Below are 57,671 nucleotides of genomic sequence, written 5' to 3' on the forward strand. Positions count from 1 at the left end.
CAAATCTTTCAGGATTTTAACATCGCGCGTACTGTTCATACCGCTGCCATAGCTGGATGCCGTCATAAAATCCACTTCGTGAGGGACATCGATCGCCCGGCACAAATCAGCCATAAAGATAAACGATCCGCGCAAGAGCCCCACCAGTACCATATCGCTGCCGCTATCACGGTAATGTTCGCTGATCTGTTGCCCCAGTTCGGTAACCCGCGCCATCACTTCCTGTTCAGAAATCATGACTTCCACGGTATGTTTCATCATACTGATAACTCTTTGAAGTAAGGTATTCAGCATCATCGACAAAATGACAAACTCATTATCGATGATGCGCCAATGCTGACGTTTAAATCAGTCTGGGCAGTGCCCAAGCGCGCGAAGTATATCAGAAACCACACCATGAAGGAGACATCATGAGCACACCACCCGTGGATGTTTGCTACAAAGTGAACGCCCCGCTTTCCAGCCAGCAGTTCGTTGAGCTATTAGCGAAAACCTCATTGGGACCGCGTCGCCCGCTGGATGATGAGACGGCGATTACAGGTATGCTTAAGCACGCCAACCTGCTGGTTTCCGCATGGCAAGGGGAGACACTGGTTGGCATTGCGCGCAGCGTGACAGATTTTCATTTTTGCTGTTATCTGTCCGATCTGGCGGTGTCAGACGACTTTCAGCATGCGGGGATAGGGAAGAAGCTGATTCAACAAACCGCTCAGCAGCTGGGGAAAGGCTGCAAAATCATTTTGCTGGCCGCACCGCTGGCGGTGGATTACTACCCGAAATTAGGATTTGAAAAGCACAACAGCGCCTGGCTCATGGCTGCATCAGATCTGCACTCAGAGGCGTAATCATTTCATTTCGGGGCTTTCAGCCGTATTGTTGACGGTCGGTAAAGCAGGATACAAGACTGGAGGATCCGTCTTAATGCTTAAACGCACCTGCTGTCCTGGTTCAAACCAGTTGCCGGTCTGCACCAGCAGCATCAGTTCTCCCAGCTTCACCCGATACAAGTTTGATGTGCCCATAAATAATCGATCTTCGATCGACGCAGGACCATCGGGATCGAGCGCAAGCGCCACATCTGCCGGACGCACCATCCAATCGCACGGCGAATCGATCGACTGGTTGAGCGGATGTGTCGCGTGATGATCGCCCAATGGGCTCTGCCATTGATGGTCGCTCATAATTTTCACGGGTAAATAGTTCGTATTCCCCATAAAATCAGCGACAAAGCGGCTGTTCGGGCGGTGGTACAGTTCGGATGGATAACCCTGCTGCATAATCTTCCCTTCATCCAGCAGAATTAGATGGTCGGCGCAGGCAAAGGCTTCCTCTCGGTTGTGTGTAGCAAAAACCGCCGCGACATGGCGCTGTTTGAGAACCTGCCGCAACTCAGTGATCAGGCGATAACGAGTCTGGCTGTCCAAACCGGGAAATGGCTCGTCCAGCAACAGCAGTTTTGGTTCACAGGCCAGCGCACGGGCAATCGCCAAACGCTGTTGCTGTTCATTAGATAGCTCGTGTGGATAACGCGCAGCGACATCGTCCAGTTGCAACAGCGCCAGCATCTCCGCACAGATTGGCTTCACCTCGCTTTCCGGGCGGCCATATAAACCAAACGCAATGTTGCCTTCCACGGTTAGATGCGGAAAAAGCGCGTAATCCTGAAAAATCAGTCCAACCTGACGTCGTTCAGGCAAGACGTATTCCTGCGGTGAGCTGATGGGCTCTCCCTCCAGCAAGATCTTGCCCTGAGTAATCGGCAGCAGGCCCGCGATCACCTGCAATAGCGCCGTTTTACCGCTACCGTTCCTACCCAGCAGACAGATAGTCTCATCATCGCGCACGGCAAATGAGATGTTCTCCAACACAGGAGACTGCTGCAACGAACAACTTACCGCCTGAACGCTCAGAATATCTATCGACGCGGCCATGTGATTATCCTTTTATATTCAGTGCGCGATTCAGCCAGAAAACCGGTATCAGCCCCACCGCGACTAACACCAGCGCAGGAAAAGCAAATGACGCAGCCTGCTCACTCGCCGTAAAGCGAAAAACATACGTTGCCAACGTATCAATCCCAAAAGGACGCAGCAGCAGCGAGATATTCAGCTCTTTCATGCTTTCCGTGAAGATCAACAACGCTCCGATGAACACACTGCGGCGCAACAGCGGAATATGCACGCGTGACCAGCGGCTAAGGGGAGAAGCCCCCAGAACAAGACTCGCGCTGTCCAGCGACCTTGGAATCGCTTCCATACTGCGCTCAAGACTGTCCAGCATCAGGCGTCCAAATTTAACGCTGTAGGCAACCATGAGAATAAATAGCGACCCGGCCAGCAAAGCATCCGCAGTGGGCAGCCCAGCTGCGCTGGCAAGGAAATTAATCCCGCGATCCACCAGCGACAGTAAGGTAAATAGCCCAACGGCCAGTACCGCACCAGGTAAAGCAAAACTCAAACTAACCAACCGAACTGGCGTCTGATTGGCAAACACGCCAGCCGTGCGCGTGTAGAAGATAAATGACAGTGCCATTAGCGTAATGATGATGGTTGCCGTGGCTGACGCCAACAGGCTATTCATCACCGCGTGAAGAAACGCCATATCCCATATCGACATCATGTGTCGGATAGCGAGAAAGAGTAGATATAGAACCGGGAGCAGGAACGCCAGACAAACGACACCCCAGCAATAACTGCGAACCGCCCTGCTGCGCCACCCGCCCAATGCAGGCGGAATGCTCAGAGAGGAATTTGCTTGAGCTTGATAAATTTTCTGCTTCCGACGCCAGAGATTAACCAGAAACATCAAGATAAAGATCGCGGGCAGAATCAACACACCAAGGCGCGCGGCCGCCCCCAAATCGCCCTGTCCCTGCCAGATATCCAGCACCTGTGTTGTCATGGTTGGAATACCTAGATAAGACGCCGCACCATAATCGCCCAGTGTCTCGACCACGACTAACGCACTACCGCAGGCAATCGCCGGCAGTGCAATAGGTAAACATAAGCGGCGGAATACCTGAGCGCGCGTCTGATTCAGTAAACGAGCTGAATGAATCAGACTGGCAGGCTGTTTCACCAGCGCCTCACGCACCAACAGGTAAATGTAGGGATACAACACCAGCGCCAGTACCAAACTCACGCAGCCGAGTGAAACGGGTAGCCCAGCAACGTGGAATTCTCCCCACGGCGATGCAATCAACAACCCTCCTTCCCGCAACCACAAGGAAAGATGACGTAACGCATCGGTATAAAGGTAGGCGAGCAGGAAAGCGGGCATCGCAAGCGGCAGGCAAAGCGCCCATTGCAACACGCGATGGCCGGGAAAGCGGTACATGGCGATAAACCAAGCCGAAGGCAGTCCAAACAGTAAACTGAAGAAAAGCGTGCCGATCGCGATGATCGCAGAATGTATCAGGTAGGTGGGTAAACCGAGTTGCCACAGTTGGGTAAATCCCAGCCCGCCGGCAAAAAAAGCCTGATAAAAAACCGTCGCTAAAGGAAGCAGCAACAGTCCCGCCAACAACCAACTACTGACGCGCCAGACACCGGAGATCATAGAATAAAAACTGTATTGGATGAGATCGCTGTTATTAATAACAGAGCCTGACAGCGGCGTCATCGTATCAAACAGCGATAAATAGGCTCTAATCCTGCGATTAACCCAAGATGATTTTCATCACTTAGCATCGATAAAATAAATACTATTTATTTCAACAAATTATGCTTGTACGTCTTTAATCTTCTCAGCGCGCGTTTTTTATCGCCATCGCCTAAATAATTCAAGTTACAGAGTAAAACGTGAGTATTTTGAACAACGCAAAGCGTGAGTCCGACAAGATGAGGTCCACGGATGAGTAAAGTAACAAGACCAACGCCCATACAGCTTGAAGAATAACGGGGGATATCAGATGTTTCCCGTAAGAAAATTTGGAACCTCATGGGATATCTGTGATAACGTCATCTGACGATATTTGGAACAGGTTCAACCATGAAAAACTCTGCGCTGGCTCTGCTCCTGCTAAGCCTGATGAGCTTCTCTTCCGCCAGCAAGGCGCTGAATGAATTTGAAGCGGAAGATCTGGCCGATCTGACCGCAATCTTTGTTTATCTGAAAAACCACTGTGGCTATCAAGACCTGCCGAATGAACAGATTCGTCGAACGCTGGTTGCATTTGCTCAGCAGAATCGCTGGGACCTCAGCAACTACAACGCTTACGACATGACGGCGATGGGTGAAGACAGCTATCGCGACCTCAGTAAAATCGCTATCCCGACACCGAAGAAATGTCAGTCTCTGGCACGTAATTCACTTGGTTTGCTCTCCTACGCGCAGTAATTTCCCCGCACCTCCGCACTGACTGAAATTTGACCGTGCAAGCGGCAAAAGAGTCGGCTATGATGGCGCGCCAATTTTCATGGCTGTTATCGCGGAGGAAGCCCTAACATGTCCCAGAAAGAAATTTGGTATGAAACCCTGCATGCCAACTTTGGTCAGTATTTTTCGGTCGATCGCGTGCTATATCACGAGAAGACCGATCATCAAGATCTCATCATCTTTGAAAACGATGCATTAGGCCGCGTGATGGCGCTTGACGGCGTGGTGCAAACCACCGAACGCGATGAGTTCATCTATCACGAAATGCTCACCCACGTCCCTCTTCTGTCACACGGCAACGCCAAACGCGTACTGATTATCGGTGGCGGCGATGGCGGCATGCTGCGGGAAGTCAGCCGACACCACGGCGTCGAACAAATCACGATGGTGGAAATCGATGCTGGCGTGGTGGAATTTTGTCGCCAGTATTTGCCCAACCACAGCGCCGGTAGCTATGACGATCCGCGTTTTAATCTGGTGATTGATGACGGCGTTAACTTCGTCAGACAGTGCAGCGAAAAGTTTGACGTCATAATTTCCGATTGCACCGACCCCATCGGCCCCGGCGAAAGCCTGTTCACCTCAGATTTCTATCAGGGTTGTGCCCGCAGTCTGAACGAAGGCGGGATTTTTGTCGCTCAGAATGGCGTGTGTTTCCTGCAACAGGATGAAGCCATCGGCAGCCATAAAAAACTCAGCCACTATTTCAATGATGTCAGCTTTTATCAGGCCGCAATCCCGACTTACTACGGCGGCATTATGACTTTCGCCTGGGCCAGCAATAACCCGGCGCTGCGCCAGATGGACATCGTAACTCTGCGCCAACATTTCGCGCAATCAGGCATCACCTGTCGCTATTACACACCTGATGTTCACATCGGCAGCTTTGCCCTGCCACAGTATCTGTTGAGTGCGCTACAGAATGCGCAATAACCCATCACTTAGGGTAATCACACAACCACAAGGGGGTGACGTAAATTGCACAAGCTGAAGCTACACGGCTTTAACAACCTGACAAAAAGCCTGAGTTTTTGTATCTACGATATCTGTTACACCAAAACGGCCGACGATCGCGATGGTTATATCGCCTATATCGACGAACAATATAATGCTAACCGTTTAACAGAGATCCTCACTGAAACCTGCTCAATTATCGGTGCCAACGTTCTTAACATCGCGCGTCAGGACTATGATCCACAAGGCGCCAGCGTAACCATTTTGGTCAGCGAAGAACCTATCGATCCACGTGACGTGGATACCTCAGAACACCCAGGGCCGCTGCCCAACTCCGTCGTTGCACATCTGGATAAAAGCCATATCTGCGTTCATACCTACCCAGAAAGCCACCCCGAAGGCGGGCTTTGCACCTTCCGGGCAGATATCGAAGTTTCTACCTGTGGCGTGATTTCACCGCTGAAAGCGTTGAACTATCTCATCCACCAGCTTGAATCCGATATTGTGACTATTGACTATCGCGTGCGAGGATTCACCCGTGATATCAATGGAGTAAAACATTTCATCGATCACCAGATCAACTCTGTCCAAAACTTCATGTCCGAGGATATGAAGTCGCTCTATCACATGATGGACGTGAACGTGTATCAGGAAAATATCTTTCATACCAAGATGTTATTGAAAGACTTTGACCTCAAGCATTACCTGTTCAACGTCAACCCTGAAGAACTCAGCGCTGCCGAGCGGAAAAGAATTACCGATCTGCTGTATCACGAAATGCAGGAAATCTATTACGGCAGAAACCTGCCCGTCCTGTAATCGATCGCCAAAGGCAGCGTTGCTGTCTGATACTGATGACAAAGCCTGCCGGGCGGTAATAACGGATAGATCGTAAAGACGCTGTGAATACATCCCTGTACGCTCGAACCGCGACATCCTTGTCGCGGACGCTTTACTCTTCTATTCCGTTACTACCGTTTTCGTTCGGTAAATAAGTTTGTCGACAGCCTTTGGTAAATAGATCTCCTGAGACATCCGCGGCTATCAGACATTGTCATCAACCAGAATCACGGTTTTATTCTGATAGAGCAAAAGTCGCCCTTTCCATTTCCCCCTCCCTCCCTTTTCTTTTTTTCGCACACTATTTCGTCAAGAATGATACGCATCACATTTATTTATTTCTGCATTTTTTACTTGCATTCTCTAACGGCCTTGCCACATCTGGGTTCGCGGGAATTTGTATAAGGTCAACTAAAAATCATATATCTTGTGTGGTTGAAATATTAAATATCTACATCTAGTATTCCTTGTGTAGCCCTCGCGTAACAGGTCGCTACCCAGTGGATCGGTTCGGGTGCACATGCACTAAAGATAGCCGCTCCGACATACTTATTTCACGCCAAAGGGTAAATACGAATCATGCGTATTACTATTTTCACTAAGCCAGATTGTGTTCAATGCAACGCCACATGTCGAGCGCTGGATAAGCAAGGAATTAACTATCAACTGGTGGACTTAACTGAAGATGAACAGGCGTTACAGCAGGTAAGAGCGTTGGGCTATCAGCAAGTGCCCGTCGTGATGACGGCTAATGACCATTGGAGCGGCTTCCGCCCAGATAAGATCAGTACTCTGAACGCCGCCCTGCAATTGCAGTAAGGGGGCAATATGAACCCGCTGGTCTATTTCTCCAGCCAGTCGGAAAACACGCATCGCTTCATTTGCAGGGTTGATTTACCCGCCCTGAGAATCCCGATAGCGACAGAACAGCCTGCATTGAAAGTTGATCGCCCCTATATTCTGGTTGTCCCCAGCTACGGCGGAGGCAGCACGAAAGGGGCTGTGCCGCGTCAGGTCATCATCTTTCTCAACGATCCGCACAATCGCGCTTACCTGCGTGGCGTGATTGCCGCAGGCAATACCAATTTCGGTGCAGCGTACTGCATCGCCGGTGACATCATCGCGCAGAAGTGTCAGGTGCCCTACCTGTACCGCTTTGAATTGCTCGGCACAGCAGAAGACGTTGCAAATGTGCGTAAGGGAGTAACTGAATTTTGGCAACAACAGACCACGTGAGTGCAAAGGCAACCAAGGCCGACACAGATGCCCACTCGCTCGATTACCATGCGCTGAACGCGATGCTGAACCTCTACGACGCAGAGGGAAACATCCAGTTCGAGATGGATAAGCTCGCGGCACGCCGTTATTTCCTACAGCATGTGAACCAGAACACCGTGTTCTTCCACAATCTGGAAGAAAAGCTGCGTTATTTGGTTGAAGAGGGTTACTACGAAGCCGAAGTGCTGGACCAATATCACTTCGATTTCATCAAGAGTCTTTTCCAGCAGGCTTACGCTCACAAGTTTCGCTTTCAAACCTTTCTGGGAGCGTTCAAATACTACACTGGCTATACGCTCAAAACCTTTGACGGCAAACGCTATCTGGAACGCTATGAAGATCGTGTCTGCCTCGTAGCGCTGGCCCTCGCCAAAGGGGACACCACACTGGCTAGCGCGCTGGTCGACGAGATCATCAGCGGACGCTTTCAGCCCGCCACGCCCACGTTCCTCAACTGCGGTAAAAAGCAGCGCGGCGAGCTGGTCTCCTGCTTCCTGCTGCGTATCGAAGACAATATGGAGTCGATTGGTCGAGCGATAAACTCCGCACTTCAGCTCTCAAAACGCGGCGGCGGCGTGGCCTTCATGCTCAGTAACATCCGCGAAACCGGCGCACCAATCAAGCGTATCGAAAATCAGTCATCCGGCATTATTCCTATCATGAAAATGCTGGAGGATGCCTTTTCCTATGCTAACCAGCTTGGCGCGCGTCAGGGTGCTGGGGCAGTGTACCTCAATGCACACCACCCAGATATTCTGCGTTTTCTGGATACCAAGCGGGAAAATGCCGACGAGAAAATCCGTATCAAGACGCTGTCTTTGGGGGTAGTCATCCCTGATATCACGTTTCAGCTAGCCAAGAATAATCAGGTGATGTACCTGTTCTCACCTTATGATGTCGAGCAGGTTTATGGCGTGCCGCTGTCGGAAATTAGCGTGACCGAAAAATACCACGAAATGGTCAATGACAAGCGCATCCGTAAATCTCAAATCAAGGCACGCGACTTCTTCCAGATTCTCGCCGAGATCCAGTTCGAATCCGGTTATCCCTATATGATGTTTGAGGATACGGTGAACCGCGCGAATCCGATTCACGGCCGCATCAATATGAGCAACCTGTGTTCTGAGATTTTGCAGGTCAATGACGCCAGCCTGTACGACGACGATCTCGGCTATCGCCATATTGGCAAAGACATCTCCTGCAACCTCGGTTCGATGAATATCGCCAACGCGATGGCATCGCCCGATTTCGGCCAGACGGTTGAAATGGCGATCCGCGCGCTGACTGCCGTTTCCGATATGAGCCATATCAGCTCTGTGCCGTCTATCGAAAAAGGCAACGACGAATCGCACGCCATTGGTTTAGGTCAGATGAACCTGCACGGCTATTTGGCGAAAGAGCGGATTTTTTACGGTACAGAAGAAGCCGTCGATTTCACCAATATCTATTTCTACACTGTCGCTTTCCATGCGATTCGAGCATCAAATGCGCTAGCGATCGAGCGTAACCAACGCTTCTCGGGCTTTGAACTCTCTAAATACGCCACGGGCGAGTATTTTGATAAATACATCGAACAGCAGTGGGAACCAATAACAGCCCGCGCACGTGAACTATTTGAACAGGCTGGCATCCACATTCCCAACCAGCAGGACTGGGCAGCGCTGCGCGAATCCGTCATTGCACACGGTATTTATAACCAAAACTTGCAGGCTGTTCCACCGACCGGTTCGATTTCGTATATCAACCACTCAACGTCCAGCATCCACCCGATTGTGTCACGCATCGAAATTCGCAAAGAGGGCAAGATTGGTCGCGTCTACTACCCTGCCCCTTACATGAACAACGACAACCTAGAGTATTACCAGGATGCCTATGAGATCGGGCCGCAGAAGATCATCGATACCTACGCCGCCGCAACGCAGCACGTCGATCAGGGGCTGTCACTGACGCTATTTTTCCGCGATACCGCCACGACACGTGACATCAATAAAGCGCAGATCTACGCCTGGACCAAGGGCATTAAAACTATTTATTACATTCGCATACGGCAGATGGCGCTGGAAGGCACTGAAGTTCAGGGCTGTGTATCCTGTGCGCTATAAGCCATCGCGGAAGGAAATCGAAACATGACCGCACTCGCTCGCATCCAGGCGATTAACTGGAACAAAATTGAAGACGACAAAGATTTGGAAGTCTGGAACCGGCTAACGTCTAACTTCTGGTTACCTGAAAAGGTGCCGCTCTCGAACGATATTCCGTCGTGGAGCACGCTGAATACCCGCGAACGTCAGTTGACGATTCGTGTATTCACCGGTCTGACGCTGCTGGACACCATCCAAAATACGCTGGGTGCGCCAACGTTAATGCCCGATGCAGTAACGCCGCACGAAGAAGCCGTGCTGTCTAACATCAGCTTTATGGAAGCAGTGCACGCTCGCTCATACAGCTCCATTTTCTCGACGCTGTGCCTGACCAGCGAAGTGGATGATGCTTATCGCTGGAGTGAAGAGAACCCGGCCCTACAGAAAAAGTCAGATATTATTCTGTCGCACTATCGCAGCGACGACCCGCTGATGAAGAAAGTCGCCAGCGTGTTTCTGGAGTCGTTCCTGTTCTACTCTGGATTTTACCTGCCGATGTACTGGTCAAGCCGCGCCAAGCTTACCAATACGGCGGATTTGATCCGGCTTATCATTCGTGACGAAGCCGTACACGGCTACTATATTGGCTACAAATTCCAGAGAGCACTAGCAAAGGCCGATCCCGCTCGCCAGCAGCAGGTGAAAAACTTCGCTTACGACCTGCTACAGGATTTGTACGATAACGAGGTGCTGTATACGCAGGAACTCTATGACGGCGTGGGTTGGACAGAGGATGTGAAGAAATTCCTTCACTACAACGCAAACAAAGCATTGATGAATCTGGGCTATGAAGCGTTGTTCCCCGCCAGCATGACGGATGTGAATCCCGCGATTCTCTCGGCCCTATCACCAAATGCTGATGAGAACCACGACTTCTTTTCTGGCTCCGGCTCGTCTTATGTGATCGGTAAAGCCGTCAACACCGAAGACGAAGATTGGGATTTCTAAAAAAACGGCCACTGCGTTCTGGGTGGCCATTTTTTCTTCAAGCTATTTTCTACCGCTTTTTTATAAGGGCTATAAATGAAAAAACCCTGAATCATTGCTGATTCAGGGTCTTCAATAAGTGGCGGAACGGACGGGGCTCGAACCCGCGACCCCCTGCGTGACAGGCAGGTATTCTAACCAACTGAACTACCGCTCCACTCATGCTCACTGAGCGGGGTGAATACTAAGATGATGACACTATTACGTCAATGCTTTTTATAACTAACCGTTTCTGTTTGTTTATAATTTCATCTTACTGACTATTCTCTCACCCAAGACATCATCAAACTATCCATTTTGCTATGCAAAGGGCAACACTTCAGCGACATTATTCTGTTCGCCACAGGCAACTACCGCCTTTTTTAGCAACCAAATCCAGACGTTGTTCATGCGCGAGCAGCTCTGTTTCATCAGCGTAAAGCACCTTTAACGCCGATTGAGGGCGGACAATTCTCTGGATCGTTTCATTACTCTCATTCTGCCGCTGCGCTTCACCTTCCATCGAAAAAGTCAGAGAAGTTTGACCACCGGTCATCGCCAGATAAACTTCTGCCAGAATTTCGGCATCGAGCAATGCGCCGTGCAACGTACGCTTGCTGTTATCTATCAGATAGCGATCGCAGAGCGCATCCAAATTGTTACGCTTACCGGGAAAGATCTTCCGTGCCATAAACAGGCTATCGGTGATCTTACAGAACGTCTCCGTCTTGGGAATATTCCGGTTCAGCAACCGAAATTCGTAATCCATAAAGCCGATATCAAACGTTGCGTTATGAATGACCAACTCCGCGCCGCGGATAAAATCGAGAAAATCATCCGCAACATCAGCATACGTTGGTTTATCAGCAAGAAACTCATCGCTGATACCATGTATGTTATAGGCCTCTGGATCCACTAAACGATCGGGTTTGATGTAGACGTGAAAATGACGGCCAGTCAGGCGGCGGTTAATCACTTCGACCGCACCGATCTCGATAATTTTATGCCCTTCGTAGTGAACCCCCAGCTTATTCATACCGGTGGTTTCTGTATCCAGGACGATTTGTCGCGTAATTTCAGTGCTCATCGTTTTCGTTTATGTCAGACTTGCCGTTTTTAGCATAAGGGAGAGTCTACCAGAGATGCGCAAACAGGTAGAAATTTTCACCGACGGATCTTGTCTCGGTAATCCCGGCCCCGGCGGTTATGGCGCCGTGCTGCGCTACAAGCAGCACGAAAAAGCGTTGAGTGCAGGCTATCGTCTTACGACGAATAACAGAATGGAGTTGATGGCCGCTATTGCAGCGCTTGAAACACTGACCACCGACTGTGACATCGTACTCAGCACAGACAGTCAATATGTTCGTCAGGGTATCACCAGTTGGATTCATAACTGGAAAAAGCGTAGTTGGAAAACCGCTGACAAAAAGCCGGTCAAAAATGTCGATCTCTGGAAAAGGCTGGATACTGCGATTCAACGCCATTCCGTGCGTTGGGAATGGGTAAAAGGGCACGCTGGTCACCCAGAAAACGAGCGCTGCGATGAACTCGCTCGCGCTGCCGCCAGTGCGCCAACGCTTGATGACACCGGTTATCAGGCTGAATAAATCACTGTAGTCGTCGCCCTCATCTCCGATATATCCTTGTTGCGCCCACCGTGCGGCGCACAGATGCTTTCCGCAAACGCGCTCTCATCGGTGTAAACGTCAGCGGAATCGTTCGCTTTCGGGCAATAATTAGCGTCAGGCATCCCAGCATCGGAATATGTTTATTCAGTTTCCCTTTATTTCTCCGCCATGGCGTAACGTGAAAATGGGTCTGATGAATAACCTCATAGTTCAATAGTCCCAGCCAGTCTGTGATGCGCATTTGAGTAAACATACGACTGCAATAGGGATGCTTTTTATTAAGCCTGGGGATCAGTTTGCCAAGACCAACCAGACTGATCGGATTAAACGTGCTCAGTATTAACCAACCATCATCCACCAAAACACGATCAACCTCCCGCAGAATACGATGTGGATCCGACGAATAAGAGAGCGTTTGAGCGAGTAAGCAGGCATCGATCGACTTTTCAGAAAAAGGTAATTGATGGGCATCAGCCGCAACGTGAAGATTATCACCGTGTGGAGCAACGTTAACCTGATGCGCGATCGCACACCCTGTTACGTGGATTTCTGCGCTCAGCGCCCCTATCTTGATAAGATGAAAACCAAAGAGTTTTGGCCACCATGGCAACAAGGCCTGTTCAAGCGACTCACGATAAAATTGCCCACAGGTGATATCATCCCATGAATCAGGTGCAACAATAGTCTGAGGTATTTGTGCCGATTTCATCTTCTGTTGTCGTCCTCAGGCTACTAGCAAAAAGAGGTGATGAATGAATCTTATCAGTATCCCCGCACTTCAGGATAACTACATTTGGTTATTGAGCAATAAAGCAAACCGCTGTGTGATCGTCGATCCTGGTGAGGCGAGCCCAGTGCTTAATGCACTCGATCAAAACGCACTTCTTCCCGAAGCAATTTTGCTCACTCATCACCATAATGATCATGTGGGAGGCGTCAGTGAAATACTTAATCATTACCCTAACTTGCCCGTTTTTGGCCCGAAAGAAACCGCTAAATGCGGCGCAACCTATCTGGTAGAGGAAGGAAATACTGTCTCTTTGTTAAATTCGGAATTTTCTGTAATTGAGGTTCCAGGACACACATCTGGTCACATTGCCTACTATAATGCGCCATTTTTATTCTGTGGCGATACGCTATTTTCAGCGGGATGCGGTCGTATATTTGAAGGAACACCGAAGCAAATGTATGAATCAATTCAAAAAATAGCAGAACTTCCTGACGATACTGTCGTATGTTGCGCTCATGAATATACACTATCAAACTTAAGATTTTCTAATGACATATGGCCTGAAGATCCAGATATTGAGTCTTATCTTCATAAAATCAGTCAGATACGAGAAAAATCGCAGTCTAGTTTACCCACAACACTAGGTCTGGAGAGAAGAATCAACCTGTTCCTTCGCTGTCATGAAATTGATTTAAAAAGAAAAATATCAAACGAACCTGAAAATATAGAGAATTGGCAAGTTTTTAAGATGCTACGCAGCAAGAAAGACTGCTTTTGAAGGTTTAGGTTGTGCTATTCCTCTAATCAACGTATCCTTGCTCGTCTTTTAAGCAACTATTGACCAACATATGAAGGCTAAAGCGATCATCATCGCCTCAGTCTTGCTGGTCGGTTGTCAGGTCTCACCCCATGACACCTCGCAACCTAAGCAGCATGCACAGAGTTTGTCTTCGGCAAGTCAAAGTGAAGCAGGAAAGTACACAGATGGTCGAGAGACCTCCGCGCGATGGCTAGATGACGATAGCATCGCGCAACGAGATCTGTGGAACTTCATTGGCGACGAGCTGAAGATGGGGATTCCGGATAACGCACGGATCCGCGAGCAAAAAACGCGTTATTTGAAAAATAAGAGCTATCTCCACGATGTAACATTACGGGCAGAGCCGTACATGTACTGGATAGTCGAGCAGATTAAGCAACGTAAAATGCCGATGGAACTGGTACTACTACCCATAGTGGAGAGCGCTTTTGATCCAAGTGCCACATCATCTGCCAATGCCGCTGGGCTATGGCAGATTATCCCTGGTACAGGGCGTAACTATGGTTTGAAACAAAACCAGTGGTACGACGGGCGTCGCGACGTGATTGCGTCGACGACTGCTGCGCTGGATATGATGCAACGACTCAACACAATGTTTGATGGTGACTGGCTATTGACGGTTGCTGCATACAATAGTGGTGAAGGCCGCGTCATGCAGGCAATGAAAGCGAATAAAGCGAAAGGAAAACCGACCAACTTCTGGGCATTGGCGTTACCGCGTGAAACGTCAATTTATGTTCCTAAGATGCTGGCCTTAAGCGACATTCTTAAAAACAGTAAGAAATATGGCGTGAATCTACCGCAGCCCAATGAAAGCCGAGCATTAGCGAAGGTGGAATTGGGACAGCAGATAGAGTTGACACAAGCTGCTGAGATGGCAGGCCTGTCGTTAAATAAGCTGAAGAGCTATAACTCGGGCTATAAACGTAATGTTACCGCACCAAATGGGCCACATTACATTATGGTTCCTAAAGCGCACGTTGAGCAGTTGAAAGATTCACTGGCTGATGGCGATATCGCAGCGATTCAACCAACGCGCTTAGAACAAACGCCAGCATCACAGCAGTATAAGGTGCGCTCAGGTGATACCTTATCGGCGATTGCGACGCGGCTTAATGTCAGCACGAAAGATTTGCAGAGCTGGAACAATCTTCGTAGCGTAGGTGCACTCAAGGTTGGTCAGACGCTGCAAGTTGCGAAAGCTTCGGGAACTAACGGATCTATCACCTACCAAGTACGAAAGGGTGATTCGTTGGCAAGCATTGCTAAACGTCATGGCGTAAATATCGCTGATGTGATGCGCTGGAATACGGTTATCAACAAGAATGCCAACATCCAGCCAGGCGATCGTCTGACGCTATATGTTAGCAGCAATATAAAACCTGATTCTTAACGTCATATCAGAATCAGCAACGAGAAACAGCCCTCCTACAGTTGTAGAGGGCTGTTTTTTTTATGGGCATTAAATCAGGCTAAATTCGACGAGCAGTGGATTATGATCTGAGGCCTGAGTCACCAATACGGAAGATTGGTTAACAGTCATATCACGGTAAAAAACGAAATCTAACGGTCGACCAAACGCCTTTCGCCGCTGATCATCAACAAAATGCACTTCCTGCAGCCCCATTCTTGCCGCAAACCGATTAAGTGCATTGATTCGTTGTTGACTCCATGCATTAAAATCTCCAGCCATAATAGCTGGCCCCTGATGATGTAGGAGTTGCTCTCCTATTGCAGCCAGTTGCTTGGTATAAATCTCAACACCAAAGCTAAAGTTAACCGCATGGATATTGATAACCATCAGCCTCTGCCCATTCTGAAGCGCATAGACCGTTACCAAAGAGGACTTAGCTAAACGCAACAAGGGTTCCCTTTCACGTAAAGGACAGCAATATACCGGCTGGGCTGCAGATAGCGTCATCACACCTGATGGGTGTTGTGGGAGTATAATCGCAGGCACCTGATCGGCAGAGAGATAGTTAGTGGTTGCAAAACGGATGAGGTCTGGCGTACTTTGCGCTTCCTGCAACAGGACTAATTGAGTGCCTTTACCGAAATTCTGCAATACGGAAAGCCAGTTCAGTCTCTGTTGCTTGAAAATGTTCCACACCATTACGCGTAAGACATCTCCCTCCAGCAACAATGAGCCTGTCGGTAGAGCTTGTCCCGGATAATGCATTTCCCCGGGAGGAAAGATACGTTCAGCTGGTTGGCCGGCAACATACCTCATTGCATAGGTTCTTTTCCGCACGCCTCATCCACTATCAGTTTCAATACACCAAATACCCTATCAAAAAAGAGCACTCTCTGTTATAAAAATTTTATCGCAGACTTGCTGTATATATTCGCGAGCAGCGAAGGAAAAGATGAAATGGTTAGAAAACACAAGGGGAAGAAAAAAGAGGAAATCATCTAAAAAATTCTAATTTGTACAAATACAAAAATCCCTAAGCGTTAACTTAGGGATTTTGCAAATAAGTGGCGGAACGGACGGGGCTCGAACCCGCGACCCCCTGCGTGACAGGCAGGTATTCTAACCAACTGAACTACCGCTCCACCGAATTTCTCTACAACCACCAGATTGCTCCGGCTTACTGCTTAATTTGATGCCTGGCAGTTCCCTACTCTCACATGGGGAGACCCCACACTACCATCGGCGCTACGGCGTTTCACTTCTGAGTTCGGCATGGGGTCAGGTGGGACCACCGCGCTATCGCCGCCAGGCAAATTCTGTTTCATTCCAACCGTTACACTTCACTTTTCTTGTGTCGTATAACCATCAGAACCAATCTTTGAACAAGCTGAATATCGTTTTATATGAGTCACCCACAAAACACCTTCGGTGTTGTAAGGTTAAGCCTCTCGGGTCATTAGTACTGGTTAGCTCAACGTATCGCTACGCTTACACACCCAGCCTATCTACGTCGTAGTCTTCAACGGCCCTTCAGGGGCATCTAGTGCCCAGGGAAGACTCATAGATGCTTTCAGCGGTTATCTCTTCCGCACTTAGCTACCGGGCAATGCAATTGGCATCACAACCCGAACACCAGTCTTCTCCCGAAGTTACGGCACCATTTTGCCTAGTTCCTTCACCCGAGTTCTCTCAAGCGCCTGAGTATTCTCTACCTGACCACCTGTGTCGGTTTGGGGTACGATTTGATGTTACCTGGAGCTTAGAGGCTTTTCCTGGAAGCGTAGCATCGGTTACTTCATCACCGTAGTGACTCGTCATCACGCCTCAGTGTTAACGATGACCCGGATTTACCTAAGTCATCCACCTTCACGCTTAAACCGGGACAACCGTCGCCCGGATAACCTAGCTTTCTCCGTCCCCCCTTCGCAGTAACACCGAGTACAGGAATATTAACCTGTTTCCCATCGACTACGCTTTTCAGCCTCGCCTTAGGGGTCGACTCACCCTGCCCCGATTAACGTTGGACAGGAACCCTTGGTCTTCCGGCGTGCGGGTTTTTCACCCGCATTATCGTTACTTATGTCAGCATTCGCACTTCTGATACCTCCAGCAACCCTCACAGGTCACCTTCAACGGCTTACAGAACGCTCCCCTACCCAACAACACCTAAGTGTCGCTGCCGCAGCTTCGGTGCATGGTTTAGCCCCGTTACATCTTCCGCGCAGGCCGACTCGACCAGTGAGCTATTACGCTTTCTTTAAATGATGGCTGCTTCTAAGCCAACATCCTGGCTGTCTGTGCCTTCCCACATCGTTTCCCACTTAACCATGACTTTGGGACCTTAGCTGGCGGTCTGGGTTGTTTCCCTCTTCACGACGAACGTTAGCACCCGCCGTGTGTCTCCCGTGATAACATTCTTCGGTATTCGTAGTTTGCATCGGGTTGGTAAGTCGGGATGACCCCCTAGCCGAAACAGTGCTCTACCCCCGAAGATGAGTTCACGAGGCGCTACCTAAATAGCTTTCGGGGAGAACCAGCTATCTCCCGGTTTGATTGGCCTTTCACCCCCAGCCACAAGTCATCCGCTAATTTTTCAACATTAGTCGGTTCGGTCCTCCAGTTAGTGTTACCCAACCTTCAACACTATCGCGTCAGCATGAGTCTACACTCATGACATCAACAGGTGCGCTTGCTCAGTATTTTCATCAGACAATCTGTGTGAGCACTTCACTTAACACACATCTTTATTGGTAAGGAGGTGATCCAACCGCAGGTTCCCCTACGGTTACCTTGTTACGACTTCACCCCAGTCATGAATCACAAAGTGGTAAGCGCCCTCCCGAAGGTTAAGCTACCTACTTCTTTTGCAACCCACTCCCATGGTGTGACGGGCGGTGTGTACAAGGCCCGGGAACGTATTCACCGTAGCATTCTGATCTACGATTACTAGCGATTCCGACTTCATGGAGTCGAGTTGCAGACTCCAATCCGGACTACGACGTACTTTATGAGGTCCGCTGGCTCTCGCGAGTTCGCTTCTCTTTGTATACGCCATTGTAGCACGTGTGTAGCCCTACTCGTAAGGGCCATGATGACTTGACGTCATCCCCACCTTCCTCCGGTTTATCACCGGCAGTCTCCTTTGAGTTCCCACCATTACGTGCTGGCAACAAAGGATAAGGGTTGCGCTCGTTGCGGGACTTAACCCAACATTTCACAACACGAGCTGACGACAGCCATGCAGCACCTGTCTCAGAGTTCCCGAAGGCACTAAGGCATCTCTGCCAAATTCTCTGGATGTCAAGAGTAGGTAAGGTTCTTCGCGTTGCATCGAATTAAACCACATGCTCCACCGCTTGTGCGGGCCCCCGTCAATTCATTTGAGTTTTAACCTTGCGGCCGTACTCCCCAGGCGGTCGACTTAACGCGTTAGCTCCGGAAGCCACGCCTCAAGGGCACAACCTCCAAGTCGACATCGTTTACAGCGTGGACTACCAGGGTATCTAATCCTGTTTGCTCCCCACGCTTTCGCACCTGAGCGTCAGTCTTTGTCCAGGGGTATTCCTCCAGATCTCTACGCATTTCACCGCTACACCTGGAATTCTACCCCCCTCTACAAGACTCTAGCCTGTCTTGGTCCGAAGACGTTATTCGGTATTAGCTACCGTTTCCAGTAGTTATCCCCCTCCATCAGGCAGTTTCCCAGACATTACTCACCCGTCCGCCGCTCGTCACCCAAAGAGCAAGCTCTTCTGTGCTACCGCTCGACTTGCATGTGTTAGGCCTGCCGCCAGCGTTCAATCTGAGCCATGATCAAACTCTTCAATTTAAGATTTGTTTGATTTGCTGAACTCGTCAGCGATGCTCAAAGAATTAGTAACTGTTCATTCATAATGAATTTTACTGTTGTTCACTCTTCAAGACTTTTTATATCGTTTAAGATACGGTCTTGTGAGTGCCCACACAGATTGTCTGATTATATTGTTAAAGAGCAGTGCCACGTCTTCCGTGGCGCGGGCCGCATATATTATGCTTTTCCGCTGTGAAGTCAAGTCATTACTGACCGCCTTCGTTGAATCTTGTCTCTGTCACCACAACCGCGTGTCGCTGTTGCCGTGTCAGTGGATGCGCATTATAGGGACTTCTCGCCCGCTGACAAGCGCTAAATGCATAATACTTTCCAAGCGTTCAAAAACAAGCCAAAAAGCAGTATTTAGCGCACTAACCATACAGAAAATGAATATAATCCGAACTTAAGGTGTGAAAACGGGGACATTTATTAGCAAATGCCCCCGTTGATTATTTACCGTTTCACATTATTCTTGCCGTGCGACTATCTGTTCACCTTCAACATCTAATGTGATCCGCTTACCGGGTATCAGTTCCCCCCCTAATATCTGCTGAGCGAGTGGATTCTCTATCAGTTGCTGTATCGCCCTTTTAAGCGGACGAGCACCATAGACAGGATCGAATCCGACCTCTCCGAGCATATCTAAAGCGGCATCCGTGATCGTGACACTATATCCACGCTCTTCAAGACGCTTGTACAGTCTCTGAAGCTGAATTTGTGCGATCGACGTAATATGCGCCCTTCCCAGGGGATGGAATACGACGACTTCATCGATACGATTAATAAATTCAGGACGGAAGCTATGGCTAACGACGTCAAGAACCATATCTCTCATTTCGGTATAGCTACGCTCACCAAAACGTTCCTGAATAAGGTCAGATCCCAAGTTTGACGTCATGATGACCACTGTATTGCGGAAGTCGACCGTTCTCCCCTGACCATCAGTAAGGCGACCATCATCCAATACCTGAAGCAGAATATTGAACACATCAGGGTGTGCCTTTTCGATCTCATCTAGCAAAATGACCGAATAAGGGCGACGGCGTACCGCTTCAGTCAGATATCCCCCTTCTTCGTAACCGACATATCCAGGAGGCGCACCGACCAGACGTGAAACCGAGTGTTTCTCCATAAATTCGGACATATCAATACGCACCATAGCGTCGTCACTGTCGAAGAGAAAAGTTGCCAGCGTTTTGCAGAGTTCAGTTTTCCCCACACCCGTTGGTCCAAGGAACAGGAACGAACCAATCGGACGATTAGGATCGGATAACCCTGCCCGGCTGCGACGAATAGAATTCGCTACCGCCTCAACGGCTTCGTTCTGCCCGATCACTCGCTGATGCAGTTCATCCTCCATTCGCAATAATTTTTCTTTCTCGCCCTCCAGCATGCGAGAAACAGGAATTCCAGTCCAGCGTGCCAGCACATCAGCGATTTCAACATCTGTGACTCGATTACGCAGCAAATGCACCGTTTTTCCTTCCTGCTGCGTTGCAGCTGCCAACTGCTTCTCTAACTCGGGGATTTTGCCGTATTGCAACTCAGACATTCTCCCCAGGTCTCCCTGACGTCGAGCCTGTTCCAACGAAATTTTCGCTTGCTCTAAAGAGGCCTTAATATTCTGCGTTCCCGTGAGTGACGCTTTTTCCGCTTTCCACTCTTCGTCTTGTCGGGAATATTCACGCTCTTTTTGGTCAAGTTCCGTACTTAGTAACTCAAGCCGCTTTTGACTGGCTTCATCAGATTCTTTCTTCAGAGCCTGTTGCTCCAGCTTTAACTGGATGATTCGGCGCTCAAGCCGATCGAGAGGCTCTGGTTTTGAATCAATCTGAATACGAATACTGGATGCCGCCTCATCAATCAGGTCAATGGCTTTATCCGGTAGCTTACGATCCGAAATATACCGATGGGACAACATTGCCGCCGCAACAATCGCCGGGTCAGTAATTTGCACATGATGATGCAATTCATAACGCTCTTTCAGCCCACGCAGAATCGCAATCGTGTCTTCAACGGTCGGTTCCGCGACAAACACTTTCTGGAAACGACGCTCAAGCGCGGCGTCCTTTTCAATATATTGACGATATTCATCCAGCGTCGTCGCCCCAACGCAATGCAGTTCACCGCGAGCCAGCGCGGGTTTTAGCATATTGCCGGCATCCATCGCGCCATCGGCTTTACCCGCTCCCACCATCGTATGGAGCTCATCAATAAACAGAATGACATTACCTTCCTGTTTAGACAGATCGTTGAGTACACCTTTCAAACGTTCTTCAAACTCACCACGATATTTGGCACCAGCCACCAGTGCCCCCATATCCAGCGAAAGTACGCGCTTGTTTTTCAGGCCTTCAGGCACTTCGCCATTAACGATGCGCTGGGCTAACCCTTCTACTATCGCGGTTTTCCCCACGCCGGGCTCACCAATTAATACCGGGTTATTTTTGGTCCGACGTTGTAGGACCTGAATAGTACGGCGAATCTCTTCATCACGCCCGATAACCGGGTCGAGCTTGCCTTGTTCCGCACGTTCCGTGAGGTCAATTGTGAATTTTTTTAATGCCTGGCGCTGATCTTCAGCCCCCTGATCGTTCACTTGATCTCCTCCTCTCACTTGATCAATCGCGTTTGTTACACCTTGCTGCGTGACACCCGCCTTTTTCAATATATCCCCCAGCGTGCCGCGAGACTCCAAAGCAGCAAGCACGAAAAGTTCTGAGGAAATAAAGGTATCACCACGCTTTTGCGCGAGTTTGTCGCACATATTCAATGCGCGGACTAACTCGTTCGAAGGTTGGACATCACCATCGGTACCTTCAACCTGAGGCAAACGCGTGATTGCTTGGTCGATTTCGGCTTTCAGGTGATTAAGATTGGCTCCTGCGACAGTCAGAAGTGGACCAACAGTTCCTCCGGCCTGATGAAGCAAAGCGCTCATCAAATGAAGTGGTTCAATAAACTGGTGATCACGCCCAAGGGAAAGAGACTGGGCATCAGCAAGAGCAAGTTGGAATTTGTTGGTAAGACGATCCAGACGCATAACACCTCCCGTACACTGGTCAAAATTGCTACTGGAGATTAAATGAGGTCATCCCTCAAAAATTTCAAGGTTATTTTGCCAGTCGTGACGGGATTTAAATGTTACTTATCTTGGATCGCCTTAATTCAATAGGTTATATCAGCCAGATTAAACTTGCCATACGGCCAGTCACGCCATCACGCCGATAAGAGAAAAATTTGTGAGGCTCGCTCACAGTACAGGAATTTCCACCAAAAATTTGCGTTATCCCTGCGGCGCGTAAACGTAAAATTGCCAGTTGGTAGATATCGGCAAAAAATTTGTTTCCTTCAGGCCTAAATGCAGAGGCCGCCGACGCATTATGCTGAATAAACGCGTCCCTAACTTCTGGGCCGACTTCAAAAGCATCAGGCCCGATAGCGGGTCCTAGCCATGCCATAATTTGCGTAGGTTTCGCTCGGAAACAGGCTAACGTTTCTTCCAACACCCCGGAGTGCAATCCCCGCCAGCCAGCATGTGCAGCAGCCACTTCATCGCCGTTGGTTGCACAAAAAAGCACAGGCAAACAGTCAGCCGTCATCACCGCACAGACCTGGCCTTTCTTATCTGTATAAGCGGCATCACCGCAAACGGACGATGGAAGTACTCCGCCAATGCGAATAACATCGGTACCATGAACCTGTTCCAACCAGTGCGGCATAGCAGGAAGATCGGCCATCGCCACCAGCGTTTGCCTGTTTGCGCTGACTAGTTCGGACTCGTCACCCACATGATTTCCCAAATTCAGCGAATCATAAGGTGACGTACTATGCCCGCCAATGCGCGTCGTACTGCAAGACTTCACACTTTCTGGCAAAGGCCAGTCGGGGTATATCAGCATAGTCCGTCACCTCTATAGTCAGCACTTATCGTATTGAATGCATTACCAGTTTAGTTGGTCCTGAAACGCCGCGGTATCGGCTTTCAACGCATCAATCAAATCGACCATATCCTGAGGTAGTGCCGCATGCCATTCCATTTGGATTCCGGTAATAGGATGGTAGAAGCGTAACATGGTAGCGTGCAGTGCCTGACGATCAAACCCACGCAACATCTCAATGAAATCATCCGACGCACCTTTTGGCGGACGAGGACGACCACCGTATAACTGATCGCCAACCAACGGATGGTCAATATGCGACATATGCACACGAATCTGATGGGTGCGCCCCGTTTCCAGACGCAACCGCAAACGGGTATGCGCACGGAAGTGCTCCATAATGCGATAGTGCGTCACGGCAGGCTTGCCCATCGGGTGCACCGCCATGTGAGTACGCTTGGTTGCGTGACGGGCGATAGGTTGCTCGACCATGCCACCTGCAGTCATCGAACCAATCGCAACAGCCTCATACTCACGGGTAATTTCGCGCGCCTGCAATGCTTCGACTAAACGCGTCTGTGCCGGTACGGTTTTCGCAACCACCATGAGCCCAGTGGTATCTTTATCAAGCCGATGCACAATCCCTGCGCGGGGCACATCGACAATCTCAGGATAGTAATGTAACAAGGCATTCAATACCGTGCCATCTGGGTTACCAGCACCGGGGTGAACGACTAAATCTCTGGGTTTGTTGATGACCAGAATGTCCTGATCTTCATACACAATATCCAGCTTGATATCCTGTGCTTCCCAGCGTGCTTCTTCTTCAATCAATGCATCAATGGCTACCGATTCGCCGCCAAGTACTTTCTCTTTTGGCTTATTGATGACATTGCCGTTAATCTGTACCCGATTATCAAGAATCCACTCTTTTATGCGGGATCGTGAATAATCAGGGAACAATTCGGCCAAAGCCTGATCTAAACGTTGTCCGAGTTGAGATTCGGCCACCGTTGCGGTGAGTTGTACTTGTTGTGCCATATTATGCAGCTTCTTCGTTAACGTTGGGTTTTGACGGCGACGCCGTTTAAAATAATGTACTATTGTAGCTGGTCTAAATCGGGAGCTTAACGGACAGCTTCCCGGAATAACATTCTGAGGATAATCAAAACGTCATGACGCGTATGAAATATCTGGTGGCTGCCGCCACGTTGAGCCTGGCGCTGGCTGGTTGCTCCAGCAATTCCAAAGATGCGGTTCCTGATAGTCCGCCATCTGAAATCTATGCCAATGCTCAACAAAAACTGCAGGACGGCAACTTTAAAGCAGCCATCACGCAGTTGGAAGCACTGGATAACCGGTATCCCTTTGGTCCCTATTCGCAGCAAGTACAGTTGGATTTGATTTACGCCTATTACAAATCCGCAGAGCTGCCATTGGCCCAAGCTTCTATTGATCGCTTCCTGCGACTCAACCCGACCCATCCAAACGTGGATTATGTCCTGTACATGCGCGGCCTTACCGACATGGCGCTGGATGATAGCGCGCTACAAGGCTTCTTCGGCGTCGATCGTTCCGATCGCGATCCGCAGTATGCCCGCACCGCATTCCGGGATTTCAGCAAGCTCATTCAGGGATATCCGAACAGTCAATACGCCACCGACGCAAACAAGCGTTTGGTTTACCTAAAAGAGCGTCTGGCCAAATATGAACTTTCTGTCGCGCAATACTACACGAAACGCGGCGCTTATGTGGCAGTAGTTAATCGCGTTGAGCAAATGCTGCGTGATTATCCAGATACCCAGGCAACAAAAAATGCCCTGCCGTTGATGGAAAGCGCCTACCGTGAACTGCAACTGGCCGCACAGGCGGACAAAGTCGCAAAAGTGATTGCCGCTAACCCAGCATAAACGGTAAATGGCACTCATTAATAAGACGGCAGCTTCGGTTGCCGTTTTTTTATGGTTCGATCAATTCGTTATGCTTCGATGAACAGAAAAAACAAGTTTGGTGGGAGTCAACAACAGCGCGGTAACGTCAATACATCCTATCAATAATGGCACAGGCCAGATGGCCCCTCAAGTACTTCCCTTCCATTCCCGATGGTGCCTCACAAATCGCGTTTTCTTGACAAAAAGTGACGAAAAAAAGCGATCAATCTCACGCTTTTTGCCACAACTCGCTGTATGCTGAAATTATCCAAGACGGACATAGGCAGAGAGGTAAGTTTATATGACTATTAATATTACCAGTAAGCAAATGGATATCACCCCCGCAATTCGTCAACATGTCGAAGACCGTCTTTCTAAGCTGGATAAGTGGCAAACCCAGCTGATTAACCCACATATTATTCTGTCAAAGGAACCACAGGGTTTTGTGGCTGATGCCACGATCAGTACGCCAAATGGTCCACTGGTTGCCAGCGCCAAACATGACGATATGTATGCAGCCATCAATGAGTTAATTACCAAGCTCGAACGCCAGTTGGACAAACTCCAACACAAAGGTGAAGCCAGACGCGCGGTAGCTGGTGTTAAAGAAGCTAATCTACAACCGACGCAAGAAGAAGAGTAATCTCCACTCTCTTCATCTCAATATAACGCGCCTGAGGGCGCGTTTTTGTATGCCAACCATCGGAATCCACGACCTAAAGAGCCAATGTTATACATGGTTTAAAATTGCGCTCGGCGATTTTGTATTGACAGGATGAAAAGCCAACAGTTACCTTACCTGTTCAGAATCTGGATATTTTTCTGACTAACCGAGTAAACATGATAAATAAACCGTTTTTCTTCGTATTCTTTTTCACCTTCCCCTGATTTGGGAGGCGATTCGTCGTAAGAGCAAGAATACGAAGACGAACAAAAAAGCCTCCTGACAAGGAGGCTTTTTTTATATAAGAACATAAGACAGGTAATAGCATCATGACAGACAACCCATTACTGGTACTGCGAGAACGCATCAGCGCATTGGATCTGCAATTAATTGAACTGTTGGCACAAAGGCGAGAACTCGCGTTGGGCGTTGCCCGCAGCAAGTTGCATTCGCATCGCCCAATCCGTGACAAAGAGCGTGAACGTGATTTGCTGGACAAGCTGACAGCAGCAGGGAAAAAACATCATCTTGATGGTCACTACATCACTCGCTTATTTCAACTCATCATTGAAGATTCGGTACTGACGCAGCAGGCACTCTTACAGCATCACCTCAACCAAACAACATCGCACTCTGCCCGCGTTGCATTTCTCGGTCCGAAAGGGTCTTATTCCCATCTCGCAGCCCGCCAATATAGCGCGCGGCATTTCGAGCAATTTATTGAGTGCGGTTGCCAGAAATTTCAGGATATTTTCAACATGGTGGAAACAGGGCAAGCTGACTATGCCGTTCTCCCCATTGAAAACACCAGCTCCGGTTCGATCAACGACGTTTACGATCTGCTGCAACACACGAGTTTATCCATCGTCGGCGAATTAACCAACCCGATAAATCACTGCGTCCTCGTAGCCACCGATACGTCATTGGCACAAATCGAAACGGTTTATAGCCATCCTCAGCCATTCCAGCAGTGCAGCCATTTCATCAATCGTTTTCCGCACTGGAAGATTGAATATTGTGAGAGCACCGCTGCTGCGATGGAAAAAGTCGCGGCGCTCAACTCACCAAAAGCAGCGGCACTTGGCAGCGAAGCCGGTGGTCAACTTTATCAACTTCAAATGCTGGAACACAATCTGGCAAATCAATCGCAAAACATCACACGCTTTATTGTATTAGCGCGTAAACCGATTGATGTGACCGAGCAAGTACCTGCGAAAACCACATTGATTATGGCAACAGGCCAACAATCAGGTGCACTGGTGGAAGCACTGTTGGTATTGCGTGATAACGGCATTGTCATGACCAAGCTCGAATCCAGACCGATCAACGGCAACCCGTGGGAAGAGATGTTCTATCTTGATGTGCAGGCCAATCTGCGCGGCGATGCCATGCAGAAAGCACTAAAAGGATTAGCGCCCATTACCCGCTCGTTAAAAGTGTTAGGCTGCTACCCCAGTGAAAACGTCGTACCTGTTGATGTAAACGAATAGTCGATGTGAACGAATAATTGAAAAAGCCATCCTGATAAATATCAGGATGGCCTCTCAAGCACGACTCAAAGAACAAATGTAGTTCAACGCTCAAACGTACTTATTGGCGAATGTCGTTTGCCTGACGTAAAAGCACTCGGCTCTCCGCCTGAAAACGCTTGGCATAATCGCCGAACCAGTGTTCAACTTTTTTGAAGCTGCTAATAAATTCCGCTTTATCTGTTTGCTCCAGTAACTCAATGGCTTCGCCAAAACGTTTGTAGTAACGCTTAATCAACGCCAAATTATCCTCTGAAGACATAATAATGTCGGCATAAAGCTGCGGATCCTGCGCAAACAACCTACCAACCATGATCAATTCCAATCGATAGATTGGCGATGACAGTGCTAATAGCTGTTCAAGCTGCACATTCTCTTCCGCTAAATGCAGGCCATAGGCAAATGTAGCGAAGTGGCGCAGCGCTTGAATGAACATCATGTTCTGATCGTGTTCAACTGCGCTAATGCGATGCAGACGCGCGCCCCATACCTGAATCTGTTCCAGTAACCACTGATAGGCCTCCGGCTGTCGGCCATCGCAATAAACGACAACCTGTTTGGCAAGGCTGCCGCTGTCTGGCCCAAACATAGGGTGCAAACCGAGTACCGGACCATTATGCGCCGCCAGCATCGCCTGAAGCGGGCCATTTTTTACCGATGCCAGATCGACCAGAATACAGTCATCCGGCAAGATAGGCAGACTGGCAATAACCTGTTCGGTAACGTGAATCGGCACGCTGACAATCACCATACCTGCATCAGACAACAGCTCATCAGCGCGCGGCCAGTCATCTTGCTCCAGGATCCTCACCTGATATCCCGATAGCGTCAGCATCTTCTCAAACAAATTGCCCATTTGACCACGGCCACCAATGATGACGACCGGACGCAATTGTGGACACAGCGTTTTAAAACCTTTGTCGTTTTCGCTGGAATAGGATTCGCGCATGGTGCGCCGCAGGATATCTTCAATAAGATCCGGTGGAACCCCCATCGACGCCGCCTCGTTACGACGTGAGCTGAGCATGGCCGCTTCACGATCGGGCGCATAAATGGGCAAACCATAGCGGCTTTTCACTTCACCCACTTCCGCCACCAAACGCAACCGACGTGATAAGAGCGCGACAAGCTCCTTATCTACCTCATCTATCTGATCACGTAATGCGGTCAGTTCAGCTACCATATCTTATTACTCTCCTGAATGTTTCACACGTGCGGCACTCAGATCTTGATGAACGGAACGCAGCAACGTTTCTGTACTTTCCCAACTGATACAAGCATCCGTGACTGATACACCGTAGCGCATATCTGAACGTGGTTGTTCTGAAGACTGGCTCCCCTCGTTAAGGTGGCTTTCCAGCATCAGTCCTATAATCGAACGATTTCCCGCCTTGATTTGTTCAATCGCAGATTCAACAACCAGTGGCTGACGGCGGTAGTCTTTATTCGAATTACCGTGGCTACAATCTATCATCAGCGCAGGTCTCAGTCCTGCTTCCTGCATCTGTTTTTCACATTCGGCGACATCCTGTGCACTGTAGTTTGGGGTTTTACCACCGCGCAGAATCACATGGCCATCACCATTCCCCTGCGTTTGCAGCAGACAAACTTGCCCAGTTTGATTGATACCGACGAAGCGATGTGGCATCGCGGCAGCTCTCATCGCATTGATCGCCGTTCCCAGACTGCCATCCGTTCCGTTTTTGAACCCAACAGGCATCGACAGGCCAGAAGCCATCTCACGGTGCGTTTGTGATTCAGTCGTACGTGCGCCGATAGCTGACCAGCTAAATAGATCGCCCAGGTACTGCGGACTGTTCGGATCAAGCGCTTCTGTCGCCAGCGGCAGCCCCATATTCACCAGTTGCAGAAGCAGCCCACGAGCGATGTGCAACCCAGATTCCACATCAAATGAACCATCCATGAATGGATCGTTGATGAGCCCTTTCCAACCCACTGTTGTACGTGGCTTTTCAAAATAAACGCGCATCACAATGTAGAGACGATCGTTCAATTCAGCGGCAAGCGACTGCAAGCGGCGCGCATATTCCAGCGCTGCATCTATATCATGAATAGAGCAAGGTCCGCAGACGATCAATAACCGGTCATCACGGCCATGAATGATGTCCGCAATGGTCGCTCTCGCTTGCGCAATGTCGCGTTGCTCCACGTCGTTAAGCGGAAACTTGGCTTTCAATTCATCGGGAGTAATCAAAACCTGTTCTGCACTGATATTAATATTATTAAGCGAATCTTTTTGCATGATCCCATTCCTGAAAAGTTCGGTATGTTCGCGATCGTCTATACAACCTACTGTCTGTACAACCTATCTACGCGTGATGTTTACACCATAACATGAACCGTAAAGATTTCAATCCACTTGGTGTAAATAAAAAATTACCACCCTAAATATTGCCAGAAAAAAGATATATGCATGCCTTATAACTTCCCAACGCAACCATGCTAATCCCTGACATGAATAGTGGTAGAATCAGCCAACAAGGGGGAAGGATGCTGAAAGCCATAATCATCGATGACGAACAGCTGGCACGCGAAGAGCTCAGCCTGCTATTGGAAAATGAATCTGATATCACCATCATTGCACAGTGCAGCAATGCGCTGGAGGCAATACCGGCCATTCACAGACTGCAACCGGATGTGATTTTCCTGGATATACAGATGCCAAAGGTCAGCGGATTAGAGTTGGTTGCCATGTTGAATCCAGAAAATATGCCATACGTCGTCTTCGTGACAGCCTATGATGAGTACGCGGTGAGAGCATTTGAAGAACATGCTTTTGACTATTTACTTAAACCACTGGATGCAAAGCGGCTAAGCAAAACGCTAAATCGTTTACGTCGCGGCACGAGTGTAAATAAAAACGTACAGGTAATTTCAGAACCCTTGCTTCGCCATATTCCCTGTAACGGACACAATCGTATTTTTTTGCTCAAGATTGAGGAAGTCGAGTATCTTTGTTCGGAACTCAGTGGCGTGCACGTAGTGGGCGTCAGCCAGTCTGGCTACACTCAACTTTCACTGAAAACGCTGGAAGAGAAAACGCCTTTTGTCCGTTGCCATCGTCAATATATGGTTAACACGGAGCAACTGAAAGAAATCCAGCTCATGGAGAACGGCGCAGCAGAAGTGCTGACACATACGGGAAAACACATCCCCGTCAGTCGTCGCTACCTCAAGCTACTGAAAGAAAAGCTGGGCATCGCCTGATAACGATGTTCATTCAGGCCAATGGCCGCAAATATTGAAGGTTTGATGATGAAATACAGTTATGTCTTGGCTGTAATTCTTTTAATGACAGCGTGCCAAAGCAACACACCGTCGCTACCGGCTAAAAACGAGTCAGGATTCTGGTATGAAGCAGGCTATCAGGATGCGACCTCTGGCATGGTCGTAAAAGACGACGGCACCTTACAGGAATGGTTTGGTAATCCACAGGTCGAGCGTGAAACCTACCTGCGTGGTTATCAAGCTGGGCAATTGGCTTTTTGCCGTGCAGATAACATGGAAGAATGGGGGAAAGCAGGGAAAAATTTTCCCGCCAGCTGCGATGGCGTAGAGGCGGCGGAGACACTGCGAACCCACTGGCAACAGAATCTACCTTAACATCCTTCTGAATAACGATGATCCATACTAATACGCAACGTAGCTGACAGAAAGCTATGGCTCATCGCATCTGGTAACAATTCAACTCACTTTAGTACTCTCATAGAAATACGCCAGACATACCTCGCAACTATTATCGCCTCATCAAATAATCACTTTAAGTTACTAACAACCTGATACTGGGATAACAAAAGAGCATAGATCACAGCGAGTTAATCCCATTATTCCTGATAGCGATTGATATTATGGAGTGCTCACATGTCCGGTTCAAACAAGCCTCATAACCTGTCTCTGAATAACAGCCCAAGACTCTTGTCACACGATGCCTCATCAAAGGAAAGCCATGATGAACAGGTCGCTGCGGTAAAGAACAAAATTCTCGAGTCAGGCGATCACCTTGGAATTTCCGTAGAAGAACAGTTGGCGCTTCTGGACGCCTTTTCCCACCTTGAGCTAGGCCAGTTTTTACTAAAACATCATGGGTTAAATGCGTACTGGACGCATAATGTGATAGCACATCAGCCAGATCACTATGATAACCCGCTCGAAGAAATCATCTACACGCAGTTACCCAGCGTTTTGGCGACACGCGAACGATTCGGTATTTTCCAACGCCTGCTTCAAGAGCTCTTACGCCCCAACGCCGTCATGGTATCCGTTCCCTGCGGCGTCATGGCAGATTTATTGCTACTGGACTATGCGCGGCATCGAGATGTGAAATTAATCGGAATCGATCTGGATAAACAAGCGCTGGAAGAAGCTTACAAACTTGCCAGTCAGCAAGGGTTAGAAAATCAGATATCGTTAGTTCTTGCTGATGCCTGGACAATTGATTTAGCAGCACAAGCCGATGTGATTACCAGTAATGGACTCAATGTTTATGAGCAAGATGATGACAAAGTCACCGAGCTTTACCGCGTGTTCTACTCTGGATTGAAGCCAGGAGGCACACTGATAACCAGCTTTATGACACCTCCACCAATGCAGTCGCAAGACTCCCCATGGACAAACTCTGACCCGAAATTGCTAGCACTTCAATATGTACTTTTCTCACGTATTATTGGCGCAACATGGACAGCATTTCGTACCCACAAACAAACACAGTCGCAGTTAGAGCTGGCAGGATTCACAGATATTCAGTTTATTAACGATCGTATGCACATGTACCCAACAGTCATCGCTAACAAGCCGTTCTGAACAGAGTAGAAAATCGACACCAACGCGATACGTTGATCGTCATAACCGATCAATATTGAAAAATTGATCTGTATAAACGTTTATAAAATAACCACATCTAATGTCATCATGATACTGAAATTCAAACAATAATGATGGCACCAGGGAAAGCTAAGCCCACCAAGATGGTGGGCTTTTTACTGCAATCAAGCGAAAAAAAAGGGCTTAGCCTTTGGCTAAACCCTTATTCATAACAACTTTCGGATGTTGCGAAAGCGCTATCTTAGCTAAGACGCTCTTTGATACGAGCAGACTTACCAGTACGCTCACGCAGGTAGTACAGTTTGGCTTTACGCACGGCACCACGACGTTTAACAGCGATGCTGTCAATAACTGGAGAGTGAGTCTGGAATACACGCTCCACGCCTTCGCCGTTAGAAATTTTGCGAACAGTGAATGCAGAATGCAGACCGCGGTTACGAATAGCGATAACCACGCCCTCGAATGCCTGCAGACGTTTTTTGCTGCCTTCAACAACCCATACCTTCACTTCTACGGAATCACCCGGACGAAATGCAGGTACGTCCTGCTTCATTTGTTCGTCTTCGATTTGTTTAATAATGTTGCTCATAATATGTCTCTTACCCTAGGTAAACTGATAGTTGGGTTCGCACAGTAAACTGGCGTAACCACCTAATACTCTTGTTGCTCAGACTGATATTCACGTTGGAATTCAGCCAGCAACCTTGTTTGCTCGTCAGTCAGAGCTAGGCTTTTCAGAAGTTCAGGTCTTCTAAGCCAGGTTCGGCCAAGCGACTGCTTCAATCGCCAGCGACGTATTTCCGCATGGTTGCCAGACAGTAATACTGCCGGAACGTCCATGCTTTCTAGTATTTCAGGGCGAGTGAAATGAGGACAATCCAGCAATCCATCGGCAAAAGAATCTTCTTCTGCTGAAGCCTGATGTCCCAGAACGCCCGGTATAAAGCGGGCGACGGAGTCAATCAGGGTCATCGCTGGCAGTTCCCCACCGCTGAGTACGTAATCCCCTATAGACCATTCTTCATCGATCTCGGTTTTAATTACGCGCTCATCAATCCCTTCGTACCGTCCACAGACCAGAATCATCTTCTGGTTCGTAGCGAGTTGACGTACGCCTTGCTGATCTAATTTACGGCCCTGAGGTGATAAATAAATCACTCTCGCGCCTTCGCCTGCCGCTGCTTTTGCTGCGTGGATCGCATCCCGTAAAGGTTGCACCATCATCAGCATTCCGGGGCCGCCGCCATAAGGCCTGTCGTCCACGGTGCGATGCCGATCGTAAGTGAAATCGCGAGGACTCCAATACTGTACGTTCAGCAGGCCATTTTTAACTGCCCGGCCAGTGACTCCGAAATCAGTAATTGCCCGGAACATCTCTGGAAACAGGCTAATCACCCCAATCCACATAGTCTCGTTCCGCTGGGTACTACTGGTCGATTCAGAGTTCAAAAACCAGGATCCCAATCTACTTCAATAGTTTGAGCAGAAAGGTCGACGCGCTTAACAACCTGTTCGGTGAGGAACGGGACCAGTCGCTCCTTGACCCCGAAGGCATCTTTCAGGTTAGCCTTTATCACCATCACATCGTTCGAGCCGGTTTCCATCATGTCGATGATTTTACCCAACTCATAACCCGTTACGGTCACGACCTGACAGCCAATAAGATCTTTCCAGTAATAATCACCTACGCCCAGATCGGGCAGTTGTGACGAATCTACGACAATTTCACAATTGGTCAGTAAATTAGCCGCATCACGGTCATCAGCACCTTTCACTTTGATGATCAGATCCTGATTGTGATACTTCCAGCCTTCAATCTCGACAAGCTGCCAACCGCTTTTACTCTGGATGAACCAAGGTTGATAATCAAAAATGCTATCGGCATCTTCGGTGGATGAAAACACTCTGAGCCAACCTCGGATGCCATATGCCGACCCAATTTTCCCCATCACAATCGGGTTAACAGGAGGTTTTGGGCTAAGTTGATTGCTCATTATCACCACCGCAACAGATTATGCTGCTTTTTTAGCGTCTTTGATCAGCGAAGATACGCGATCAGACACAGTTGCACCCAGACCAAGCCAATGCTCGATACGGTCCAGATCCAAACGCAGTGCTTCTGCTTGACCAGTTGCGATTGGGTTGAAGAAACCTACGCGTTCGATGAAACGACCATCACGCGCATTGCGGCTATCGGTCACGACTACTTGATAGAAGGGGCGTTTTTTCGCGCCGCCACGTGCCAAACGAATTGTTACCATAACATCCTCTTTAGTGAATAAAACAACCGGGCCCCATCGAGGAACGGAGCCCAGTATGTCATATAAAAAGCCCGAAAATTTTACTCATTTTGGCGCAAAAAGCAATCTAAAGCGTATAATCTCGCCAAGAGTTTCTCTGCACCATCGATTTCAGTGATTAACGCCCCGGGAATCCAGGTGGCATCATCCCTTTCATACCGCGCATCATTTTCGCCAGACCGCCGTTTTTCATCTTCTTCATCATTCGCTGCATATCATCAAATTGTTTCAGAAGACGGTTCACGTCCTGCACCTGCATGCCTGAACCCTGCGCGATACGGCGTTTACGCGAGCCTTTGATGATCTCTGGTTTAGCACGTTCCTGAATCGTCATCGAATTAATGATCGCCTCCATACGTACCAGTACCTTGTCATCCATTTGTGATTTAACATTATCAGGCAGTTGGCCCATGCCGGGCATTTTACTCATCATGCTCGCCATGCCGCCCATGTTGCGCATTTGCTTAAGCTGATCCAGGAAATCGGTCAAATCAAACCCATCGCCTTTCTTCAGCTTCTTCGCTAGCGTCTCTGCCTGTGTACGATCAACCTTGCTTTCAATATCTTCAATCAGTGAAAGCACATCGCCCATGCCGAGAATGCGTGATGCGATACGATCGGGGTAGAACGGCTCCAACGCTTCGGTTTTTTCGCCGACGCCAAGGAATTTAATCGGCTTGCCAGTAATATGGCGGATAGATAACGCCGCACCGCCGCGGGCATCACCATCAACTTTGGTGAGGATCACACCGGTCAGCGGTAGTGCTTCATTAAACGCTTTCGCCGTATTCGCAGCATCCTGCCCCGTCATGGCATCAACCACAAACAGCGTTTCAACTGGTTTAATCGCCGCATGAACCTGCTTGATTTCGTCCATCATCGCGTCATCAACGTGGAGACGGCCGGCGGTATCGACCAACAGGACATCGTAGAATTTCAACTTGGCGTGTTGTAACGCACGTTCTACGATAGCAAGCGGCTTCTCCTGCGCATCTGACGGGAAGAAATCGACACCCACCTGCTGTGCCAGCGTTTCCAACTGTTTAATCGCCGCAGGGCGATAGACGTCAGCAGAAACCACCAGCACTTTTTTCTTCTGCTTTTCACGCAGAAATTTACCCAGCTTGCCCACGCTGGTCGTTTTACCTGCACCTTGTAGACCCGCCATCAGAACAACCGCTGGAGGCTGAGCAGCAAGGTTCAGCTCGGCGTTGATTTCGCCCATTGCGCTGACAAGTTCGTTTTTAACAATCTTGACGAACTCTTGTCCCGGCGTCAGGCTTTTGTTGACGTCATGCCCAACAGCACGTTCTTTTACACGATTGATAAAATCACGCACCACAGGTAACGCTACGTCGGCTTCCAGCAATGCCATACGTACTTCACGCAGCGTTTCTTTAATGTTTTCTTCAGTCAACCGCCCGCGGCCGCTGATATTGCGCAATGTGCGCGAGAGTCGATCGGTTAAATTTTCAAACATATCTCATGCTCAACGTAAGACAGGCCGCCAGCGCGACACGAATGGAAGAGATTATACACAAAAGCGAGAACGATCTCAGCGCTGCTGACGGAGAACTGTTGGTACCCACGGCGACTAACGCTATACTGATTATCTATTTTACCTAGTTGATATTTAATAACCTATTTGTATGTCTGTTTTCGCTATTGTGGCGCTTGCCGCCTACACACTCAGCCTCGGACTGATTATCCCCAGTCTGCTGCGCAAGAACAGTGCATATCGTCGGCTGGCAATACTCTCGGCCAGCGCTGCGCTAATCTGCCATGCAGTGGCGCTCTATCAACGCATTTTCGATGTTCAGGCAGGTCAAAACCTTAGCCTGTTGAATATCGGTTCGCTTGTCAGCCTCATCATCTGTACAGTTATGACGATTGTCGCAGCCCGCGATCGCGGCTGGTTTATTCTCCCTATCGTCTATACCTTTGCGCTGATCAATTTGGCCTTTGCCAGCTTCATGCCGAGTGAATTTATTACGCATCTGGAAGCGTCACCGGGTTTGATGATCCATATCGGCCTGGCACTTTTTTCCTATGCAACCTTGCTGATTGCGGCACTTTATGGGCTCCAGCTTGCCTGGCTTGATTATCTGCTCAAGAACAAAAAGCTAGGGTTTGCTGCTGACATGCCGCCGTTGATGAGCATTGAACGTAAGATGTTTCACATCACGCAGATTGGCGTCATCCTGCTCACGCTGACGCTCTGTACCGGCTTGTTCTATATGGACAACCTCATCGATAACAAAGAGAACCTGCACAAGGCTGTATTCTCCCTGTTTGCCTGGTTCATCTATATTCTGTTGCTCTGGGGGCATTACCATGAAGGCTGGCGAGGTCGGCGCGTTGTCTGGTTTAGCTTAATTGGTGCACTGATGCTAACACTTTCCTACTTTGGCAGCCGAGTTATACAGCACTTTCTCGCGGTCTAACCCCCTTCACGAGCATAAAAAAGAGAGCCAACTTTCGGCTCTCTTTTTTACTGTAGGCGTTACCCCCTCTCTAGAGGTGGTCTTTTACCTGCCCATACCCAATAAACTAGATATGTAACTCAGCCAGTTTATCTTTCGGCAACGCCAGATCGTCATTTTGGTTGATCCCGATATCATGATCCACAATGTGCTGGGCGATTTCCTGTGCTTCCTCCAGTGAATGCATATCATAGGTGCCGCACTGGTATTCATTCAGCTCAGGGATTTTACGCTGGTCGGTCACTTTCAGGACGTCAGACATCGCGGCTTTCCAGGAATCTGCAACACGCTGCTCATCCGGCGTACCGATCAGGCTCATGTAGAAACCAGTACGGCATCCCATCGGAGAAATATCGATAATTTCAACGCCATCACCGTTTAAATGATCCCGCATGAAGCCGGCAAACAGGTGTTCTAGAGTATGAATGCCACGCTCCGGCATGACCTCGATGTTCGGACGACAGAAACGCAGGTCAAATACCGTGATATTGTCGCCATGAGGGGTTTTCATGGTTTTAGCAACCCGAACGGCGGGTGCAGCCATACGAGTGTGGTCAACGGTAAAGCTATCTAGTAACGGCATAATGCCTCCTCCTCATAGAAAAAATTCATTTTTTCTCGTTTCCGGGAAACTTTTCCTTTTTATGCGAGTCTGACTTACTGAAAGACGCGCATTTATTATCATCATCCCTATTAGAGATGTTTATTTGGCCACAGTTTCTGTGGCCTTTTCTTTTTATTGCGTCGCCAGATAATCGTCAAAGCCCATCGTATCTTCAGACTCAATCTGACGTTGACGCTGCCAAGAGCGCTCGCCCTCAGCTGCCAATTGTTCTTCGGTCAACACCTGCAATGGTTCACCACTGAGCATTTGGCGGTATTCCTCCGCTAAGTTCAGACCCACGCTACCATTGCCTTCTTGCTTCATCAACGTTAATAGTCGACCAGAGAACGTCGTTTCAGGATCGTCAAAACCAACGAGCAGCTCATCACATACCTGCTGGTAGTGTGGTTGATCGTTTTCCGCGTCCAGCACTTCCGCAACACGACGTAAATCTGCAAACAGGGATTTCCCCACTTCGGCAATCGGCTGTTGGATGGTTTCACACCGCATACCTACAGTTTGCCCTGGCTTACGACCCTCAAGGATCACTCGATTCCAGTTTTTACGTGTACACAGTAGCTCATCCGCGCTCATTTCCGGCGCATCCGCCAACGCACACCAGATCAGGAATAAATCAAGGAAGCGCACCTGACTTTCACTCACCCCAGTCGGAGAGAATGGGTTGATATCCAGCGAGCGGACTTCTATATATTCGATTCCGCCACGCAGCAAGGCATCCGATGGCGTTTCACCTGCACGCGTCACACGCTTAGGACGAATCGGCGCATAAAGCTCATTCTCAATCTGCAAGACGTTCGTATTTAATTGTAGATAACGACCCTCTTTCTTCACACCAACCTGAGCATATTCCTCAGACGGCGTTTTTATCGCGCGTTTTAACGCGGCGACATAGGTATCCAGATCGTTAAACGTAATCCCCAGATTGCTCTGTGACTTATTGGTATAGCCTAAATCACTGAGCCGTAGAGAGGTCGCATAAGGCAGGTAAAGCATGCCTTTTTCCGTACGCTCAAACGGCAGTGCAGTTTCTCGCCCTCTAAGGAAAGACGAACAGATCGCCGGAGACGCACCAAACAGATAAGGGATCACCCAGCCAAAGCGGTAATAGTTGCGAATCAGTCTGAAGTATCCCGCAGATATAGCCTTTTTCCCGCTTTCTGCGTCAGCAACGCCTTCTCGCGCCTGCCAGAATGACAGCGGAAGAGAGAAGTTATAATGCACACCGGAAATGGTCTGCATCAACGCGCCATAGCGGTTTTTTAGCCCTTCGCGGTAAAGCGTTTTGAAGCGCCCGACATTCGAAGAGCCATATTGCGCCAGCTCTATATTTTGCTCGCTGTCGATAAAGCACGGCATGCTCAATGGCCACATCCGTTCATCGCCCAGGTTACGAGAAACGTGACGATGAATATCGCGTAGGAACGTCAGTAGGTGATCGACATCTTTGTCGACCGGCGTAATGAATTCCAACAACGCTTCTGCAAAATCCGTCGTAATCCACGGGTGTGCCAACGCAGAGCCCAATATTTCAGGATGCCCTGTCGTAGCAAGATCTCCGTTTGCTGTTACACGCAATGTTTCGCGTTCAATTCCACGCTGAATACCTTTCACCGCCAGTGGGTGTTTTTCCAGCCAAGAAAGTGCTTCTGAAATGTCCGGGATCAAATCGACCTCCCGTTGTTAAAATGTAATGGTTGTAAGCATAATTGAAACTCAGCGGCACTCACCAGTTTGCATTGCAATCTGGCTAAGACCACCACGCCATACCCTGTAACGTTATACCTGCCAATACGATATATCGCAGCGCTTTTCCAATTCCGATAAAAAACGCCGATTTCACCCAGGGCATACGTAACCAACCCGCTAACACGCACAATAAATCGCCTACTACCGGCACCCAACTAAATAACAATGCAGCGCAGCCATAGCGCTGTAACCAGCGCATGGCCACCTTATGCCCAGCTTGTTGTTTTGGCTGAGGGAGTAAGCGCCCTATAAAAATATTTGTTAACCCGCCCAGCGTATTTCCTACCGTTGCTACCGCGATCAACAGATAGGGTTTTGCGCTGTCAGCCAGCAATAATGTCACCAGCAGTACTTCCGAACTGCCGGGCAACAATGTTGCGCTGAGCAGGCTACTCCAGAAAAGAGAAAAAACGGCCCAGAACTCACTCACAATGTTCGGACATCAACCACGGCCATATTGGCTCGCTTAGCGGCTTCAACACCGTAGTCAGCATCTTCAAACACGATACAGTGTTCCGGTGCGACAGAAATCAACGCCGCACAACGCAGAAAAGTATCGGGGAAAGGCTTATGCTGCGTGACATCATCAGCCCCAACGATCGCATCAAAATAATCATGCAGACCCAAATGCATTAGTAATCTGTCAGCCATACCATGCGTGCTACCCGTGCCGACCGCCATAGAACGACGCCCGCGATAATGTTTAACAACATCAATCAGCGGTAGTGGTTTCACCGTATCCAGCAGCATTTCCTCAACAATGGCGGTTTTTTCTGCGGCCAGTTGGTGAGCATCAATATCAGCCTGATGGCTGTCGATAATACGCTGCGCAATACGCCAGGTAGGCGAACCGTTCAATGCGGTCATGGCACTGGCATCATAACTCATACCATATCGGGCAAGAACCAGATCCCACGCTTTATGGTGCGTCGGCTCTGTATCAAGTAGGGTGCCATCCATATCAAAGATCAGCCCTTGATAGCGATCGTACATCATGACTCCATGACCACTGAAAAGAGAGCTTACTTTATCGTAAAGTGAAAACATTGTCGCTTACTCAATAACCTTATAAAAAACAGGTTATTACCACCATAAGAGTAAAGCCGCCTTCATTTATTCGTAGGTTCAATCTCAATATATAGGCAGGAGAAGAGATAAGAGTTCATGCACGAGCGTGCTGAGAAAAATATCGGTCTGAATTGGCAGGGAAGAGAGCAATGTCGCTGTAGCGCTAAAAAGCATGGCAGAGAAGGAGTGGTAAAAAAGATGGTGCGTCTGAGGGAATTGTCTGATTAAGCATCGTATATGCTTTCGCTTATGCGAAGCTATCTCAGTTAGGAACTAGACAAGAACAGATAATAATTTATTTACATCGAAATATGGTGCATCCGGGAGGATTACTCGGCTTAGCCTCGCCCTGCGGGCCGTTGCTAAAGCAACGTTTTCCTTCCTCGTCCTTACAAACCAAGACTGTGCATTATAAGAGTAAGGAAAATATTTTTACTATATCAGAATATGGTGCATCCGGGAGGATTCGAACCTCCGACCGCTCGGTTCGTAGCCGAGTACTCTATCCAGCTGAGCTACGGATGCAGAGTGTGGTGCAGAAAAATAAGGGGTGAGCAATTAAACGAGATACTTAAGAATGGTGCATCCGGGAGGATTACTCGGCTTTCGCCTCGCCATTTGGGCCGTTGCTAAAGCAACGTTTTCCTCCCTTGTTCTTACAAACCAAGAACATCGGTTATAAGAGCAAGATAACAACCTTATCCATATCAAAATATGGTGCATCCGGGAGGATTCGAACCTCCGACCGCTCGGTTCGTAGCCGAGTACTCTATCCAGCTGAGCTACGGATGCATTACTAATTCTTCATCTACGACAAAACTTGCTTTCACTAACACTACTTGCCTTGCAAAGGCTGTCTTTAATGGTGCATCCGGGAGGATTCGAACCTCCGACCGCTCGGTTCGTAGCCGAGTACTCTATCCAGCTGAGCTACGGATGCATATTAAATGGCGGTGAGGGAGGGATTCGAACCCTCGATGCAGCTTTTGACCGCATACTCCCTTAGCAGGGGAGCGCCTTCAGCCTCTCGGCCACCTCACCTTACATTACCTGTTTCGCTACTAAGTACTTCTTGTTAGTGCTCACCGGTACTGCGTGGCGCACATATTACTTTCCCAGACTTATAAGTCAAACAATTTTTCCCACCTTGCGCTCGTTTGAGCAATTCGCATCCAAGACGCACACTTTCACAACAAAAAGTCTGTTTTATCGACAGAAAAACAGGCGGTTACCTTGCGACAAGAAGCGCATAGTAAAAGTAGATGAATCGATAAATGTGTGGGGAAATGCAGGAAATAACAATTGCGTCCCGCGAACACGAGACGCATTGTCAATCAATATGACGTCGGTTGAGATTTTTCGGCCTGAATACGCTGATAGATCTCTTCACGGTGGACAGAAACCTCTTTAGGCGCATTAACACCAATACGCACCTGGTTGCCTTTCACTCCTAATACGGTAACCGTTACCTCATCGCCGATCATGAGGGTTTCGCCAACTCGACGAGTCAAAATAAGCATTCTTTGCTCCTTGAAAGATTATAAAGAGTCGGGTCTCTCTGTCTCCCCGCCATTATCCATCATGTGCCGTGAAAACGTAAACCTAGACGATGGTATAACCACCATCACACTCCGGTGTCACTACTTGTTAGTTTAGTCGATATCAGTAGCTTGTGCTTTTGTTATCACAACAACAGGACTGAGCATATAAAGCTTCAGAATATCTGAAGGTAACATACTTTCTATCCTGTTTGCCGGATCCTTTTCCGCAGACAAAAACGCCACAACCAGAAAGTTATGGCGTTTTGTTGGATAACGCGAATAAAACGTTATCTATCCTTTACAGCTTCGCAGCAACCCAAGATTCAACGCTTGCCAGCGCAGCAGGTAACGCAGATACGTCTGAGCCACCAGCCTGAGCCATATCTGGACGACCACCACCTTTCCCGCCAACCTGTTGGGCAACAAACCCAACCAGCTCACCGGCTTTTACGCGATCGGTCAGATCCTTCGTTACACCAGAAATCAAGCTAACTCGGCCTTCTGCCGCCGTTCCGAGAACAATAACAGCAGACCCAAGCTGATTCTTCAGGTCGTCAACCATCGTGCGTAGCAGCTTAGGATCCACGTTGTCCAGTTGTGTAACCAGCAACTTCACACCGTTAATCTCTGTTGCCTTACCGGACAGTGACGAGCTTTCCTGCGCCGCTTGCTGAGCCTTCAACTGCTGAAGCTCTTTCTCCAACGCGCGGGAACGATCCAGAACAGAGCGTACCTTATCCGTCAGGTTGTGACTATCCCCTTTCAGCAGTTGCGCTATGTCTTGCAAAACGTCGCTCTGACGATGCAACGCGGACAGCGCATTCTCACCCGTGGTCGCTTCAATACGACGCACCCCAGCAGCAGTACCTGATTCAGAAATGATTTGGAACAGGCCGATATCACCAGTACGACTTGCGTGCGTTCCCCCACAAAGCTCAATGGAGAAATCACCCATCGACAGAACACGGACATGGTCGTCGTATTTCTCACCAAACAGCGCCATCGCACCTTTTGCTCTCGCATCATCCAGTGCCATGACATCCGTTTGAACGGTAAGGTTACGGCGGATTTGTGCGTTGACGATATCTTCAACCTGACGAATCTGTTCTGGCTTCATCGCCTCCGTATGTGAGAAGTCAAAGCGCAGATAGCTATCATTAACCAAGGAACCTTTCTGCGCGACATGAACGCCCAGAACCTGACGCAGTGCAGCATGGAGCAAGTGCGTTGCAGAGTGATTCAGACGAATGCGATCGCGGCGCTGATTATCAACGTTTGCATCGATACTGTCGTTAACACGCAGCGTACCCTGAGTCAGTTTGCCGACGTGGCCAATTGCCTGACCGTATTTCTGGGTATCCTGAACAGCAAAGCTGACGCCTGCATTTTTCAGTTCACCCTGATCGCCAACTTGACCACCGGATTCACCATAGAACGGTGTTTCGTTCAGAATCACTACCGCTTCGTCACCTGCCGCAATCTGATCAACCGCGTTTCCATTATGATAAAGCGCAATGACTTTCGCTTGCTGCTGCGTTTTTTCATAGCCGCAGAATGGCGTGTTTTCATCCACACGAATGAGGCTGTTGTAATCCACACCAAATCCGCTGGCATCACGCGCGCGCTGGCGCTGAGCCGTCATCGCAGCTTCAAAGCCTTCTTCATCGACTTTCAGGCCACGCTCGCGGCAAACGTCCGCAGTGAGGTCGACAGGGAAACCATAGGTGTCATACAGGCGGAAGGCAGTTTCACCATCCAGCGTATTCCCTTTCAGGTTTTTAATTTCTTCGTCTAACAGAGACAAACCACGTTCAAGCGTGCGAGCAAACTGCTCTTCTTCCATCTTCAGCGCCTGCTCAACCACAGACTGCTGCTTTTTTAACTCTTCAGCCGCTGGGCCCATGACTTCAATCAGCGGCGCGACCAGTTTGTAGAAGAAAGCATCCGTAGCGCCCAACATATTACCGTGACGCGCTGCGCGGCGAATAATACGGCGCAGAACATAACCGCGGTTTTCATTAGATGGCATCACACCATCCGAGATCAGGAACGCGCAAGAACGAATATGGTCGGCGATAACGCGCAACGATTTATTGGTTAAATCCGTCGTACCGACTGCTTTCGCTACCGCATCAATCAGCGTTTTGAACAAATCAATGTCATAGTTTGAATTGACGTGCTGCAACACGGCAGAAACGCGTTCCAATCCCATGCCGGTATCGACGGAAGGCTTCGGCAGCGGCAGCATTGTGCCATCAACCTGACGGTTGAACTGCATGAACACCAGGTTCCAAATTTCGATATAGCGATCGCCGTCTTCATCAGGACTTCCCGGCGGGCCACCCGCGATGTGCTCACCGTGATCGAAGAAAATTTCGGTACAAGGACCACACGGCCCCGTTTCGCCCATCTGCCAGAAGTTATCAGAGGCGTAAGGTCCGCCTTTGTTATCACCAATACGAATAATTCTTTCGCGCGGTACGCCAACTTCATCAGCCCAAATACCGTAAGCTTCATCATCCGTTGCGTATACCGTTACCCACAGCTTTTCTTTTGGCAGATTGAACCACTGAGGAGAGGTCAGCAATTCCCACGCATAGCGAATTGCATCATGCTTGAAGTAGTCACCGAAGCTGAAGTTACCCAGCATTTCAAAGAAGGTGTGGTGGCGTGCGGTATAACCTACGTTTTCCAGGTCATTATGCTTACCACCGGCACGCACACAGCGCTGTGAGGTTGTCGCTCGGACATAGCTGCGTTTATCCAGCCCGAGGAACACGTCTTTGAACTGATTCATACCCGCATTGGTGAATAACAATGTCGGATCGTTGTTCGGCACCAGAGAGCTGCTATCAACAACCTGGTGTCCCTTACTGTGGAAAAAATCGAGAAACGCTTGACGGATCTCAGCGGTGCTCTTGCTCATAATTGTCCTGGAATCAAGCTAGAAGAACAGATCGCGGGCAAGGTTAGTCCAGCATGCTGACATTACCGAGCAACTCACGAACAAAAAGTGGGAATAAGATAAATTTTCTTCGATGGGAAGTAAAATCCCGTGTGCGTTCAATCTGAAAAATTCGTATAAATTGACTGGATTTCTTCATGAAAGAAACCACGATAGAGCAGATATCGCTGATGTTTGACTTTGTCTTTCCATTCATCGGACAGAGGATGCCCGAATTTCCGTTCCACAACCGATTTCGCCAGCATGCACCAGTCGATATCACTCTCGTTCAATGCCGTGGTTAACGTTGCCTTATCGATTCCTTTCTGGCTTAGCTCCATTCTGATCCGTTGGACACCGTAACCTTTGCGGCTCCGGCTACTGATATAGCGGCGAGCATAGCGCGCATCATCCAGCCAACCGTGTTCTTTGCAGTAAGCAATCGCCGCTTCCACATCTTCTGCCGCAGCTTGGGCTATGGCTTCGTCTGCTTCACTTTCCGTACCTTCTGACTTATATAAATACGCCGCACATTTGCGGCGTATTTCGACTTCACTATAATCGCGAACAGAAAGCACATTCATCGCATAGTGTAATGGTTTATTCATCCATCTATCCGCTGAAGTGCTCTGTTAGAGATAATTCAGCCACTATTAAAACTCTTCTTTACCTTCGCCAGCGAGTTCATCCTCGTCATGGCTATTTCCCGCAGCAGCCGGCTTCAACTCATTGCCTTTATGCAGCAGCATTTCGCGCAATTTCTTATCCAGTTCAGCAGAAATCGTCGGATTCTCTTTCAGGAAATTACAGGCATTCGCTTTACCCTGACCGATCTTGTCGCCGTTATAGCTATACCAGGCACCCGCTTTTTCGATCAGCTTGTGTTTCACACCCAGATCAACCAGCTCACCGTGGATATTGATGCCTTCGCCGTACAAAATTTGGAATTCAGCCTGCTTGAACGGTGCTGCCACTTTATTCTTCACAACTTTAACGCGGGTTTCGCTACCGACGACTTCTTCGCCTTCCTTGATAGCGCCAGTACGACGAATATCCAAACGAACAGAGGCATAAAACTTCAGTGCGTTACCGCCGGTAGTGGTTTCAGGGTTACCAAACATCACACCAATTTTCATACGGATCTGGTTGATGAAGATCAGCAGCGTATTAGCTTGCTTCAGGTTACCCGCCAATTTACGCATAGCCTGGCTCATCATACGTGCAGCCAGCCCCATGTGAGAGTCACCAATTTCGCCTTCAATTTCAGCTTTTGGCGTCAGCGCTGCAACGGAGTCGACGATAATAACGTCAACAGCACCAGAGCGCGTTAGTGCATCACAAATCTCCAACGCCTGCTCGCCGGTATCCGGCTGCGAACACAGCAGATTATCAATATCTACACCAAGTTTTTTCGCATAAATAGGGTCCAACGCATGTTCAGCATCGATAAACGCACAGGTTTTGCCTTCGCGCTGAGCAGCAGCAATCACCTGTAAGGTCAGCGTGGTTTTACCAGAGGATTCTGGGCCATAAATCTCAACGATGCGGCCCATAGGTAAACCGCCGGCACCTAAAGCAATATCAAGGGACAAAGAACCAGTAGAAATGGTTTCAACATCCATTGAGCGATCTTCGCCCAACCGCATGATAGAACCTTTACCAAATTGCTTTTCGATTTGGCCCAGTGCTGCCGCAAGTGCCTTTTGTTTGTTCTCATCAATAGCCATTTCTGCTCCTGTCATGCGGCGTAAAGTTACTGTCTCTACGCGGCGGCTTAATCATGAATTGCTGAATAATTACTGACATTATACTGTATACACATACAGCATCAAGGTTATTTTTTCAAAAACACGTCGAGCAGCGTTTGCAGCGCAAAATGGACCGATTGCAGACGTACCGCGTTTCGGTCTCCGCTAAATCGCATTGTCCGGGCGAATGCCCCACCCTGCTTGTCGGTGAAGCCAAACCACACCGTGCCGACAGGTTTCTCTTCAGTCCCCCCGTCTGGCCCAGCGACGCCGCTGATCGATATAGCAAAATCGGCATGCGCGGCCTGCAAAGCCCCTGCGGCCATCTCATTGACGACATATTCACTCACTGCGCCATGTCGTTCCAATGTATCTGCGCTAACATTTACCAGACGCTGTTTGGCCAGATTGCTGTACGTCACAAAGCCATAGTCAAACCAGCCAGAGCTCCCCGCAACATCGGTAATAGACTTAGCCAGCCAGCCTCCAGTACAGGATTCTGCACACGTCAACGTGGCACCACGAGCTTTCAGTTTCTCGCCCACCAAAGCACTCAACCGTAGAATGTCAGCTTCCGTCATTGCCGCCCCATCTTAATCAAGGATTGTTTGGTCAGGGTAACACTTTTCCCCGAAAAAGACGCCCCGCTGCACGGTATGCGAGGCGCATAGCAAAGGCGATGAAAAAGGAATGAAAAGCGAGGGAAAACTGTATAAAACACCGTCGAATAATCAGGAAAAAAACAGCTCTATTTTAATAGATTAAGGTTCGACGGGAATACTGAAGGATTGGAGGCGTTAATAATGATAGTATAATTTACATACAACCGGCACAACTGGTGCATCGCCAGTCCTGCTTATTTATAACCTGAAAAAAAAATCTAAAATAACACTCTTCAATAGGGACGTTGTTCTCTTCAAAACTATCGGCAAGCCAGTCGATATTTCCAAGAATCCAATCATCCTCATCTAATCCGTCTCGGTAGGTTTCATCATCAGGATCAATGACAGAGTAGATCCCCATTGTTCCCATATGATTTTCTTTATATTTTTCCGGCAACATGAAATCTGTTTCGTTATAAGATATTAGCCAATGGCCGTGGCAAAGCAGGTTACCATTGCGGCTCCACTTGGCAACAAATGGGTTATTCATCTTTATTCCTACCAGCATAAAAGCTGGCTATAAACCTATCACGGCATATCTATAAAGTAAATCATCCACAATCAGAACGTTATTTATAGCCCAGAACATATGGATAAATCGCTATTACATCTTAATAGGTACAAATCTATTAACGATAAATTGACCAATATCAATTCGCATAAAAATAAAATACCTAAACAGGGAAGTACAAATAAAAAAGCCCACTAAAAATAGTGGGCGGGGTACTGCTATTATCATTATGTAAAAACCCTGGTGTTTTGCGGCACTTCATTCGGCTTTTGTCTGATACTTACAGTACCGAACGAACATTAACGCAACATTAGGCGTGTAAAAATTCTGACTATTGCTGCGATAGCCTGTGCCGACACTATCGTCACCCTCTCCAACTTTGCTTCGCTGGTCAATATCGGTCAGAATGGCGTATATATGCCCATTAAGGGGTAACAATCCAGTTTGGAGGATGACGGGTGTTTCCCTCTTTCTTAAGAAGAACCGCAGCGAAAAACGGCAGTTATGCCAATGAAATCAGCAGCAGCATTATTATCAATCGCCCGGCAGAACGCTTGTTTGATCTTTGGCGCAAACCAGAAACGTTGCCGATCCTGATGGGCCATTTCGCCAGTATAGAGATACTGAACCATACCGATTCCAACTGGCGAATTAACACACCGATTGGCTCACTCATTGAGTGGCAGGCTCGCATCATTGACGAAAAACCGGGGGAGTATATCCACTGGCGTTCTCTGGAAGGAGCACGCGTTCCCAATGAAGGCCGACTTTCTTTTCAACCTGCTGCGTCGGAAGCGGGTACGGCCGTGACGCTGACGATTCGCTACAATCCACCGGGAGGCTTGATAGGGAAAAAGATCGGCCAAATGTTTGATATGTTTTCTCGCGATATGCTGACGAAAACACTCTATCGCTTTAAGAAATTAGCGGAGGATGAGCGGGTCTAACCCGCGCCAGACACCATAGCGACAGGTCATCATTGACCGTTTTCCTGAACTGACGAAATCGCCCCAATAAAAGGAACGTAGAATGCTGGAATTGATTCAAACCATTGGCCTTGGTCTGGTGTTAATCCTGCCACTCGCGAATCCACTGACAACGGTAGCGGTATTCTTGGCGATGTCAGGCAACATGAGTCAAGGGGAGCGAAATCGTCAGATCTTTCAGGCCTCGATCTATGTCTTCATCATCATGACCGTCGCGTACTACGCGGGCCAAATCGTTATGAATACTTTCGGGATTTCTATTCCCGGATTGCGTATTGCCGGTGGGCTCATTGTGGCATTCATCGGTTTTCGCATGCTTTTCCCCCAGCAAAAGCCAGAACACGCACCTGAAGTCAAAAGTAAAAAAGAAGAAATTGACGACAGTTTCTCCGCCAATGAAGTCAATATTGCCTTCGTTCCACTGGCGATGCCCAGCACCGCGGGGCCAGGAACCATTGCCCTCATCATCAGTTCTGCATCACAAATCAAGAGCGGCGTCGACATCACGCCATGGGTTGTTACCGTTGCCCCCGTACTCACTTTTATGTTGATCAGCCTGATAGTCTGGCTCAGTCTGAAAAGTTCTGGCCTGATTATGCGTCTGATCGGAAAAAGCGGTATTGAAGCCATTTCACGGCTGATGGGTTTTTTGCTGGTTTGCATGGGTGTGCAGTTCATCATTAACGGCACACTGGAGATCGTGCATTCTCTCCATTAAGTTGAAGTAGTGGAGATATCGCATGTTGCAAGATAGTCCAGTTAGCGTCTATAACTTTGAATAGGGTGAGTTTATTCAAGGGCCGCAAGAGATGTTCAGCCCGTGTTACATAACAAGTTCTACATAACAAACTTTCATAAAAACAAGAAAGATTAATTTTGCTTACCTAGCGGAAAGTAGGTGCGAACACCATGAAAATAAAAAAGCGGTTGCCAATAAATTTACGTTCGCTCATTTTATCCCTCGCAATTATCAGCATGGTGATTACGCTGACTAATGCTTATATTGCCATTTATAACGTACAAAAAAACTCATTACCGATCAGATACTTAATTCCAATCTTAATTATTCCACCAAATAGGCTGCCACCACAGAAAGTTTTTTATCTTCCGCGCAGCAGGAACTGGCCTACAGCGCGACATGGATTGCGGATAATTTTAGTAACGATAATGCGCTGTTGGAGAAAAGCGAACAGGCATATCACATGGGCCAAAGCTTTAATTCTATTTTTGTTGCAGACAGCCAGAACCGCATACGCGCGGTTTACCCAACGTCACTCAACCTGAAAGGAAGCACGCTGACCTCAGATGCCAGCAAGTTGGCATTGACGGAGCAGAAGCCGCTAATCAGCCAGCCTTATATTTCCGTGACGGGGAATCTACTCGTATTGATTTCGTCCCCCATAAAAGATAAACAAGGAAATTATCTCGGTTACATTGGCGGGACGATTTATTTAAAAAGCAAAAGCTTCTTAAACGAATTCATGAATACCCATTTCTATAATGATTATTCCAGCGTTTATGTCATCGATAAAAACGGAGTGGTTCTCTATCATCCGGATAAACAGTGGGTCGGCAAATCCATCAGTGACAAGAAAATCAAAGAAGCATTTCAGAACAAGAAGAGTGGAACTCTTTCCATGCCCGACATGCAAGGTACTCCGTCCCTGGTTGGTTTTGATACAGTAGAGTCATCTGGCTGGGTGATCATTACCTTACATCCTTCCCAAAACGTGATCGATTCAATTAACGGCGTCATGCGTTCCGTCTTATATGAAGGTGCACCGGTAATGGCATTAACGCTTATTGCCCTCACCCTACTCGCCTTTTATATTGCCAATCCTTTACGTTTGCTGGCAGTCTCAGCTAGCAAAATGGAGGAACACGGCATCATTGAAAAAATCAAGAAAGTTCCCTCATGGTACTTCGAAGTCGATCAGCTAAAACGCGTCATTCTTTTCGGTACGGTGTTACTGCACAAGCGGATTGGAAAACTGAGTTTACAAGCCCACACCGATCCACTCACTGGATTACTCAATCGCCGTGGCATCTATGAAAATATTGAACTCATTCTGTCAAAGAGTAATCAGGTCGCAGCCATCGTGATCGATATCGATCATTTTAAACGCGTGAATGATACCTACGGACACAATATTGGCGATGACGTCATCAAGCTGCTGGCTAAAAACATAAAACAGAGCTCACGCGGATCCGACCTGATTTGTCGCACCGGTGGAGAGGAGTTCCTGTCACTTCTGCCTGATACGGACATGAAGCAAGCCGCTGAGATTGCCGAACGGCTGCGTAAAAAAGTTGAAAAAATGCCGCTGCCAATTCCTGAATACATCACGATTTCATTAGGCGTCACCTGTTTTATTCCCGGAACGGAGCAAATCGATAGCGTCTTGAAAACCGCGGATGATGCTCTCTATCAGGCCAAGCATGAAGGTAGAAACCGAGTCGTCACCAAAATAGTCCCCGATCACTCAATCAAAAATGATACGGCGTAGGCACGCCGGAACTAATCCAGCTAGTTGGAATATAAGCAAAAAAAAACCCGCACGAGGCGGGTAAAATAATTCTAATGACAGGGATGGTTAACTACACAACACTCACAGAGATGTGAGGTACTAACAAGGGATGCAAGGACTATAGCAAGCCAAATGTATAGTATTGTCATCAGCAAGTAAGGTTAATCTGTCGGTTGTAAAACAACATTGGCAATGCTTCCCTGTCGCAATATCTGGCTATTTCAGCCTGCTTTTCCGATCATAATACCGCTTTTTTCGTGTTCATCAGTGCAGCCAGCAGTGCCATTATTGCCAACGCGCTGGCAAGCCCCCCGACCATCAACCATCCTCCCTGATGCCAGGCAGCCATTGCAACCGAGGACCCACCCGCGCCACCTAGAAACATACCGCCCATGAACACCGTATTGATTCGACCTCTGGCTGCGTCGCCAAGCCCGTAGATCACATGCTGATTGGCAATTAACGCACTTTGAACGCCGAGATCGAGTAGTACAACGCCGATAATCAGGCCGATAACAGAATCGAAGCCGATGAATATCCCCCATGACAGCAGCGTCAGCAGTGCTCCAGCGATCACAACTGGACGGCTACCGATTCTATCGGCCAATCTTCCCGCCAGCGGAGCCGCAAAGATGCCCGCTACGCCAATCACACCAAATAGACCCGCTGCGGCCGCCCCCATTTGAAAGCGTCCGCTTTCCAGATACAGCGCAAGTACGCTCCAGAACGCGCTGAACGATGCAAACAGCAGTGCCTGAATCAGCGTGGCTTTGCGTAATGTGTGTTTATTCCGCCACAGCGTTACCAGCGAACGCATCAGCTCACTGTAACGAACGGTTTGATTCGAGGGCGAAGCCGGTAACATTCCTCCCATCGCCCACGCGCCCGCCAGCGCCAGCGGTACACCCAGCCAGAACATTGCACGCCAGCCTGCGCTTTCCGCCACAAGGCCCGCAATAGTACGGCTAAGCAGAATGCCGCTCAGCAATCCACTCATCACCGTCCCAACAATAGCACCACGCTGTTTCACATCCGCAAGTGCTGCTGCAACCGGAACAATCTGCTGTGCAGCAGTGGCACCAAAACCAATGAGCAACGAGGCACTTAATAAGGCGAAAGCCGATGTCGACAGTGCAGCAAATGCTGAGGCCAGCGCCAACATCAAGAATTGCCATACAATCAGCCGACGGCGATCAAATTTATCACCGAGCGGCACCAGAAGTAGCAGCCCAAGCGCATAGCCCAGTTGCGTCACGGTTGGAATCAGCGAGATTGCCCCACTCGACGTAAAGCTTTCACTAATCACGCCAAGCATTGGTTGGTTGTAATAGATATTGGCAACAGAAATACCGCTGGCAGCCGCCATTGAGAAAATCAATAATTTGCCGGGAACATGCGGTGTTCTGACATTGGCCTCGCTGGATAATGTACTCATCATCATACCTGTTTATGTATTTCCCGCCGGAAATCGGCAAGCGATGAGTGCAGCATAAGACGCCGAAATCATTCCTAGTAGAGAGGTAGAGTGGATATAAGCTATTCCGAATGGGAATGAATCAGGAAAAGAGACGCTGAACGAAGCCAGTAAAAATTCTGGCGCGGGCTGATGTCATGCGACCTCCGGGATAAACAGCCCACAAATCCATCTTACCCAACGTCCATGAATCCAGTGCAGTAACGACCTGCACGTTCTCAAGCTCTGGTGCAAACATCCATTCAGACGCCACCGCCAACCCTGCGCCAGACAGCACGGCCGCGCGCACGCCTTCCGCCGCAGAAACACGGATACGCCCATTGGGGAATACCGTGGTCTGTGTTCCATCCTGAGAAAAAATCCAGCGATCGGTTCTCTCTCCCTGCAAATAGATGACGGCAGGATGCGCTGCCAGTGCGTCAGGAGAAGCTGGTATACCATGACGTGCGAAATAGTCAGGGGTTGCCAACAGACGCATGGAACACGACGCCAACCGCTGGGCGATCAGGCTTGAATCCTTCATCTCGCCCAAACGCAGTGCCACGTCAATACCTTCAGCAATCAGATCGATCGGACGATCGTCAAGAATGACATCAACGTTTAGCTCTGGATGCTCGGCCATAAACTCATGGAGTCGCGGCATAATATGCAGTCTGGCAAAGGTAACTGGCGCACAGATACGTAGCCGACCGGACAGCGAAGCGCTCCCACTCACTATATGATCTTGAGCCTCCCCCAGCATTTTTAATGCAGGGGCGATTTGCTCATAAAAACGCTGCCCAGCTTCTGTTGGCGTCAACCCTCGGGTAGAGCGGAGCAGCAGCAGCGTTACCAGTTGGTTTTCAAGCTGCATAATCGCTTTGGAAACCGCAGGCTGCCCAATACCAAGCCTGCGGGATGCGGCGGAAAACGACCCCGTTTCAAAAACGCAGATAAATGTTTCCAACGCGCTTAGGCGATCCATTTTTTCTCTTCCGCAAAAAGGGTTACATCGCATCATACCGCAATCCAGCATGAGTCATGCGGATTCACATCGCGTCTCTCCTTTTCTTGCTCTCAGCAGAGGTGAGCCACATTCGCTTTACCGCCAACCGCATCAGGTATTATTCTGATGGTATGACTTGTCATGACCGAACTGGCAATTTTTTACCTACTTTTTCAAAATCTTACGAGGTAATACATGAAACTTTTCATTTACGAACACTGCCCATTCTGTGTCAGAGCCAGAATGATTTTTGGTCTGAAAAATCTGCCTGTTGAGCAATCCGTCATTATGGAAGGCGACGCCGACACACCAACGCGCATGGTAGGCCGCAAAGTGGTGCCGATCCTGCGGAAAGAAGATGGCAGCTTCATGCCGGAAAGCATGGATATCGTCCACTATGTTGACAGCAAGCAAGCCCCGTTAATCGCCGACAAACCGGTTGATGCTGAGATTGAAGCCTGGTGTAAGTCCGTTTCCAACGCGGTGTTTAACCTTGCGGTTCCCCGTTTCACGAAAGCCGACTTCAAAGAGCTTTCCACGCCAGAGGCACGTCATGCCTACATTCTGCGTGAAGAAAAAGCTTTCGGCGACCTGGATGGACTGATAGCGAAAACGCCGGAATTGATTGCGGAAGTGGAGCAGAAACTCGAAGCGCTGGAGTCGCGTTTGGCAAACATCAACGCTATTTCCACCACTGATTTTATTCTGTTCCCTATTTTACTATCGCTCACGATCGTGAAAGGCCTGCAGTTTGGCCCTAACGTCCACGCCTACCTTGAGCGTGTCTCAACAGCCAGCAAGGTCGCGTTGTTGACCGATAAAGCGCTGTAAAACAGTAATAATAGAAACAACAAAGGAGCGGCTTATAGTGGCTCCTTATTTTTAGCAAAATTTGGATGATGCTGTTGATTGCCCAAAGGCGATCGCGGTTATTGATTCTTGGGATTGACTTCGCATCCTTCTACGTCGTGATCAAGCTTGATCGCCGAATACGCCTGAGAGTTTCCCGTTTTCTTTATCAGGAAAGGACTTGTCGAAAAGTAACTTCCCACATGCGCATCATCCACGAAACAGGCAATTATCTCTTTTTCATTTTCCGAGACAATGCGTAGCGAATACGTCCAACTGCCATCCGTTTCTGTTGCTTCTGCCCAGTCTTTTTCCTGGCTAAATACATACTCACCGGTATCCTTCAGCAGCGTCCCTTTAGGGAAATGCTTCGGCCCAAAAGAACTGCGGAAAGTAGTCACATCCAAATGCTTCAGCAACGTCACCGCATCCGTTTTTGTTGCCGAAAAACTGGTCTGGGGAATCATCAATACCGAAAAAATTACGGCCAAAAATAGCTTCATTTACTGCAGCTCTGCGATAGAACATCCGTACACGTATTCTATTTTAAAAACATGATACGCAATAGCGTTATGGGGCACCATTTCACCCCATAACGCGTGGCTGATTTCAGAGCATAATCACGAAATAATGGCTAAGCGCGAAGCAGAGATACATCCCTGCCTGATGTTATGCCATCTTCCTTTGGCGGATATTCCTTTGGAAGATATAATGCATTAACTTCGGCATTAATCAGAGCAAACGCATCATGACTGGCATAATCTGCCTGAATCCATCTTGCTCGCTGTAGATAGCCGGGACCCTCCAATATCTCAATAACGGATTGCTTAATCTGCTGTTCACTTGGCGTACTGGTTTGCAGGTTAATCCCACATCTGGCAAACACCACGCGCGCAGCGCCCTCCTGTTTATCTTCCCCTACCCCAGCCACAATGAGTGGAACGCCATCTTTCAGCCCAGCATTAATCGAGCCATATCCACCATTGGTTATTAATATCGACGCCGTCGGCAGCCAATCGTCATAAGAGAGGAAGCTCACCACTCTGGCATTTTCAGGTAAGGATGCTTGCAGGGAATCGACTGAGCGTCCTCCCGTGGTCGCCAGCACCCTGACGGGTAAGTCAGCTAGTGCGCGTAACGTTGGCCCAATGAGTTGCTGGAGATCGACATTCGCCAGTGTGCCTTGTGAAACGATAATAAGAGGCCGACTGTCGTCCGGCGCCCACCACTCAGGAACACACTCAGTTGCAACATGGTGAGATAATGGTCCAACAAATCGCACACTTTGTGGTAAATCGTCACGCTGGTACTCAAGCTCAGTGGTGGATAGCTGTAAGAAACGATCGCAATGGCCAATCAGCGTATCCATAAAAGGTTGCTCAAGCGGCTTTCCTCCCGCCTGCACCATCGCATGATTAAATGCGTGCTGAACTTCGCTCATAAATCCCCGCGTTTCCTCATCGACAAGTTGCTCATGACTTAGATCGGGCGGCAGCAATTTAGGAGGAATACGGGGTCCATAGAAAACAGAATCTCGCGTTGAGTAGGACAATGGTGTAACACCTATAACGATGACGGGTGGCCGCAACCTGGAGAGCAACAGCGGCAAGACACCATAAAAACAGTTTTCAACCATGAGCAGGTCGGCATTGGTTTTTGTCAGCGCTTCACGCAATTGGCGATCCAGCAATGGAATCGGCGCAGCAAAGAAATTTTTCAGCGCCAGAGCCATCTGCGCGTTACCTGGTGGCAGCGTGGCTCGCAGAGGGAAATGCTGCTCAAGGTGCCTGTAGTCAAAATCAATGTCATCGCTAAAAGGAATAAATCCTACCCCAGCGGCCTCCGCCTGCTCACGGAATAGCGCGCCGCTAAACAGCGTGACATCGTTCCCCTGCGCAACCAAATAGCGAGCTATGCTCAGCAACGGGTAAACGTGCCCCGGCGTTGCCATCGCCGCCATGAGAATATGTGCCATGATGCTTTCCCTTATGCTGCGTTATCAATACAGGTATTCACGCAAATCGGGGTGCCTTGAATGTGCACACGTTGCAGGTGACGAGCCGAATGAGCCGTAAACGCTTCGCGCCCATGCAGTAGCGAGAAGTTGTCGGCTATCACAACATCGCCCTGTAGCCATTGGTGCGCATAATAATAACGGGGATCGTACAGATGCTGCCGTAACGTCTGGCTAAATGTGTTTTGTGCTTCCGGCGCAATATGATGATATTCCAGCGCATGCTGGTTAAGGAAACGCTCCCCTTTGGTCGGCGGTTCGTTATAACGCATGATCTCACCAACGCCATTAGGATGAGGAATGACCAATGGTGAAGTCACCTCACCACCGTAATGCACAACGGCCTTAATGCGATAAGTGATTGAAACACGACGCCACTCCTCGACTAACGGTGCATCGGCCCCAGCCAGCAAACGTGTGGTATCAACGAAGGTGGTGCGTCCACCTTGATCCTGCCCCGGCGCAGAAACGCAATGGAACAGTTGAAATTCGGGGATCGTTGGCTTGTACATTCCATCCCAGTGTAGCGGCACATAGCTGTTATCGAAGATGTGATCCTTGGTATCCGCATGCTCTTTTACATCCAGCACTGCCCCAAAAGGCCACATCATGATTTCCCCCCAGTGACCAGCATACTCAGTTAACGTTTCGGGATCGGAAAAGCCAGAAGAAAAACCACGTAGTACCAGAAGATGATACTCGCGAGCAAGCTCACGCAGTGTGTCGATCGGCAGTGTAGCGATGCCCTGCCCCGCTTCAACAGGGGTCAATAGCGCGCCAAAAGGAGAAAGCAGCTCGATGCTGCAATTCACTCTATTTTCCATCGTGTATATTCCTTTATAAGATGACAATATCGATGTTTTCAGCAGATCATAAGGTGAGAAAAGTGCACACTTATGCCACATCCGACTGTTTAACTAAGTAGTGGCTAGGCGTACCACGGATTTCCACAACCTCACCGGCCAACTGCTGCGCATCCGTATTCTTCATAAGCACAAACTGCCCATTAACATTGGCGGCAACACCATGCCAAGGCGTTAACCAGTCATCTTTGGTGGGCATCATATGAATACCCAGTTTCAGGCTGTCCGCAGGTTGAGGGTGAATAGACAAACGGATAGCGTCTGGGAAATTTTCAGCAAGCAGATTGCCCCACGCCCAGCTACGTTGAATAACGCCACATGCGCGTTTTTTAGCATCCTTCTGTAAGGCCGCATTAGAGCCGGTATAGTCAGGCCGCAGACTATCTTCATAGAGGAAGCGAGTTATTGAACGATAAAGCTGTAAACCTTCTTCGCTCTGCATAAGCTGCTCCTTGATCTCCTCTGCCGATTCGGCGTAATCCTCAACCAGTCGTTGGCG

Annotated in this window: 53 protein-coding genes, 6 tRNA genes, 2 rRNA genes, 2 pseudogenes and 1 other annotated feature (2 of these 64 only partly in view); of the genes and pseudogenes, 22 read left to right on the forward strand and 41 right to left on the reverse strand. The window is 48.8% G+C overall.

The window, feature by feature from the left end; all coding sequences use genetic code 11:
• Positions 1 to 261, reverse strand: partial view of a hypoxanthine phosphoribosyltransferase gene (locus tag DCX48_07640; protein QXE14397.1) — the 5' end (the start) only. 276 nt of this gene lie to the left of the window's left edge; the window shows 261 of its 537 coding nt (coding positions 1-261); its start codon is at positions 259 to 261; the stop codon falls past the left edge of the window.
• Between the two features lie 149 nt (positions 262 to 410).
• Between DCX48_07640 and DCX48_07645 the strand changes: the two genes are divergently transcribed.
• Positions 411 to 845, forward strand: a complete 435-nt coding sequence (locus DCX48_07645) for a GNAT family N-acetyltransferase (protein ID QXE14398.1) — start codon at positions 411 to 413, stop codon at positions 843 to 845.
• Here the strand turns inward: DCX48_07645 and DCX48_07650 are convergent, their stop codons facing one another.
• Together DCX48_07650 and DCX48_07655 are read right to left on the reverse strand one after the other, a co-directional pair.
• The gene (locus DCX48_07650) at positions 846 to 1,931 is read right to left on the reverse strand and encodes an ABC transporter ATP-binding protein (protein ID QXE14399.1); all 1,086 of its coding nucleotides are present in this window, start codon (positions 1,929 to 1,931) and stop codon (positions 846 to 848) included.
• A 4-nt stretch (positions 1,932 to 1,935) separates the two neighbouring features.
• A complete protein-coding gene (locus tag DCX48_07655) occupies positions 1,936 to 3,621 on the reverse strand; it encodes an iron ABC transporter permease (GenBank protein ID QXE14400.1) in 1,686 nt (561 codons plus the stop codon).
• A gap of 369 nt (positions 3,622 to 3,990) precedes the next feature.
• Between DCX48_07655 and DCX48_07660 the strand changes: the two genes are divergently transcribed.
• From DCX48_07660 to nrdF, 7 genes are all read left to right on the forward strand, one after another.
• Entirely contained in the window at positions 3,991 to 4,338 is a 348-nt protein-coding gene (locus DCX48_07660) for a hypothetical protein (protein QXE14401.1), read from the forward strand.
• A 108-nt stretch (positions 4,339 to 4,446) separates the two neighbouring features.
• Positions 4,447 to 5,310, forward strand: a complete 864-nt coding sequence (locus tag DCX48_07665; protein ID QXE14402.1) for a polyamine aminopropyltransferase — start codon at positions 4,447 to 4,449, stop codon at positions 5,308 to 5,310.
• A 45-nt stretch (positions 5,311 to 5,355) separates the two neighbouring features.
• The gene (locus tag DCX48_07670) at positions 5,356 to 6,150 is read left to right on the forward strand and encodes an adenosylmethionine decarboxylase (protein QXE14403.1); all 795 of its coding nucleotides are present in this window, start codon (positions 5,356 to 5,358) and stop codon (positions 6,148 to 6,150) included.
• A gap of 600 nt (positions 6,151 to 6,750) precedes the next feature.
• Positions 6,751 to 6,990, forward strand: a complete 240-nt coding sequence (gene nrdH, locus DCX48_07675; protein QXE14404.1) for a glutaredoxin-like protein NrdH — start codon at positions 6,751 to 6,753, stop codon at positions 6,988 to 6,990.
• A gap of 9 nt (positions 6,991 to 6,999) precedes the next feature.
• Positions 7,000 to 7,407: a class Ib ribonucleoside-diphosphate reductase assembly flavoprotein NrdI gene (gene nrdI, locus DCX48_07680; GenBank protein QXE14405.1), complete on the forward strand. Its 408-nt coding sequence runs from the start codon at positions 7,000 to 7,002 to the stop codon at positions 7,405 to 7,407.
• Positions 7,386 to 9,551, forward strand: a complete 2,166-nt coding sequence (nrdE, locus tag DCX48_07685; GenBank protein ID QXE14406.1) for a class 1b ribonucleoside-diphosphate reductase subunit alpha — start codon at positions 7,386 to 7,388, stop codon at positions 9,549 to 9,551. The genes nrdI and nrdE overlap by 22 nt, the downstream gene beginning before the upstream one ends.
• A gap of 24 nt (positions 9,552 to 9,575) precedes the next feature.
• Positions 9,576 to 10,538, forward strand: coding sequence for a class 1b ribonucleoside-diphosphate reductase subunit beta (gene nrdF / locus DCX48_07690; protein ID QXE14407.1), 963 nt, complete (start codon positions 9,576 to 9,578; stop codon positions 10,536 to 10,538).
• Positions 10,539 to 10,657: 119 nt separating this feature from the next.
• On the opposite strand, the gene DCX48_07695 is transcribed toward nrdF, so the two are convergent.
• Both DCX48_07695 and DCX48_07700 read right to left on the reverse strand, forming a co-directional pair.
• Positions 10,658 to 10,734, reverse strand: a tRNA-Asp gene (locus DCX48_07695).
• 171 nt (positions 10,735 to 10,905) lie between these two features.
• Positions 10,906 to 11,643, reverse strand: coding sequence for a DNA polymerase III subunit epsilon (locus tag DCX48_07700; protein QXE14408.1), 738 nt, complete (start codon positions 11,641 to 11,643; stop codon positions 10,906 to 10,908).
• A gap of 55 nt (positions 11,644 to 11,698) precedes the next feature.
• Here DCX48_07700 and DCX48_07705 point away from each other — a divergent pair, with 55 nt between their 5' ends.
• A complete protein-coding gene (locus DCX48_07705) occupies positions 11,699 to 12,163 on the forward strand; it encodes a ribonuclease HI (protein ID QXE14409.1) in 465 nt (154 codons plus the stop codon).
• A gap of 19 nt (positions 12,164 to 12,182) precedes the next feature.
• Here the strand turns inward: DCX48_07705 and DCX48_07710 are convergent, their stop codons facing one another.
• Entirely contained in the window at positions 12,183 to 12,893 is a 711-nt protein-coding gene (locus tag DCX48_07710; protein QXE14410.1) for a class I SAM-dependent methyltransferase, read from the reverse strand.
• A 43-nt stretch (positions 12,894 to 12,936) separates the two neighbouring features.
• On the opposite strand from DCX48_07710, the gene gloB reads away from it, so the two are divergent.
• Both gloB and mltD read left to right on the forward strand, forming a co-directional pair.
• Positions 12,937 to 13,692 carry a hydroxyacylglutathione hydrolase gene (gloB, locus tag DCX48_07715; protein QXE14411.1) on the forward strand — a complete coding sequence of 252 codons (756 nt, stop codon included), beginning with the start codon at positions 12,937 to 12,939 and terminating at the stop codon, positions 13,690 to 13,692.
• A gap of 70 nt (positions 13,693 to 13,762) precedes the next feature.
• Complete coding sequence (mltD, locus tag DCX48_07720; protein ID QXE14412.1) at positions 13,763 to 15,127, forward strand: murein transglycosylase D; 1,365 nt, start codon at positions 13,763 to 13,765, stop codon at positions 15,125 to 15,127.
• Positions 15,128 to 15,196: 69 nt separating this feature from the next.
• Here mltD and DCX48_07725 read toward each other — a convergent pair whose 3' ends face one another.
• The 8 genes and pseudogenes from DCX48_07725 to DCX48_07760 all read right to left on the reverse strand — a co-directional run bounded on the left by DCX48_07725 (position 15,197) and on the right by DCX48_07760 (position 24,028).
• Positions 15,197 to 15,985 (reverse strand): endonuclease/exonuclease/phosphatase family protein, encoded by a 789-nt coding sequence (locus tag DCX48_07725; protein ID QXE14413.1) that lies wholly within the window; start codon positions 15,983 to 15,985, stop codon positions 15,197 to 15,199.
• 228 nt (positions 15,986 to 16,213) lie between these two features.
• A tRNA-Asp gene (locus DCX48_07730) sits at positions 16,214 to 16,290 on the reverse strand.
• Between the two features lie 52 nt (positions 16,291 to 16,342).
• Positions 16,343 to 16,458, reverse strand: a 5S ribosomal RNA gene (gene rrf / locus DCX48_07735).
• 107 nt (positions 16,459 to 16,565) lie between these two features.
• Positions 16,566 to 17,790 (reverse strand) — a sequence feature (possible 23S ribosomal RNA but 16S or 23S rRNA prediction is too short).
• Between the two features lie 99 nt (positions 17,791 to 17,889).
• A 16S ribosomal RNA gene (locus DCX48_07740) occupies positions 17,890 to 18,977 on the reverse strand.
• Positions 18,978 to 19,464: 487 nt separating this feature from the next.
• Positions 19,465 to 22,041 carry an ATP-dependent chaperone ClpB gene (clpB, locus tag DCX48_07745; protein ID QXE14414.1) on the reverse strand — a complete coding sequence of 859 codons (2,577 nt, stop codon included), beginning with the start codon at positions 22,039 to 22,041 and terminating at the stop codon, positions 19,465 to 19,467.
• 133 nt (positions 22,042 to 22,174) lie between these two features.
• A complete protein-coding gene (pgeF, locus tag DCX48_07750; protein QXE14415.1) occupies positions 22,175 to 22,900 on the reverse strand; it encodes a polyphenol oxidase in 726 nt (241 codons plus the stop codon).
• Positions 22,901 to 22,942: 42 nt separating this feature from the next.
• Positions 22,943 to 23,920: a 23S rRNA pseudouridine(1911/1915/1917) synthase RluD gene (gene rluD / locus DCX48_07755; GenBank protein QXE14416.1), complete on the reverse strand. Its 978-nt coding sequence runs from the start codon at positions 23,918 to 23,920 to the stop codon at positions 22,943 to 22,945.
• A pseudogene (locus DCX48_07760) lies at positions 23,832 to 24,028 on the reverse strand (hypothetical protein). The gene rluD and the pseudogene DCX48_07760 overlap by 89 nt, the downstream one beginning before the upstream one ends.
• Before the next feature lie 26 nt (positions 24,029 to 24,054).
• On the opposite strand from DCX48_07760, the gene bamD reads away from it, so the two are divergent.
• From bamD to pheA, 3 genes are all read left to right on the forward strand, one after another.
• Positions 24,055 to 24,789, forward strand: a complete 735-nt coding sequence (gene bamD, locus DCX48_07765; protein QXE14417.1) for an outer membrane protein assembly factor BamD — start codon at positions 24,055 to 24,057, stop codon at positions 24,787 to 24,789.
• A gap of 322 nt (positions 24,790 to 25,111) precedes the next feature.
• Positions 25,112 to 25,453 carry a ribosome-associated translation inhibitor RaiA gene (raiA, locus tag DCX48_07770; protein ID QXE14418.1) on the forward strand — a complete coding sequence of 114 codons (342 nt, stop codon included), beginning with the start codon at positions 25,112 to 25,114 and terminating at the stop codon, positions 25,451 to 25,453.
• A 350-nt stretch (positions 25,454 to 25,803) separates the two neighbouring features.
• Positions 25,804 to 26,964 (forward strand): bifunctional chorismate mutase/prephenate dehydratase, encoded by a 1,161-nt coding sequence (gene pheA, locus DCX48_07775; protein QXE14419.1) that lies wholly within the window; start codon positions 25,804 to 25,806, stop codon positions 26,962 to 26,964.
• A 100-nt stretch (positions 26,965 to 27,064) separates the two neighbouring features.
• On the opposite strand, the gene tyrA is transcribed toward pheA, so the two are convergent.
• Both tyrA and DCX48_07785 read right to left on the reverse strand, forming a co-directional pair.
• Positions 27,065 to 28,186 (reverse strand): bifunctional chorismate mutase/prephenate dehydrogenase, encoded by a 1,122-nt coding sequence (tyrA, locus tag DCX48_07780; protein QXE14420.1) that lies wholly within the window; start codon positions 28,184 to 28,186, stop codon positions 27,065 to 27,067.
• Positions 28,187 to 28,192: 6 nt separating this feature from the next.
• Positions 28,193 to 29,266 carry a 3-deoxy-7-phosphoheptulonate synthase gene (locus DCX48_07785; GenBank protein QXE14421.1) on the reverse strand — a complete coding sequence of 358 codons (1,074 nt, stop codon included), beginning with the start codon at positions 29,264 to 29,266 and terminating at the stop codon, positions 28,193 to 28,195.
• Between the two features lie 248 nt (positions 29,267 to 29,514).
• Here DCX48_07785 and yehT point away from each other — a divergent pair, with 248 nt between their 5' ends.
• From yehT to DCX48_07800, 3 genes are all read left to right on the forward strand, one after another.
• Complete coding sequence (gene yehT, locus DCX48_07790) at positions 29,515 to 30,231, forward strand: two-component system response regulator BtsR (protein QXE14422.1); 717 nt, start codon at positions 29,515 to 29,517, stop codon at positions 30,229 to 30,231.
• A gap of 48 nt (positions 30,232 to 30,279) precedes the next feature.
• Positions 30,280 to 30,627 carry a DUF2799 domain-containing protein gene (locus tag DCX48_07795; GenBank protein QXE17180.1) on the forward strand — a complete coding sequence of 116 codons (348 nt, stop codon included), beginning with the start codon at positions 30,280 to 30,282 and terminating at the stop codon, positions 30,625 to 30,627.
• A gap of 258 nt (positions 30,628 to 30,885) precedes the next feature.
• A complete protein-coding gene (locus DCX48_07800; GenBank protein ID QXE14423.1) occupies positions 30,886 to 31,824 on the forward strand; it encodes a class I SAM-dependent methyltransferase in 939 nt (312 codons plus the stop codon).
• Between the two features lie 262 nt (positions 31,825 to 32,086).
• On the opposite strand, the gene rplS is transcribed toward DCX48_07800, so the two are convergent.
• The 5 genes from rplS to DCX48_07825 all read right to left on the reverse strand — a co-directional run bounded on the left by rplS (position 32,087) and on the right by DCX48_07825 (position 35,625).
• Positions 32,087 to 32,434, reverse strand: coding sequence for a 50S ribosomal protein L19 (gene rplS, locus DCX48_07805; protein ID QXE14424.1), 348 nt, complete (start codon positions 32,432 to 32,434; stop codon positions 32,087 to 32,089).
• Positions 32,435 to 32,496: 62 nt separating this feature from the next.
• Positions 32,497 to 33,252: a tRNA (guanosine(37)-N1)-methyltransferase TrmD gene (gene trmD, locus DCX48_07810; GenBank protein QXE14425.1), complete on the reverse strand. Its 756-nt coding sequence runs from the start codon at positions 33,250 to 33,252 to the stop codon at positions 32,497 to 32,499.
• A 38-nt stretch (positions 33,253 to 33,290) separates the two neighbouring features.
• Positions 33,291 to 33,839: a ribosome maturation factor RimM gene (rimM, locus tag DCX48_07815; GenBank protein QXE14426.1), complete on the reverse strand. Its 549-nt coding sequence runs from the start codon at positions 33,837 to 33,839 to the stop codon at positions 33,291 to 33,293.
• A gap of 18 nt (positions 33,840 to 33,857) precedes the next feature.
• Entirely contained in the window at positions 33,858 to 34,106 is a 249-nt protein-coding gene (locus DCX48_07820; GenBank protein ID QXE14427.1) for a 30S ribosomal protein S16, read from the reverse strand.
• A 157-nt stretch (positions 34,107 to 34,263) separates the two neighbouring features.
• Positions 34,264 to 35,625: a signal recognition particle protein gene (locus DCX48_07825; protein QXE14428.1), complete on the reverse strand. Its 1,362-nt coding sequence runs from the start codon at positions 35,623 to 35,625 to the stop codon at positions 34,264 to 34,266.
• 169 nt (positions 35,626 to 35,794) lie between these two features.
• Between DCX48_07825 and DCX48_07830 the strand changes: the two genes are divergently transcribed.
• The gene (locus DCX48_07830; protein QXE14429.1) at positions 35,795 to 36,589 is read left to right on the forward strand and encodes an inner membrane protein YpjD; all 795 of its coding nucleotides are present in this window, start codon (positions 35,795 to 35,797) and stop codon (positions 36,587 to 36,589) included.
• A 106-nt stretch (positions 36,590 to 36,695) separates the two neighbouring features.
• On the opposite strand, the gene DCX48_07835 is transcribed toward DCX48_07830, so the two are convergent.
• The 14 genes from DCX48_07835 to DCX48_07900 all read right to left on the reverse strand — a co-directional run bounded on the left by DCX48_07835 (position 36,696) and on the right by DCX48_07900 (position 47,452).
• On the reverse strand, positions 36,696 to 37,211 hold the full coding sequence (locus DCX48_07835; GenBank protein QXE14430.1) for an S-ribosylhomocysteine lyase: 516 nt from the start codon (positions 37,209 to 37,211) through the stop codon (positions 36,696 to 36,698).
• A 153-nt stretch (positions 37,212 to 37,364) separates the two neighbouring features.
• Complete coding sequence (locus DCX48_07840; GenBank protein ID QXE14431.1) at positions 37,365 to 38,918, reverse strand: glutamate--cysteine ligase; 1,554 nt, start codon at positions 38,916 to 38,918, stop codon at positions 37,365 to 37,367.
• Between the two features lie 82 nt (positions 38,919 to 39,000).
• Positions 39,001 to 39,429: a DedA family protein gene (locus DCX48_07845; GenBank protein QXE14432.1), complete on the reverse strand. Its 429-nt coding sequence runs from the start codon at positions 39,427 to 39,429 to the stop codon at positions 39,001 to 39,003.
• Positions 39,426 to 39,992, reverse strand: a complete 567-nt coding sequence (yqaB, locus tag DCX48_07850; GenBank protein QXE17181.1) for a fructose-1-phosphate/6-phosphogluconate phosphatase — start codon at positions 39,990 to 39,992, stop codon at positions 39,426 to 39,428. Before yqaB ends, DCX48_07845 begins: the two co-directional genes overlap by 4 nt.
• 523 nt (positions 39,993 to 40,515) lie before the next feature.
• Positions 40,516 to 40,592: transfer RNA gene (locus DCX48_07855), tRNA-Arg, on the reverse strand.
• Between the two features lie 190 nt (positions 40,593 to 40,782).
• Positions 40,783 to 40,859: transfer RNA gene (locus DCX48_07860), tRNA-Arg, on the reverse strand.
• A gap of 71 nt (positions 40,860 to 40,930) precedes the next feature.
• A tRNA-Arg gene (locus DCX48_07865) sits at positions 40,931 to 41,007 on the reverse strand.
• 8 nt (positions 41,008 to 41,015) lie between these two features.
• A tRNA-Ser gene (locus DCX48_07870) sits at positions 41,016 to 41,108 on the reverse strand.
• Positions 41,109 to 41,401: 293 nt separating this feature from the next.
• Positions 41,402 to 41,587, reverse strand: coding sequence for a carbon storage regulator (csrA, locus tag DCX48_07875; GenBank protein QXE14433.1), 186 nt, complete (start codon positions 41,585 to 41,587; stop codon positions 41,402 to 41,404).
• Between the two features lie 319 nt (positions 41,588 to 41,906).
• Entirely contained in the window at positions 41,907 to 44,534 is a 2,628-nt protein-coding gene (gene alaS, locus DCX48_07880; GenBank protein ID QXE14434.1) for an alanine--tRNA ligase, read from the reverse strand.
• 137 nt (positions 44,535 to 44,671) lie between these two features.
• On the reverse strand, positions 44,672 to 45,160 hold the full coding sequence (recX, locus tag DCX48_07885; protein QXE14435.1) for a recombination regulator RecX: 489 nt from the start codon (positions 45,158 to 45,160) through the stop codon (positions 44,672 to 44,674).
• A gap of 45 nt (positions 45,161 to 45,205) precedes the next feature.
• Positions 45,206 to 46,279 carry a recombinase RecA gene (recA, locus tag DCX48_07890; protein QXE14436.1) on the reverse strand — a complete coding sequence of 358 codons (1,074 nt, stop codon included), beginning with the start codon at positions 46,277 to 46,279 and terminating at the stop codon, positions 45,206 to 45,208.
• Between the two features lie 107 nt (positions 46,280 to 46,386).
• A complete protein-coding gene (pncC, locus tag DCX48_07895; GenBank protein QXE14437.1) occupies positions 46,387 to 46,881 on the reverse strand; it encodes a nicotinamide-nucleotide amidase in 495 nt (164 codons plus the stop codon).
• Positions 46,882 to 47,116: 235 nt separating this feature from the next.
• Positions 47,117 to 47,452, reverse strand: coding sequence for a hypothetical protein (locus DCX48_07900; GenBank protein ID QXE14438.1), 336 nt, complete (start codon positions 47,450 to 47,452; stop codon positions 47,117 to 47,119).
• 479 nt (positions 47,453 to 47,931) lie between these two features.
• Between DCX48_07900 and DCX48_07905 the strand changes: the two genes are divergently transcribed.
• The 3 genes and pseudogenes from DCX48_07905 (at position 47,932) to DCX48_07915 (ending at position 50,966) form a co-directional block, all read left to right on the forward strand.
• Entirely contained in the window at positions 47,932 to 48,420 is a 489-nt protein-coding gene (locus DCX48_07905) for an SRPBCC family protein (protein ID QXE14439.1), read from the forward strand.
• 82 nt (positions 48,421 to 48,502) lie between these two features.
• Positions 48,503 to 49,177, forward strand: coding sequence for a MarC family NAAT transporter (locus DCX48_07910; protein ID QXE14440.1), 675 nt, complete (start codon positions 48,503 to 48,505; stop codon positions 49,175 to 49,177).
• A gap of 191 nt (positions 49,178 to 49,368) precedes the next feature.
• Positions 49,369 to 50,966: pseudogene (locus DCX48_07915) on the forward strand (GGDEF domain-containing protein).
• A gap of 259 nt (positions 50,967 to 51,225) precedes the next feature.
• Here the strand turns inward: DCX48_07915 and DCX48_07920 are convergent.
• Both DCX48_07920 and DCX48_07925 read right to left on the reverse strand, forming a co-directional pair.
• Positions 51,226 to 52,422, reverse strand: coding sequence for an MFS transporter (locus tag DCX48_07920; GenBank protein ID QXE14441.1), 1,197 nt, complete (start codon positions 52,420 to 52,422; stop codon positions 51,226 to 51,228).
• Positions 52,423 to 52,543: 121 nt separating this feature from the next.
• The gene (locus DCX48_07925) at positions 52,544 to 53,425 is read right to left on the reverse strand and encodes a LysR family transcriptional regulator (protein QXE14442.1); all 882 of its coding nucleotides are present in this window, start codon (positions 53,423 to 53,425) and stop codon (positions 52,544 to 52,546) included.
• A gap of 216 nt (positions 53,426 to 53,641) precedes the next feature.
• Here DCX48_07925 and DCX48_07930 point away from each other — a divergent pair, with 216 nt between their 5' ends.
• A complete protein-coding gene (locus tag DCX48_07930) occupies positions 53,642 to 54,277 on the forward strand; it encodes a glutaredoxin 2 (GenBank protein QXE14443.1) in 636 nt (211 codons plus the stop codon).
• Between the two features lie 98 nt (positions 54,278 to 54,375).
• On the opposite strand, the gene DCX48_07935 is transcribed toward DCX48_07930, so the two are convergent.
• From DCX48_07935 to DCX48_07950, 4 genes are all read right to left on the reverse strand, one after another.
• Positions 54,376 to 54,798, reverse strand: a complete 423-nt coding sequence (locus DCX48_07935) for a bacteriocin immunity protein (GenBank protein QXE14444.1) — start codon at positions 54,796 to 54,798, stop codon at positions 54,376 to 54,378.
• 131 nt (positions 54,799 to 54,929) lie between these two features.
• On the reverse strand, positions 54,930 to 56,270 hold the full coding sequence (locus DCX48_07940) for a glycosyltransferase (protein ID QXE14445.1): 1,341 nt from the start codon (positions 56,268 to 56,270) through the stop codon (positions 54,930 to 54,932).
• Between the two features lie 11 nt (positions 56,271 to 56,281).
• A complete protein-coding gene (locus tag DCX48_07945; GenBank protein ID QXE17182.1) occupies positions 56,282 to 57,121 on the reverse strand; it encodes a TauD/TfdA family dioxygenase in 840 nt (279 codons plus the stop codon).
• Positions 57,122 to 57,203: 82 nt separating this feature from the next.
• On the reverse strand, positions 57,204 to 57,671 hold the final stretch of the coding sequence (locus DCX48_07950) for a paerucumarin biosynthesis protein PvcA (GenBank protein ID QXE17183.1). It continues 498 nt past the right edge of the window; the window shows 468 of its 966 coding nt (coding positions 499-966); its start codon lies beyond the right edge, outside the window — the gene reads right to left on this strand; it ends in the stop codon at positions 57,204 to 57,206.

Source organism: Pectobacterium atrosepticum, assembly GCA_019056595.1.
Lineage (GTDB): Bacteria > Pseudomonadota > Gammaproteobacteria > Enterobacterales > Enterobacteriaceae > Pectobacterium > Pectobacterium atrosepticum.

Coding starts and splice junctions, on each gene's coding strand:
- DCX48_07935 (QXE14444.1), bottom strand. CDS start 54,798: ATGAAGCTATTTTTGGCCGTAATTTTTTCGGTATTGATGATTCCCCAG.
- pheA (QXE14419.1), top strand. CDS start 25,804: ATGACAGACAACCCATTACTGGTACTGCGAGAACGCATCAGCGCATTG.
- pncC (QXE14437.1), bottom strand. CDS start 46,881: ATGACGGAAGCTGACATTCTACGGTTGAGTGCTTTGGTGGGCGAGAAA.
- DCX48_07925 (QXE14442.1), bottom strand. CDS start 53,425: ATGGATCGCCTAAGCGCGTTGGAAACATTTATCTGCGTTTTTGAAACG.
- DCX48_07710 (QXE14410.1), bottom strand. CDS start 12,893: ATGAAATCGGCACAAATACCTCAGACTATTGTTGCACCTGATTCATGG.
- nrdI (QXE14405.1), top strand. CDS start 7,000: ATGAACCCGCTGGTCTATTTCTCCAGCCAGTCGGAAAACACGCATCGC.
- yqaB (QXE17181.1), bottom strand. CDS start 39,992: ATGTACGATCGCTATCAAGGGCTGATCTTTGATATGGATGGCACCCTA.
- DCX48_07910 (QXE14440.1), top strand. CDS start 48,503: ATGCTGGAATTGATTCAAACCATTGGCCTTGGTCTGGTGTTAATCCTG.
- recA (QXE14436.1), bottom strand. CDS start 46,279: ATGGCTATTGATGAGAACAAACAAAAGGCACTTGCGGCAGCACTGGGC.
- rimM (QXE14426.1), bottom strand. CDS start 33,839: ATGAGCAATCAACTTAGCCCAAAACCTCCTGTTAACCCGATTGTGATG.
- DCX48_07920 (QXE14441.1), bottom strand. CDS start 52,422: ATGAGTACATTATCCAGCGAGGCCAATGTCAGAACACCGCATGTTCCC.
- tyrA (QXE14420.1), bottom strand. CDS start 28,186: ATGGTAGCTGAACTGACCGCATTACGTGATCAGATAGATGAGGTAGAT.
- DCX48_07825 (QXE14428.1), bottom strand. CDS start 35,625: ATGTTTGAAAATTTAACCGATCGACTCTCGCGCACATTGCGCAATATC.
- DCX48_07800 (QXE14423.1), top strand. CDS start 30,886: ATGTCCGGTTCAAACAAGCCTCATAACCTGTCTCTGAATAACAGCCCA.
- DCX48_07835 (QXE14430.1), bottom strand. CDS start 37,211: ATGCCGTTACTAGATAGCTTTACCGTTGACCACACTCGTATGGCTGCA.
- DCX48_07900 (QXE14438.1), bottom strand. CDS start 47,452: ATGAATAACCCATTTGTTGCCAAGTGGAGCCGCAATGGTAACCTGCTT.
- DCX48_07645 (QXE14398.1), top strand. CDS start 411: ATGAGCACACCACCCGTGGATGTTTGCTACAAAGTGAACGCCCCGCTT.
- mltD (QXE14412.1), top strand. CDS start 13,763: ATGAAGGCTAAAGCGATCATCATCGCCTCAGTCTTGCTGGTCGGTTGT.
- DCX48_07795 (QXE17180.1), top strand. CDS start 30,280: ATGAAATACAGTTATGTCTTGGCTGTAATTCTTTTAATGACAGCGTGC.
- DCX48_07650 (QXE14399.1), bottom strand. CDS start 1,931: ATGGCCGCGTCGATAGATATTCTGAGCGTTCAGGCGGTAAGTTGTTCG.
- DCX48_07820 (QXE14427.1), bottom strand. CDS start 34,106: ATGGTAACAATTCGTTTGGCACGTGGCGGCGCGAAAAAACGCCCCTTC.
- csrA (QXE14433.1), bottom strand. CDS start 41,587: ATGCTTATTTTGACTCGTCGAGTTGGCGAAACCCTCATGATCGGCGAT.
- DCX48_07785 (QXE14421.1), bottom strand. CDS start 29,266: ATGCAAAAAGATTCGCTTAATAATATTAATATCAGTGCAGAACAGGTT.
- rplS (QXE14424.1), bottom strand. CDS start 32,434: ATGAGCAACATTATTAAACAAATCGAAGACGAACAAATGAAGCAGGAC.
- clpB (QXE14414.1), bottom strand. CDS start 22,041: ATGCGTCTGGATCGTCTTACCAACAAATTCCAACTTGCTCTTGCTGAT.
- recX (QXE14435.1), bottom strand. CDS start 45,160: ATGAATAAACCATTACACTATGCGATGAATGTGCTTTCTGTTCGCGAT.
- gloB (QXE14411.1), top strand. CDS start 12,937: ATGAATCTTATCAGTATCCCCGCACTTCAGGATAACTACATTTGGTTA.
- DCX48_07665 (QXE14402.1), top strand. CDS start 4,447: ATGTCCCAGAAAGAAATTTGGTATGAAACCCTGCATGCCAACTTTGGT.
- DCX48_07705 (QXE14409.1), top strand. CDS start 11,699: ATGCGCAAACAGGTAGAAATTTTCACCGACGGATCTTGTCTCGGTAAT.
- DCX48_07660 (QXE14401.1), top strand. CDS start 3,991: ATGAAAAACTCTGCGCTGGCTCTGCTCCTGCTAAGCCTGATGAGCTTC.
- rluD (QXE14416.1), bottom strand. CDS start 23,920: ATGGCACAACAAGTACAACTCACCGCAACGGTGGCCGAATCTCAACTC.
- yehT (QXE14422.1), top strand. CDS start 29,515: ATGCTGAAAGCCATAATCATCGATGACGAACAGCTGGCACGCGAAGAG.
- alaS (QXE14434.1), bottom strand. CDS start 44,534: ATGAGCAAGAGCACCGCTGAGATCCGTCAAGCGTTTCTCGATTTTTTC.
- raiA (QXE14418.1), top strand. CDS start 25,112: ATGACTATTAATATTACCAGTAAGCAAATGGATATCACCCCCGCAATT.
- pgeF (QXE14415.1), bottom strand. CDS start 22,900: ATGCTGATATACCCCGACTGGCCTTTGCCAGAAAGTGTGAAGTCTTGC.
- DCX48_07655 (QXE14400.1), bottom strand. CDS start 3,621: ATGACGCCGCTGTCAGGCTCTGTTATTAATAACAGCGATCTCATCCAA.
- nrdH (QXE14404.1), top strand. CDS start 6,751: ATGCGTATTACTATTTTCACTAAGCCAGATTGTGTTCAATGCAACGCC.
- DCX48_07930 (QXE14443.1), top strand. CDS start 53,642: ATGAAACTTTTCATTTACGAACACTGCCCATTCTGTGTCAGAGCCAGA.
- bamD (QXE14417.1), top strand. CDS start 24,055: ATGACGCGTATGAAATATCTGGTGGCTGCCGCCACGTTGAGCCTGGCG.
- DCX48_07940 (QXE14445.1), bottom strand. CDS start 56,270: ATGGCACATATTCTCATGGCGGCGATGGCAACGCCGGGGCACGTTTAC.
- trmD (QXE14425.1), bottom strand. CDS start 33,252: ATGTGGATTGGGGTGATTAGCCTGTTTCCAGAGATGTTCCGGGCAATT.
- DCX48_07830 (QXE14429.1), top strand. CDS start 35,795: ATGTCTGTTTTCGCTATTGTGGCGCTTGCCGCCTACACACTCAGCCTC.
- DCX48_07700 (QXE14408.1), bottom strand. CDS start 11,643: ATGAGCACTGAAATTACGCGACAAATCGTCCTGGATACAGAAACCACC.
- nrdF (QXE14407.1), top strand. CDS start 9,576: ATGACCGCACTCGCTCGCATCCAGGCGATTAACTGGAACAAAATTGAA.